General features: G+C 67.5%; 52 protein-coding genes (1 of these 52 only partly in view). 33 read left to right on the forward strand and 19 right to left on the reverse strand.

Annotation, left to right across the window (positions count from 1 at the left end; translation table 11 throughout):
• Positions 1-473 precede the first annotated feature (473 nt).
• Positions 474-1,685 (reverse strand): tyrosine--tRNA ligase, encoded by a 1,212-nt coding sequence (gene tyrS, locus AC5P57_RS17540; RefSeq protein ID WP_049431058.1) that lies wholly within the window; start codon positions 1,683-1,685, stop codon positions 474-476.
• A gap of 167 nt (positions 1,686-1,852) precedes the next feature.
• Here tyrS and AC5P57_RS17545 point away from each other — a divergent pair, with 167 nt between their 5' ends.
• Together AC5P57_RS17545 and AC5P57_RS17550 are read left to right on the forward strand one after the other, a co-directional pair.
• On the forward strand, positions 1,853-3,325 hold the full coding sequence (locus AC5P57_RS17545) for a M23 family metallopeptidase (RefSeq protein ID WP_099551462.1): 1,473 nt from the start codon (positions 1,853-1,855) through the stop codon (positions 3,323-3,325).
• A gap of 65 nt (positions 3,326-3,390) precedes the next feature.
• A complete protein-coding gene (locus AC5P57_RS17550) occupies positions 3,391-4,518 on the forward strand; it encodes an anhydro-N-acetylmuramic acid kinase (RefSeq protein ID WP_262235782.1) in 1,128 nt (375 codons plus the stop codon).
• Between the two features lie 70 nt (positions 4,519-4,588).
• Here AC5P57_RS17550 and AC5P57_RS17555 read toward each other — a convergent pair whose 3' ends face one another.
• The 3 genes from AC5P57_RS17555 to AC5P57_RS17565 all read right to left on the reverse strand — a co-directional run bounded on the left by AC5P57_RS17555 (position 4,589) and on the right by AC5P57_RS17565 (position 7,067).
• Positions 4,589-4,819 (reverse strand): hypothetical protein, encoded by a 231-nt coding sequence (locus AC5P57_RS17555; protein WP_005407775.1) that lies wholly within the window; start codon positions 4,817-4,819, stop codon positions 4,589-4,591.
• A gap of 77 nt (positions 4,820-4,896) precedes the next feature.
• Positions 4,897-6,270, reverse strand: coding sequence for an AmpG family muropeptide MFS transporter (locus AC5P57_RS17560; protein ID WP_099551464.1), 1,374 nt, complete (start codon positions 6,268-6,270; stop codon positions 4,897-4,899).
• Positions 6,267-7,067 (reverse strand): exodeoxyribonuclease III, encoded by an 801-nt coding sequence (locus AC5P57_RS17565; RefSeq protein ID WP_099603906.1) that lies wholly within the window; start codon positions 7,065-7,067, stop codon positions 6,267-6,269. Before AC5P57_RS17565 ends, AC5P57_RS17560 begins: the two co-directional genes overlap by 4 nt.
• A 162-nt stretch (positions 7,068-7,229) precedes the next feature.
• Between AC5P57_RS17565 and pyrE the strand changes: the two genes are divergently transcribed.
• The 8 genes from pyrE to AC5P57_RS17605 all read left to right on the forward strand — a co-directional run bounded on the left by pyrE (position 7,230) and on the right by AC5P57_RS17605 (position 16,683).
• Positions 7,230-7,889, forward strand: coding sequence for an orotate phosphoribosyltransferase (gene pyrE, locus AC5P57_RS17570; protein ID WP_005407772.1), 660 nt, complete (start codon positions 7,230-7,232; stop codon positions 7,887-7,889).
• An 18-nt stretch (positions 7,890-7,907) separates the two neighbouring features.
• Positions 7,908-8,573 carry a hypothetical protein gene (locus AC5P57_RS17575; protein WP_099551466.1) on the forward strand — a complete coding sequence of 222 codons (666 nt, stop codon included), beginning with the start codon at positions 7,908-7,910 and terminating at the stop codon, positions 8,571-8,573.
• A 174-nt stretch (positions 8,574-8,747) separates the two neighbouring features.
• Complete coding sequence (locus AC5P57_RS17580; RefSeq protein WP_005407770.1) at positions 8,748-8,840, forward strand: potassium-transporting ATPase subunit F; 93 nt, start codon at positions 8,748-8,750, stop codon at positions 8,838-8,840.
• Positions 8,841-8,852: 12 nt separating this feature from the next.
• Entirely contained in the window at positions 8,853-10,562 is a 1,710-nt protein-coding gene (gene kdpA, locus AC5P57_RS17585; RefSeq protein ID WP_262235784.1) for a potassium-transporting ATPase subunit KdpA, read from the forward strand.
• 10 nt (positions 10,563-10,572) lie between these two features.
• The gene (kdpB, locus tag AC5P57_RS17590; RefSeq protein WP_262235785.1) at positions 10,573-12,630 is read left to right on the forward strand and encodes a potassium-transporting ATPase subunit KdpB; all 2,058 of its coding nucleotides are present in this window, start codon (positions 10,573-10,575) and stop codon (positions 12,628-12,630) included.
• Complete coding sequence (gene kdpC / locus AC5P57_RS17595; RefSeq protein ID WP_262235787.1) at positions 12,627-13,277, forward strand: potassium-transporting ATPase subunit KdpC; 651 nt, start codon at positions 12,627-12,629, stop codon at positions 13,275-13,277. Before kdpB ends, kdpC begins: the two co-directional genes overlap by 4 nt.
• A gap of 51 nt (positions 13,278-13,328) precedes the next feature.
• Positions 13,329-15,989, forward strand: coding sequence for an ATP-binding protein (locus AC5P57_RS17600; RefSeq protein WP_262235788.1), 2,661 nt, complete (start codon positions 13,329-13,331; stop codon positions 15,987-15,989).
• Positions 15,970-16,683: a response regulator transcription factor gene (locus AC5P57_RS17605; protein ID WP_262235789.1), complete on the forward strand. Its 714-nt coding sequence runs from the start codon at positions 15,970-15,972 to the stop codon at positions 16,681-16,683. The genes AC5P57_RS17600 and AC5P57_RS17605 overlap by 20 nt, the downstream gene beginning before the upstream one ends.
• 294 nt (positions 16,684-16,977) lie before the next feature.
• Here AC5P57_RS17605 and AC5P57_RS17610 read toward each other — a convergent pair whose 3' ends face one another.
• From AC5P57_RS17610 to coaBC, 3 genes are read right to left on the reverse strand one after another with little or no spacing between them, the layout of a single operon-like run.
• Positions 16,978-19,323 (reverse strand): phosphomannomutase/phosphoglucomutase, encoded by a 2,346-nt coding sequence (locus tag AC5P57_RS17610; RefSeq protein WP_262235790.1) that lies wholly within the window; start codon positions 19,321-19,323, stop codon positions 16,978-16,980.
• A 12-nt stretch (positions 19,324-19,335) separates the two neighbouring features.
• Positions 19,336-19,809, reverse strand: coding sequence for a dUTP diphosphatase (gene dut / locus AC5P57_RS17615; RefSeq protein WP_005411999.1), 474 nt, complete (start codon positions 19,807-19,809; stop codon positions 19,336-19,338).
• Positions 19,806-21,068: a bifunctional phosphopantothenoylcysteine decarboxylase/phosphopantothenate--cysteine ligase CoaBC gene (coaBC, locus tag AC5P57_RS17620; RefSeq protein WP_142807864.1), complete on the reverse strand. Its 1,263-nt coding sequence runs from the start codon at positions 21,066-21,068 to the stop codon at positions 19,806-19,808. The genes dut and coaBC overlap by 4 nt, the downstream gene beginning before the upstream one ends.
• Before the next feature lie 228 nt (positions 21,069-21,296).
• Here coaBC and AC5P57_RS17625 point away from each other — a divergent pair, with 228 nt between their 5' ends.
• On the forward strand, positions 21,297-21,923 hold the full coding sequence (locus AC5P57_RS17625; protein ID WP_099551473.1) for a response regulator: 627 nt from the start codon (positions 21,297-21,299) through the stop codon (positions 21,921-21,923).
• Positions 21,924-21,934: 11 nt separating this feature from the next.
• Here the strand turns inward: AC5P57_RS17625 and AC5P57_RS17630 are convergent, their stop codons facing one another.
• Positions 21,935-22,990 carry a hypothetical protein gene (locus AC5P57_RS17630; RefSeq protein ID WP_099551474.1) on the reverse strand — a complete coding sequence of 352 codons (1,056 nt, stop codon included), beginning with the start codon at positions 22,988-22,990 and terminating at the stop codon, positions 21,935-21,937.
• A gap of 151 nt (positions 22,991-23,141) precedes the next feature.
• Here AC5P57_RS17630 and radC point away from each other — a divergent pair, with 151 nt between their 5' ends.
• The 3 genes from radC (at position 23,142) to AC5P57_RS17645 (ending at position 26,566) form a co-directional block, all read left to right on the forward strand.
• On the forward strand, positions 23,142-23,846 hold the full coding sequence (gene radC / locus AC5P57_RS17635) for a RadC family protein (protein WP_099551475.1): 705 nt from the start codon (positions 23,142-23,144) through the stop codon (positions 23,844-23,846).
• Between the two features lie 113 nt (positions 23,847-23,959).
• On the forward strand, positions 23,960-25,648 hold the full coding sequence (argS, locus tag AC5P57_RS17640; protein ID WP_012478915.1) for an arginine--tRNA ligase: 1,689 nt from the start codon (positions 23,960-23,962) through the stop codon (positions 25,646-25,648).
• A gap of 21 nt (positions 25,649-25,669) precedes the next feature.
• Positions 25,670-26,566, forward strand: a complete 897-nt coding sequence (locus tag AC5P57_RS17645; RefSeq protein ID WP_262235791.1) for an SPOR domain-containing protein — start codon at positions 25,670-25,672, stop codon at positions 26,564-26,566.
• A 112-nt stretch (positions 26,567-26,678) separates the two neighbouring features.
• On the opposite strand, the gene AC5P57_RS17650 is transcribed toward AC5P57_RS17645, so the two are convergent.
• Positions 26,679-27,431: an SDR family NAD(P)-dependent oxidoreductase gene (locus tag AC5P57_RS17650; protein WP_099551477.1), complete on the reverse strand. Its 753-nt coding sequence runs from the start codon at positions 27,429-27,431 to the stop codon at positions 26,679-26,681.
• Between the two features lie 115 nt (positions 27,432-27,546).
• Here AC5P57_RS17650 and AC5P57_RS17655 point away from each other — a divergent pair, with 115 nt between their 5' ends.
• Entirely contained in the window at positions 27,547-28,014 is a 468-nt protein-coding gene (locus AC5P57_RS17655; RefSeq protein ID WP_005411992.1) for a YehS family protein, read from the forward strand.
• Here AC5P57_RS17655 and AC5P57_RS17660 read toward each other — a convergent pair.
• Positions 27,983-28,870, reverse strand: coding sequence for a LysR family transcriptional regulator (locus AC5P57_RS17660; protein ID WP_262235792.1), 888 nt, complete (start codon positions 28,868-28,870; stop codon positions 27,983-27,985). The two genes, AC5P57_RS17655 and AC5P57_RS17660, sit on opposite strands and share 32 nt — an antisense overlap.
• A gap of 143 nt (positions 28,871-29,013) precedes the next feature.
• On the opposite strand from AC5P57_RS17660, the gene AC5P57_RS17665 reads away from it, so the two are divergent.
• On the forward strand, positions 29,014-30,162 hold the full coding sequence (locus tag AC5P57_RS17665; protein WP_278252695.1) for an MFS transporter: 1,149 nt from the start codon (positions 29,014-29,016) through the stop codon (positions 30,160-30,162).
• Here AC5P57_RS17665 and AC5P57_RS17670 read toward each other — a convergent pair.
• Entirely contained in the window at positions 30,159-30,857 is a 699-nt protein-coding gene (locus AC5P57_RS17670) for a TorF family putative porin (protein ID WP_134528448.1), read from the reverse strand. The genes AC5P57_RS17665 and AC5P57_RS17670 overlap by 4 nt on opposite strands.
• Before the next feature lie 178 nt (positions 30,858-31,035).
• Between AC5P57_RS17670 and AC5P57_RS17675 the strand changes: the two genes are divergently transcribed.
• Positions 31,036-31,425: a DUF6165 family protein gene (locus AC5P57_RS17675; protein ID WP_046984111.1), complete on the forward strand. Its 390-nt coding sequence runs from the start codon at positions 31,036-31,038 to the stop codon at positions 31,423-31,425.
• Positions 31,426-31,431: 6 nt separating this feature from the next.
• Here the strand turns inward: AC5P57_RS17675 and AC5P57_RS17680 are convergent, their stop codons facing one another.
• Positions 31,432-32,058: a response regulator transcription factor gene (locus AC5P57_RS17680; RefSeq protein ID WP_478473043.1), complete on the reverse strand. Its 627-nt coding sequence runs from the start codon at positions 32,056-32,058 to the stop codon at positions 31,432-31,434.
• A 241-nt stretch (positions 32,059-32,299) separates the two neighbouring features.
• Entirely contained in the window at positions 32,300-32,872 is a 573-nt protein-coding gene (locus tag AC5P57_RS17685) for an OmpO family porin (protein ID WP_005407747.1), read from the reverse strand.
• 210 nt (positions 32,873-33,082) lie between these two features.
• Here AC5P57_RS17685 and AC5P57_RS17690 point away from each other — a divergent pair, with 210 nt between their 5' ends.
• Positions 33,083-35,488 (forward strand): S9 family peptidase, encoded by a 2,406-nt coding sequence (locus tag AC5P57_RS17690; RefSeq protein WP_262235793.1) that lies wholly within the window; start codon positions 33,083-33,085, stop codon positions 35,486-35,488.
• 91 nt (positions 35,489-35,579) lie between these two features.
• On the forward strand, positions 35,580-35,939 hold the full coding sequence (locus AC5P57_RS17695; protein WP_099551483.1) for a DUF1428 domain-containing protein: 360 nt from the start codon (positions 35,580-35,582) through the stop codon (positions 35,937-35,939).
• A 15-nt stretch (positions 35,940-35,954) separates the two neighbouring features.
• On the opposite strand, the gene AC5P57_RS17700 is transcribed toward AC5P57_RS17695, so the two are convergent.
• Positions 35,955-36,641, reverse strand: coding sequence for a hypothetical protein (locus AC5P57_RS17700; RefSeq protein ID WP_099551484.1), 687 nt, complete (start codon positions 36,639-36,641; stop codon positions 35,955-35,957).
• Positions 36,642-36,749: 108 nt separating this feature from the next.
• Complete coding sequence (locus tag AC5P57_RS17705; RefSeq protein WP_262235795.1) at positions 36,750-37,610, reverse strand: histone; 861 nt, start codon at positions 37,608-37,610, stop codon at positions 36,750-36,752.
• A gap of 490 nt (positions 37,611-38,100) precedes the next feature.
• Here AC5P57_RS17705 and AC5P57_RS17710 point away from each other — a divergent pair, with 490 nt between their 5' ends.
• The 9 genes from AC5P57_RS17710 (at position 38,101) to AC5P57_RS17750 (ending at position 46,118) form a co-directional block, all read left to right on the forward strand.
• Positions 38,101-39,534, forward strand: a complete 1,434-nt coding sequence (locus AC5P57_RS17710) for a Do family serine endopeptidase (protein ID WP_099551486.1) — start codon at positions 38,101-38,103, stop codon at positions 39,532-39,534.
• A 101-nt stretch (positions 39,535-39,635) separates the two neighbouring features.
• Positions 39,636-40,001 (forward strand): hypothetical protein, encoded by a 366-nt coding sequence (locus AC5P57_RS17715; protein WP_099551487.1) that lies wholly within the window; start codon positions 39,636-39,638, stop codon positions 39,999-40,001.
• Positions 40,002-40,009: 8 nt separating this feature from the next.
• A complete protein-coding gene (locus AC5P57_RS17720) occupies positions 40,010-40,480 on the forward strand; it encodes a phage holin family protein (protein WP_099498329.1) in 471 nt (156 codons plus the stop codon).
• Complete coding sequence (locus AC5P57_RS17725) at positions 40,477-40,932, forward strand: protein sip-5 (protein WP_099551488.1); 456 nt, start codon at positions 40,477-40,479, stop codon at positions 40,930-40,932. Before AC5P57_RS17720 ends, AC5P57_RS17725 begins: the two co-directional genes overlap by 4 nt.
• Positions 40,933-40,998: 66 nt before the next feature.
• Entirely contained in the window at positions 40,999-42,108 is a 1,110-nt protein-coding gene (locus tag AC5P57_RS17730; RefSeq protein WP_099551489.1) for an AI-2E family transporter, read from the forward strand.
• Between the two features lie 139 nt (positions 42,109-42,247).
• Complete coding sequence (locus tag AC5P57_RS17735; RefSeq protein ID WP_099551490.1) at positions 42,248-42,967, forward strand: HAD family hydrolase; 720 nt, start codon at positions 42,248-42,250, stop codon at positions 42,965-42,967.
• Positions 42,968-42,970: 3 nt separating this feature from the next.
• On the forward strand, positions 42,971-44,338 hold the full coding sequence (locus AC5P57_RS17740) for a leucyl aminopeptidase family protein (RefSeq protein WP_099551491.1): 1,368 nt from the start codon (positions 42,971-42,973) through the stop codon (positions 44,336-44,338).
• Positions 44,339-44,481: 143 nt separating this feature from the next.
• Positions 44,482-45,585, forward strand: a complete 1,104-nt coding sequence (locus AC5P57_RS17745; protein WP_262235797.1) for a catalase family peroxidase — start codon at positions 44,482-44,484, stop codon at positions 45,583-45,585.
• Entirely contained in the window at positions 45,582-46,118 is a 537-nt protein-coding gene (locus tag AC5P57_RS17750) for a cytochrome b (protein WP_262235798.1), read from the forward strand. The genes AC5P57_RS17745 and AC5P57_RS17750 overlap by 4 nt, the downstream gene beginning before the upstream one ends.
• A 342-nt stretch (positions 46,119-46,460) precedes the next feature.
• Here AC5P57_RS17750 and AC5P57_RS17755 read toward each other — a convergent pair whose 3' ends face one another.
• From AC5P57_RS17755 to AC5P57_RS17770, 4 genes are read right to left on the reverse strand one after another with little or no spacing between them, the layout of a single operon-like run.
• Positions 46,461-47,063, reverse strand: a complete 603-nt coding sequence (locus tag AC5P57_RS17755) for a response regulator transcription factor (protein ID WP_099551494.1) — start codon at positions 47,061-47,063, stop codon at positions 46,461-46,463.
• On the reverse strand, positions 47,060-48,283 hold the full coding sequence (locus tag AC5P57_RS17760; RefSeq protein WP_262235799.1) for a sensor histidine kinase: 1,224 nt from the start codon (positions 48,281-48,283) through the stop codon (positions 47,060-47,062). Before AC5P57_RS17760 ends, AC5P57_RS17755 begins: the two co-directional genes overlap by 4 nt.
• Positions 48,284-48,289: 6 nt before the next feature.
• The gene (locus tag AC5P57_RS17765) at positions 48,290-49,072 is read right to left on the reverse strand and encodes an ABC transporter permease (RefSeq protein ID WP_099551496.1); all 783 of its coding nucleotides are present in this window, start codon (positions 49,070-49,072) and stop codon (positions 48,290-48,292) included.
• Positions 49,069-49,965: an ABC transporter ATP-binding protein gene (locus AC5P57_RS17770; protein WP_099551497.1), complete on the reverse strand. Its 897-nt coding sequence runs from the start codon at positions 49,963-49,965 to the stop codon at positions 49,069-49,071. The genes AC5P57_RS17765 and AC5P57_RS17770 overlap by 4 nt, the downstream gene beginning before the upstream one ends.
• A 202-nt stretch (positions 49,966-50,167) precedes the next feature.
• On the opposite strand from AC5P57_RS17770, the gene AC5P57_RS17775 reads away from it, so the two are divergent.
• From AC5P57_RS17775 to AC5P57_RS17795, 5 genes are all read left to right on the forward strand, one after another.
• A complete protein-coding gene (locus AC5P57_RS17775; protein WP_099551498.1) occupies positions 50,168-51,415 on the forward strand; it encodes an efflux RND transporter periplasmic adaptor subunit in 1,248 nt (415 codons plus the stop codon).
• A 102-nt stretch (positions 51,416-51,517) separates the two neighbouring features.
• Positions 51,518-52,207, forward strand: coding sequence for an ABC transporter ATP-binding protein (locus AC5P57_RS17780; RefSeq protein ID WP_099551499.1), 690 nt, complete (start codon positions 51,518-51,520; stop codon positions 52,205-52,207).
• Positions 52,208-52,221: 14 nt separating this feature from the next.
• Positions 52,222-53,379, forward strand: coding sequence for an ABC transporter permease (locus tag AC5P57_RS17785; RefSeq protein ID WP_099551500.1), 1,158 nt, complete (start codon positions 52,222-52,224; stop codon positions 53,377-53,379).
• Between the two features lie 13 nt (positions 53,380-53,392).
• A complete protein-coding gene (locus AC5P57_RS17790) occupies positions 53,393-54,715 on the forward strand; it encodes an ABC transporter permease (protein WP_099551501.1) in 1,323 nt (440 codons plus the stop codon).
• Between the two features lie 358 nt (positions 54,716-55,073).
• Positions 55,074-57,000, forward strand: the 5' portion of a protein-coding gene (locus AC5P57_RS17795; protein WP_262235800.1) for a TonB-dependent receptor plug domain-containing protein. It continues 932 nt past the right edge of the window; only the first 1,927 of its 2,859 coding nucleotides appear in the window; the start codon lies at positions 55,074-55,076; its stop codon lies beyond the right edge, outside the window.

Raw genomic sequence — 57,000 nt, forward strand, 5'->3', positions numbered from 1 at the left:
CTGGCAACGTATCGCTTGCTTTAAAACAATTAATAGTTGCTTGATCAAACGTCTGCAAGATGGACAATCATCCTTCCTGCAGGCGCCTTCACAAGATACCTGCGCATACTTTCAAAGATCAGGGGAAGTGGCCTCAGCGCCATTCCCGTGTGCTGCGAAGTTTCCTTCGTAGCGAGCCGCCCATTATGCCAGACTTTTTCAGTCCGTCAACACCTTCGTTCGATCATCTCGTTCGGCGGTGGTGGGCGCCCTGATGTCGCTGAAGCCCCTTGGGGGCGACCCCTGCGACGGGGGAGGAGAAGTATGTCCCTATTCCCACCGTTTGTGAAGGGGGTGTGGCGATTTTTTTCAACGGATGTTGCATCCATTCATCCATCACGCTCTGCGGGAGGATGCCGCCAAGAGCAGCCAAGCGTGGGCTTGGCTCTACAAGAGCATAAGGAAGGGCCGGCTGCGCCGGCCCTTCCTTTGTCTCAGGCAGCGACCAGGCGCACGCGGGCGAAGGTGCGCTTGCCGACCTGCAGCAGGCCTTCGAAGCCCGGCTGCAGCACCTGTTGGCCATCTTCGACCACTTCACCGTCCACCTTGACCGCGCGCTCCTTGAGCTTGCGGTTGGCTTCGGAGTTGCTCGGGGTCAGTCCGGCTGCGGTCAGCAGTGCGGCGATACGCAGGCCTTCGGCCGGGATCGCCACGTCCTGCAGCGGCAGCTGGGTGATGTCGCCCTGCCCCGTCACCGCCGCTTCCCAGCCGGCAATGGCCTGCTCGGCCGCTGCGGCGTCGTGGAAGCGGGTCGCCAGTTCACGCGCCAGGCGCAGCTTGACCACACGCGGGTTCAGGCCGCCATTGGCCACCTGCTCGCGCAGCTGCACGGCTTCGGCCTGGCTGATGTCGAAGGACAGCAGCTCGATCCAGCGCCACATCAGGGTGTCGTCCACCTTCATGGTCTTGGTGACGATGTCGATGGCCGGTTCGCTGATACCAATGTAGTTACCCAGCGACTTGGACATCTTGTTGACGCCGTCCAGGCCCTCCAGCAGCGGCATGGTCAGCACCACCTGCGGCTTCTGGCCGTGGTGTTCCTGCAGGCCACGGCCCATCAGCAGATTGAACTTCTGGTCGGTACCGCCCAGCTCGACGTCCGCTTCCAGGGCCACCGAGTCGTAGCCCTGCACCAGCGGGTACAGGAACTCGTGGATGGCGATGGACTGCTGGGCGGCGTAGCGCTTGGCGAAGTCATCGCGCTCGAGCATGCGTGCCACGGTGTGCTGGCCAGCCAGGCGGATCATGTCCGCCGCGCCCATCTTGCCGAACCACTCCGAGTTGAAGCGGACTTCGGTACGGCTGCGGTCCAGCACCTTGAACACCTGCTCCTCATAGGTGCGGGCGTTGGCCAGCACGTCCTCGCGGCTGAGCGGCTTGCGGGTCAGGCTCTTGCCGGACGGGTCGCCGATCATGCCGGTGAAGTCGCCGATCAGGAAAATGACCTGGTGGCCGAGGTCCTGGAACTGGCGCATCTTGTTCAGCAGCACCGTATGGCCCAGGTGCAGGTCGGGCGCGGTGGGGTCGAAGCCGGCCTTGATCCGCAGCGGGCGGCCTTCCTGCAGGCGCGCACGCAGATCCTCGAGCTTGAGGATCTCGTCGGCACCGCGGCCGATCAGGGCAAGGGCTTCTTCAATCGAGGACACGTGACTACTCCCGGCAACGCCGATTCTTGTGTGGGGTGTTAAAGCAAAGTTAACCCGATTGGCTTCACAAAAGCCAATGGGCACAAGGGTTTGACGCGGTTTTCTCAGGTGTCTATGGTAACCGGCGATCAGGCCCGCGCTCCCGGGCTGCCAGGAAAAAACCGCCGATGCACAATTCCGAACAAGGGCGCGCACGCAAGCAGCGCTTCCAGGAACGCCTCCACGTCCTGCACGACAACGCCCTGCATCGGAAGCTCAGGCAACATCTTCCCGCCGCCTTCAACGAGCGCTGGACCCGGCGCCATTGGATGCATGCCAGCCTGTTCGCGACCATCGGTGCCCTGGTGGCAACGATCGTCCCGGGCTTCTCGCACACCATCGACGCCCCCTTTGCCGACAGCCATACCAGCCTGGCGCTGCCGTTGCCGCCGCTGACCATGGCGCGCCAGCAGCAGGTACCCGGTGACAGCTGGCAGGTGCTGCGCGTGCAGCGCGGCCAGACCCTGAGCGATCTGTTCGACAAGGCCGGTATCCCGGCAACCACCCTGCACCGGGTACTGGACCACCCGGGCGCGCGCGAGGCGCTGACCAAGCTTCGCCCGGGCGCCGAGATCGCCTTCGACATGCCGCTGTCCGGTGACCTGCGCAGCATCCGCTTCGACCGCGATGCCGACAACCGGGTGGAGCTGAGCCTGGCCGGCGATGACATCAAGGAGAAGGTGACCCAGCGCGAGACCTCCACGCGCACGGTGGTCACCAGCGGCGAGATCACCAGCTCGCTGTATGCCGCGGCCCGACGCGCCGGGCTGTCGCCGTCGGCGATCGCGACGATGACCGATGACATCTTCAAGTACGACATCGACTTCTCGAAGGACCTGCAGCCGGGCGACCGCTTCAGCGTCGTGATGGACGAAACCTGGCGCGAAGGCGAGAAGGTGGACACCAGCAAGATCCTGGCGGCGACCTTCACCACCGGTGGCAAGACCTATTCCGGCTTCCGCTTCGACCGCAACGGCAAGTCCGAGTACTACGACCTCAACGGCCGTTCGCTGAAGAAGAGCTTCATCCGCATGCCGATCCCGTTCGCGCGGCTGAGCTCGACCTTCGGTGCGCGCAAGCACCCCGTGCTGGGCAAGATGCGCATGCACAAGGGCGTGGACTACGCCGCGCGCACCGGCACCCCGATCATGGCCGCCGGCGATGCCCGCGTGCAGTTCGCCGGCGTGCAGCGCGGCTACGGCAACGTGGTGATCCTGGACCACGGCCGTGGCCACACCACGCTGTACGGCCACATGTCGCGCTTTGCGAACATCAAGACCGGCCAGCGCGTGGCCCAGGGCACGGTGATCGGCTATGTCGGCTCGACCGGCCTGGCCACCGGCCCGCATCTGCACTACGAATTCCGCGTCAACGGCGAGCACCGCAACCCGCTGACCGTGACCATGCCGCCGCCGGAGCCGCTGAAGGGCGCCGAGCTGGTCGCCTTCCGCGCGCAGACCGCGCCGGCGATGGCCCGGATCCAGGGCATGGAGAAGCTGATCTACGCCGACGCCAGCCCGGCACCGACCAGCCGCGACGAGGCCGCCCCCGAGGTGGCCAGCGCCAAGGACAAGAGCAGCACCGGCCGCAAGCGCGGCTGAGCCCCTGCGTTGACGAAGAAGGACGCGGCAGCCCAAGCTTGCCGCGTCCTTTTTTTATGCCCGCCATGAACACGACTGCCGACGCCACTGCTCCCCTGTACCTGGGCCTGATGTCAGGCACCAGCGCCGACGGCATCGATGCCGCACTGGTGCAGTTCCCCGCCGGCGGTGGCTGCCACTTCGTGCACGGGCTGACCGCCCGCTGGGAGCCGGTGCTGCGTGCGCGGCTGGTGGCGCTGGGCGAAGGCGGACCGCTGGACTCGCTGGAGGAGCTGGGCGAGCTGGATGCGCGGATCGCGATCAGTTTCGCCGAGGCCGCCAATCAACTGCTGGCCGAGGCCGGCGTGGACCGCAGCCAGGTGCGCGCGATCGGCTCGCACGGCCAGACCGTGCGCCATCGCCCGCTGGCCGACCCCGCCTTCACCGTGCAGCTGGGCGATGGCAACCGCATCGCGGAGCTGACCGGAATCACCACGGTGTCCGACTTCCGCCGCCGCGACGTGGCAGCCGGTGGCCATGGCGCACCGCTGATGCCGGCCTTCCACCTGGCCGTGCTGGGCACGGCCGACGAAGACCGCGCGGTGCTCAACCTGGGCGGCATCGCCAACCTGACCCTGGTCCCGCGCGAAGGCGCGGTGCGTGGCTTCGATACCGGCCCGGCCAACGCGCTGATGGATGCCTGGTGCCAGCGCCACACCGGCCGCACCTTTGATGCCGACGGCGCCTATGCCGCCAGCGGCGCGGTGGACGAGGGCCTGCTGGCCGGCTGGCGTTCGGACCCGTGGTTCGCGCTGCCACCACCGAAGAGCACCGGCCGTGAGCAGTTCCACCTGGCCTGGGCCGAGGCCCACATGGCCGAAGGCCGATACGCTGCCGCCGATGTGCAGGCGACCCTGCTGGAGCTGACCGTGGCGACGGTGGCCGATGCGCTGCTGGCGCAGCAGCCGCGGACCCGCCGCCTGCTGGTCTGTGGCGGCGGTGTGCGCAATCGGCAGCTGATGAAGCGGCTGGCGGCACGGCTGCCGGACGTGCAGGTGGAATCCAGCGCGGTACACGGGCTGGACCCGGAGTACGTGGAAGCAATGGGCTTTGCATGGCTGGCGCAGCGGACGATGGACGGGCTGGCCGGCAACCTGCCGAGCGTGACCGGGGCCCAGGGCCCGCGGATCCTGGGGGCGATCCACCTGGCGTGAGGTGGTCATCCACGCATGGCGTGGATCTACCGGGAACGGCGGACGAGCGTGGCTCGACGCTACATGGGCACTAATCGAAGCCCTGCCCTGCGGGCAAGGCCTGCAGGGCGGCGATGGCATCGGACAGGGCATCCACTTCCGGATCGCCGAAGCCGGAGCGGACTTCCAGCTCACTGCTGAACAGGCCCTGCTCCAGCAAGGCGGCACAGGTCTGTTCGTGGGTCCAGCCGCGGGCGACCGCGACGCGTTTGATACGTTCCAGCAGCAGCGGGTCCAGGTCCCGCAGCACAACGTCGGCCATGCTCACTTCCCCGTTCGCAAGGCACCGCCCCCTCGGCGCGTCCGGGCGATGATCCCGCAGACCGGCCGGGCAGGCAATCAGGCGGCGCTTGCGGCCTGGCGACGACGCTGCTGCACGATCAACAGGGCGCACAGGATCACCACCGGGATCGCCACCAGCGCGGTACCGACGAAGAACAGTGCATAGCCTTCCAGCAGCGTCCGGCCCTGCGCGAGCGTCTGTACCGACCACCCCGAGAGTCCCTTGAGGGCCTTGCCGGGCATCGCGTAGAACGAGCTCAGCAGCGCGTACTGGGTGGCGGTGTATCCGATGCTGGTCAAGCTCGACATATAGGCGATCAGCGCCGTTCCGGCGAAGCCGCTGGCGAAGTTGTCGATCGCCATGGCGACGGCGAAATGGGTTGTGTCCGGGCCGGAATAGGCCAGCCAGGCAAACGCCAGGTTGGAGGCCGGCCCCAGCACCGCGCCCACCATCAGCGCCGCCAGCACGCCCCAGCGGACCGAGACCAGGCCCGCTGCGGCAATGCCGACGAACGTCGCGACCAGCCCGACCGAACCACGCACCGCGCCCACGGTATCTTCGTCCAGGCCGAGATCGACATAGAAGGGGTTGGCCATCGGCCCCATGACGAAGTCGGCCATGCGATAGACGCTGATGGCCACCAGGATCAGGATCGCGCCGCTGCGGTGCTCGCGGACGAAGGCGATGAACGGCCCGGCCACGGCGTCGAACAGGCCACGCGGCGTCCACAGCGAGGTCGCCTGAGCCTGCACGGCAGCCACCTCCCTGGCGGGTTCCCTGGCCATGACCACGGCCACCACGCCAAGCGCCATGAGTACCGCCATGATCTCGTACGAGACCTGCCAGCCGACACGGGCCGCGATGATCAGGATCAGCGCATCGGTGACCAGCAATGCGGTGCGATAGCCCAGCGCGGATGATGAGGTCAGCAGGCCGAGCTGCTCGCTGTTGTCAGCACTTTCAATGCGCCAGGCATCGATGACGATGTCCTGGGTGGCCGAAGCAAACGCTACGATCACGGCCATCACGCCGAACACGACGATGTGCTGCCAGGCGATACCCAGGAACTGGATCTGCCCCCCCTTGGGCTGGACCAGCGCCATGCCGACCAGGCCCACCACCACGACCAGCTGCGACAGCAGCATCCAGCCACGGCGGCGGCCAAAGCGGCCGAACAGGGGCACGTCGGTCTTGTCGACGATCGGCGCCCACAGGAACTTCATGGTGTAGGCCAGCCCGACCCATGACAGGAAACCGATCGTGCTCAGCTCGATGCCTTCCTTGCGCATCCAGAAGCCGAGCGTGTTGCCCACCAGGTAGATCGGCAGACCGGAACTGAAGCCGAGCAGCAGCATCGCCAGCACCTTGCGCTGGCTCAGGTTGGACAACACCTGCTGCCACGGTCGGCGCGGCTTGGCAGCCTCGGTCACAGGTCGTAGTCCACGGTGAACGGGGCGTGGTCGGAGAAGCGCTCGTCGCGGTAGATCGAGCAGCTGCGCAGGCGGTCACGCAGGCCCGGGGTGATGAACTGGTAGTCGATGCGCCAACCGACGTTGTTGGCACGGGCGGCGCCGCGGTTGCTCCACCAGGTGTAGTCCTCGCCGGTGGGGTTGAGCAGGCGGTAGGCATCGGCCCAGCCGCGACCGGCGGTGACATCGGTGGTCTGGCCGTGGTCGGCGCAGAGGGCGTTGAGCCAGTCGCGCTCCTCCGGCAGGCACCCGGAATTCTTCTGGTTGGACTTCCAGTTCTTGATGTCCAGCGCCGAACGCACGATGTTCCAGTCGCCACACAGCACGTAGTCGCGGCCACTGCGCGCCCACTCCTCCAGGATCGGCCGCAGCCATTCCATCACTTCGAACTTGAAGCCCTGCCGCAGGTCGCCCGAGCTGCCGGACGGGATATAGAAGGAGACCACGCTGAGGTTGCCGTAGCGTGCCTCGATGTAGCGGCCTTCGTCGTCGAACGGGGCCCAGCCCAGCGAGGTGATGACCTGGTCCGGCTCGCGCTTGCTGTAGATCGCCACGCCGCTGTAGCCCTTCTTGGTGATGGCGTCGCGGTAGAAGCAGTGGTGGCCGTCCGGGCGGAACATCGGGTCGGTCAGCTGGTCTTCCTGGGCCTTGGTCTCCTGGATGCACAGGACGTCGGCGTCCTGGGCACGGAACCAGTCGAGGAAGCCCTTGGTCGCGGCGGAACGGATGCCATTGGCGTTGAAACTGATGATGCGCATGCGGAAGACCTACGGCGGGAAACCGGGCAAGCATACCGGTTGCCCGCGGGGCTGCGCAGTCCGCCGGGTGCGCCCGCGAACGCCTTCACACGGGGCCGGACGAGCGCGAAACGCCCAGCTGGATTAGGATTTGTGCTCCAAATGAATATGAATCGAGTTTTGATGAGCGACCACCGCCACCGTTTCCTGCAGCTGGCCCTGACCGCCGACGCCCTGCGCTTCGGCCAGTTCACCCTCAAGTCCGGCCGGCTGAGCCCCTATTTCTTCAACGCCGGGCGCTTCGACTCCGGCTCGCTGCTGTCCCAGCTCGGCGCCTGCTATGCCGATGCCATCGATGCCAGCGGGATCAAGTACGACGTGGTGTTCGGCCCGGCCTACAAGGGCATTCCGCTGGCCACCGCGATGGCCTGTGAGCTGGCCCAGCGTGGCCGCGACCTGCCGCTGTCGTTCAACCGCAAGGAAGCCAAGGACCACGGCGAAGGCGGCCAGCTGATCGGCGCCGACATGCAGGGCAAGCGCGTGCTGATCGTCGACGACGTGATCACCGCCGGTACCGCGATCCGCGAAGCGCTGGGCATCATCCGCGCCGCCGGTGGCACCCCGGCCGGCATCGTGGTGGCGCTGGACCGCCAGGAGATCGCTTCGGAGACCGACCGCCGTTCGGCGGCGCAGTCGGTGGCCGAGGAAGCCGGTATCCCGGTGATCGCCGTGGCGTCGCTGGCCGACCTGCTTGATTTTGCCTCCGGCAACCCGGAACTTGTGGGTTACCGGCAGCCGCTGGAAGCCTACCGGGCCCAGTACGGCGTTCGTTCCATCCGCTGACCGACCAGGGGAAAGGTCATGTCCCGAGTTCCTGCTGTCCTCTTTGCCGGCCTGCTGCTGGCCGTGCCGTTCACCGCACCGGCGCAGTCGCGCGACAGTGGCAAGGCGGAAAAGAAGCTGTACTGCTGGAACGAGGGCAAGGAGCGGATCTGCAGTGATTCGCTGCCGGCCGACGCGGTCAACCATGCCCGCGAGGAATTCAATGCGAGCACGGGCCTGCGCAATGCACAGGTCCAGCGCGCGTTGACCGACGAGGAACGTGCTGCCGCCAGCACCGCTGCGCAGCAGCAACAGCTGGACCTGATGGCCGAGCAGACCCGCCAGCGCACCGAGCAGGCCATGTTGTCCACCTACGGCAGCGAGGCCGACCTGCGCCGGGTGTTTGCCGAGCGCCAGGAAGTGCTGGACAACAACCTGAAGACCGCCGAGTACAACGTCACCAGCCTGCGTGAGTCGCTGGTGGCGCTGCTGTCGGCGGCGGGAGACCGCGAACTGGCCGGCGGCAAGGTGGTCGACAAGCAGGCCGAGGCGATCCGCAAGCGGCATGCGCAGCTGCAGGCGCAGCAGCGCCTGCAGGCCGGGCTCGTGCAGCAGCAGCAGGCATTGAAGGCCGAGATCGACAGTACCCTGCAGCGCTATCGCGAGCTGAAGGGGTTGGTGCCGGCGGCGGCACCGGCGGGCTGACGGCGCTGCCTCCGCCGGGCATGGCCCGGCGCTACCCGGCGTCCGGTTACGGCTTCGGGCGATGAATTTATGCACTTTTTACGCGTCGGCCCGGTCCGGCGCGTAGTGCGTTTATGGGGGGCAGGACGACGATGGCGGCCTGAGGTGGAGGGGTTCCACCAGGACGCTATTGCAATGTCCCCCTGGCTGTCGTTGTTGTGTGGCGTGCTGGTGCTGGTCGCCGCCGCCTATCTCCTTTATGTCGTGCTGCGGCCCGAGTCGTTCTGAGCGGAGCCTGCCATGACTGAGATGCTTGTGATTATTGCCGCCAGCCTGCTGCTGGCGTGGCCGCTGGGCCTGTACCTGGCACGCGTGATGCGCGGCACGCCGATGAAGGTCGACGTGCTGTTCCACTGGATCGAGAAGCCGCTGTACAGGGTGTTCGGCGTCGATCCATCGCGCTCGATGTCCTGGCGCGGCTATGTGCTGGCCTTCGTGCTGAGCAACGTGGTGGTCGCGGTACTGACCCAGGCGGTGTTCATGACCCAGGCCTGGCTGCCGTTGAACCCGGACCAGATCCCGAACATGCGCTGGGACACCGCGCTGCACACGATGATCTCGTTCCTGACCAACACCAACCAGCAGCACTATTCGGGCCAGGCGCAGCTGTCCTACCTCTCGCAGATGACCGGCATCACCGGCCTGCAGGTGGTGACGCCAATGATGGGCCTGGCGTTGGCGGTGGCCACGCTGCGCGCGTTGTTCTCGCGTGCGCCGCAGGCTGCGGCAGCCACCGGGGCCGGCGATGACCGCCAGGTGGCGGTGGGCAACTACTACGTTGACGTGGTGCGCCTGTGCGTGCGCTTCCTGCTGCCGCTGTGCCTAGTGTGGACGCTGGTGCTGACCAGCCAGGGCGTGCCCTCGACGATGGCCGGCGGCCCGCAGGCCACGCCGATCGATGCCAGCGCCGGCATGGTCCAGCAGAAACTGCCGCTGGGCCCGGTCGCAGCGATGGTCGCGGCCAAGCAGCTGGGCGCCAACGGCGGCGGCTGGTATGGCCCGAACAGCAGCTTCCCGCTGGAGAACCCGACCCCGCTGTCGAACGCGCTGGAGATCGTCGGCATCCTGCTGGTGCCGATGGCGGTGATCTTCATGATCGGTGCATTCACCGGCCGGCGCCGGTTCGGCGCGCTGGTGTTCAGCTGCATGCTGGGCATGTCACTGCTCTCCACCGGCGCGATGATGTGGAGCGAGGCCCATAGCGCCAGCGCCGCCACGCCCCTGCTGATGGAAGGCAAGGAAGTACGCTTCGGCGCCGATGGCACCGCGCTGTGGGCGGCGGTGACCACGCAGGTCTCCAACGGCTCGGTCAACGGCATGCACGATTCGTTGGCGCCGCTGAGTGGCGGCATCGCGATGGTCAACATGCTGGTCAGCGCGATCTGGGGCGGTATCGGCTGTGGCCTGCAGCAGTTCATCGTGTACCTGCTGCTGGGCGTGTTCCTGGCCGGGTTGATGACCGGGCGTACGCCGGAACTGTTCGGCCGCAAGCTGGAGACGCCGCAGGTGCGCCTGCTGGCCCTGCTGGTGCTGCTGCAACCGATCACCCTGCTGGTGTTCACCGCCATCACCCTGGCCGTGCCCGGTCTGGCCGGCACGTCCAATCCTGGCTTCCATGGCATCAGCCAGGTGTTCTACGAGTACGTCTCGGCCTATGCCAACAACGGTTCGGGTTTCGAAGGGCTGGGTGACGCCACGCTGTGGTGGAACCTGAGCTGCTCGCTGGTGCTGCTGCTGGGCCGCTTCCCGCTGCTGATCATCCCGCTGGTGGTGGCCGCACAGCTGGCCGCCAAGCGCCAGGCGCCGGAGTCTGCCGGCAGCCTGCAGATCGAAACCCCGACCTTCGCCCTGACCCTGGTCTCGGTGATCGTCATCCTGACCGTGCTGCAGTTCATGCCGGCGCTGGTACTCGGCCCGATCGCCGACCACCTGAGCCTGGGACTGCACTGAGGACACCCCGATGAGTACCCACGCAAATTCCACCCGAAGTTCCCTCGCACCGCGCCCTGCCCTGCTGGATGCCGCAGGCCTGCGCCGTGCACTGGTCGAGTCGGTGCGCAAGCTGTCGCCGATGCACCTGGTGCGCAGCCCGGTGATGGCGGTGGTGATGGCCGGCACGATCGTCGCCGCCATCGTCACCCTGACCGGCAATGCACCGCTGGGCTTCGGCCTGGCGGTGACCGCGATCCTGCTGGTGACCGTGCTGTTCGGCAATTTCGCCGAGGCGGTCGCCGAAGCCCGTGGCCGCGGCCAGGCCGCTTCGCTGCGCCGTGCCCGCCAGGATCTGGTGGCGCGCCGTCTGGCGGCACCGCAGCCGGGTGCGGCGGAAGCCCAGGTACCGGCCGCGGAGCTGCGTCCGGGTGACCACGTGATCGTCAGCGCCGGCGAGCTGGTGCCGGCCGATGGCGAGATCGTGCAGGGCCTGGCCACCATCAACGAAGCGGCCGTGACCGGTGAATCGGCGCCGGTGCTGCGCGAGGCCGGCACCGATCGTTCCGGCGTGATCGGCGGCACCAAGGTGCTGTCCGACCAGATCATCGTGCGGGTGACCGCCGAGCCGGGCCACAGCTTCCTGGACCGGATGATCGCGCTGGTGGAAGGCGCCAACCGGCAGAAGACCCCGAACGAGATCGCACTGACCCTGCTGCTGGCCGCGATGACGCTGACCTTCCTGGTGGTGGTGGCGACGCTGCCGGCGATCGGCGCAGCGGTAGGCGTGCAGGTTGACCCGCTGCTGCTGATCGCGCTGCTGGTGTGCCTGATCCCGACCACCATCGGCGGCCTGCTGCCAGCCATCGGCATTGCCGGCATGAACCGTGCGCTGGCCGCCAACGTGCTGGCCAAGTCGGGCAAGGCGGTGGAAGTGGCGGGCGACGTGGACGTGCTGCTGCTGGACAAGACCGGCACCATCACCTACGGCGATCGCCAGGCCAGCCACTTCCACCCGTTGGCCGGTATCGATGCCAGCCAGCTGCGTGAAGCGGCGCTGCTGTCCTCGCTGGCCGACCCGACTCCGGAAGGCAAGTCGATCGTGCGCCTGGCGCGCGAACAGGGGTGCGCCACCGCCGAACCGGACCATGCCGACTATCTGGCCTTCACTGCCCAGACCCGGATGTCCGGCGTCGACCTGGAACATGGGCGGCAGATCCGCAAGGGCGCCGCCGATGCCATCCGCGCGCATGTGCAGTCGCTGGGCGGCAACGTGCCGTCCGAGCTGGCCGGTCGTGTCGAGCAGGTCGCGCGCAATGGTGCCACCCCGCTGGTGGTGGCCGAGGGCCGCCATGTGCTGGGCGTGATCGAGCTGTCGGACGTGGTCAAGCACGGCATGCGCGAGAAGTTCGCGCAGCTGCGGGCGATGGGCATCCGCACGGTGATGATCACCGGTGACAACCCGCTGACCGCCGCCGCGATCGCTGCCGAGGCCGGTGTCGATGACTACATCGCCGAGGCCCGCCCCGAAGACAAGCTGGCGCGCATCCGCCAGGAGCAGGCCGGTGGCCGCCTGGTGGCGATGGTGGGCGACGGCACCAACGACGCCCCGGCACTGGCGCAGGCCGATATCGGCCTGGCAATGAACTCCGGCACGCAGGCGGCGAAGGAGGCCGGCAACATGGTCGACCTCGATTCGGACCCGGCCAAGCTGCTGGCGGTGGTGGAAGTGGGCAAGCAGCAGCTGATCACGCGCGGTGCGCTGACCACCTTCTCGCTGGCCAACGACGTTTCCAAGTACTTCGCGATCCTGCCGGCGCTGTTCGCCGCTGCCGTTCCGACCATGGCCGCACTGAATGTGATGCAGCTGTCGAGCCCGCGCAACGCGGTGCTGGCGGCGCTGATCTTCAACGCCCTGGTGATTCCCGCACTGATCCCGCTCGCCCTGCGTGGCGTGCGCTTCCGCCCCGCCACCGCGACGGCGCTGCTGCGCCGGAACATGCTGGTGTACGGCCTCGGCGGCGTGTTGCTGCCGTTCGCGGCGATCAAGCTGATCGACCTCCTTCTTGTCCTGGTATCCGGCGCATGAACCGTTCTGCTTCCACCTCCACCTCCCTGTCCCGCGAACCGAAGGCCGAGGCCCGCGTGGCCAGCCTGCAGGATGGCGCCAGCTGGCGCCCGGCGATCGGCCTGGGCCTGGCCACCCTGCTGCTGGCCGGCGCGGTCTACGCCGGCATTGCAACCGGCTTTGCCGGCCTGGCGTTCCCGGGCCAGGCGGAAGGCAGCCTGCTGCGCGATGACAGTGGCCAGGTGCGCGGCTCGGCGTGGCTGGCGCAGCCGTTCACCGGTGATGGCTACTTCCAGGCACGGCCGTCGGCGGCCAACTACGACCCGATGGCGGCAGCCGGTTCCAACATGGCGCGCAGCAACCCGGCGCTGGCCGAGCGCGTTGCCGCCAGCACTGCGGCGGTGGCCGCACGCGAAGGCGTTGCCCCGGCGCAGGTGCCTGCGGACCTGGTCACCCAGTCCGCCGGCGGCCTGGATCCTCAGCTGTCGCCGTCTGCAGCGCAGTTGCAGGTAGCTCGCGTGGCGCGTGCCCGTGGCCTGCCGGTGGAACGCGTGCAGGCACTGGTGCAGGCGCATTCCGAAGGTCGCCAGTGGGGCCTGTTCGGCCAGCCGCGGGTGAACGTGGTAACGCTGAACTTCGCGCTGGACCACGCGGCCAAGGCGCCGTGATGCCGGCCTGCACCGGCTGCGCGCACAATGGCGGCCATGACAGCGGCACCCATGACTGATGCGCGTACCCGCCAGGCCGATGCCCTGGTTGAAGGCCTGCAACGTGAAGCCGGCGGCAAGCTGACCGTGTTCCTCGGCGCGGCGCCGGGCGTGGGCAAGACCTACACCATGCTGACCCGCGCGCAGGAACAGCTGCGTCGCGGCGTCGACCTGGTGGTCGGGCTGGTGGAAACCCATGGCCGTGCCGATACCCAGGCGCTGCTGGAGGGGCTGCCGCAATTGCCGCTGAAGGACGTGGCCTACCACGGCCATGCCCTGCAGGAGATGGATCTGGATGCCGTGCTCGCGCGGCACCCGGCGCTGGTGCTGGTGGACGAACTGGCCCACCGCAACGCGCCGGGCAGCCGCCATGAGCGACGCTGGCAGGATGTGATGGAACTGCTGGATGCCGGCATCGACGTCTGGACCACGGTCAACATCCAGCATCTGGAAAGCCTCAATGATGTGGTGATGCGCATCACCGGTGTGCGGGTCAGTGAGACGGTGCCGGACGGTGTGCTCGACCGCCTGCACGACATCGTGCTGGTCGATCTGCCACCGCGCGAACTGATCGCGCGCCTGCAGCAGGGCAAGGTCTATGTGCCGGAGCAGGCCGCGCAGGCCCTGCAGGCGTTCTTCTCGCCGGCAAACCTGACCGCGCTGCGCGAGCTTGCCATGCAGGAGGCCGCCGACCGCGTCGACAGCAGCCTGCGCGAGGCACGCGCTGCCCGTGGCGAGAGCAACCTGCCACTGCGCCGCGGCGTGCTGGTGGCGATCGACGGCGGCGGCCAGAGTGAATACCTGGTGCGCGTGGCACGACGCATCGCCGAACGCCGGGACGCACCGTGGACCGTGGTGACCGTACAGGGGCGACGCCAGGACGAGGCGACCCGGCGCGAGATCGATGCCGCCTTCGCCCTGGCACGGCGTCTGGGCGGCGACGCCGAACTGCTGCACGGATCGAGCATCGCCGATGCCCTGCTCGACCACGCTGCGCACAACGGCGTGTCGACCCTGGTGCTGGGCCGGACCCGCGAACGTCCGCTCGCGCGGATGTTCAACCGTACGTTGACCCAGCAGCTGATCCAGCGCGGCGCGCATTACGAGATCACCATCATCAGCACCCCACAGGCGCGTGCGCGCTCGCGCCGCGAAGGCCTGCTGCCACCGATGCGCGGCATCAGCTACGAACCGGTACAGGCGCTGATCGCCACCGCGCTGGCCTGCGGGGTGGCATGGCTGGCCGAACGCTGGGTCGGCATGGCCGACCTGTCGATGGTGTTCATCGTGGCGGTGGTACTGGTGGCTGCGCGCACGCGCGCCAGCGTGGCGGTAATGGCGGCGATCCTGTGCTTCCTCGCCTACAACTTCCTGTTCATCGCGCCGCGCTTCACCTTCGCCATCGGTGCGCGCCAGGGCGTGATCACGGTGTTCCTGTTCCTGGCTGCCGCGCTGGTGGCCGGACGCCTGGCCTCGCGCCTGCGCATGCAGGTGATCGCGCTGCGTGCAGCGAATCGACATGCGCGTGCGCGCCAGCAGCTGGGCCGCCAGCTGGCCAGTGCCGCCGGCAACGGCGAGGTGGCGCAGGCGGGTCGGCATGCACTGGAACAGGCCATGGATGTACCGGCGTGGCTGCGGATCAGCGCCGATACCGCCACCGGTGGCCGCAGCCAGCCGGGCGATACCGATCTGGCGGCGGCCGACTGGGCCCTGCGCCACGGCCAGCCCAGCGGCCGCTTCACCGACACCCTGGCCGGTGCGCAATGGTGGTTCCTGCCGCTGCTGGATGGCGAGGACCGCGCCATCGGCGTGGCCGGCCTGTACCTGCCCGGCGCACAGGCGCGCCTGCTGCCCGAGCAACGGCAGCTGGCCGAAGCAATGGTCGATGACATCGCGCAGGCCGCGCTGCGTACGCGGCTGGTGGCCGAACTGGAGCAGGCGCACGTCAGCAACGAGACCGAACGGCTGCGCTCGGCCCTGCTCTCTTCGGTGTCGCACGACCTGCGCTCGCCGCTGGCGGCGATGATCGGTTCGGCCGACAGCCTGGCCAGCTACGGCGCGGCGATGGATACGGCCGATCGCCGTGCCCTGCTGGACACCATCCTGGTCGAGGGCGAACGGCTGGACCGCTACATCCAGAACCTGCTGGACATGACCCGCCTCGGCCACGAGGGATTGAAGATCAACCGCGACTGGATCGGCGTGGACGAACTGATCGGCTCGGCGGCGCGGCGCCTGCAGCGCTACCAGCCGAAGGTGCGGCTGGAGCTGGATATTCCCTCCACGCTGGCGCCGATCTGGGTGCACCCGGCACTGGTCGAACAGGCGGTGTTCAACGTGATGGAGAACGCCGCCAAGTTCTCGCCGCCCGACGCCGCTGTGCAGGTGCAGGCGCGCGAGCTGGACGGTCAGCTGCGCATCGACGTGATCGATGCCGGGCCCGGCATTCCCGACGACGAGCGCGCGCGCATCTTCGACATGTTCTACAGCGTCGAGCGCGGCGACCGCGGCCGCCACGGCACCGGCCTGGGACTGACCATCTGCCAGGGCATGATCGGTGCGCATGGCGGCAGCGTGCAGGCACTGCCCGGACGCGACGGTCGCGGTACCCTGATCCGCATCACCCTGCCCCTGCTCAAGCCAGCCTCCCACGATGAGCCCGACCCCGATTGATGCCAGCGTGCCAGCCGCGCGCGTGCTGGTGATCGATGATGAAACCCAGATCCGCCGGTTCCTGGACATCAGCCTGCGTGCGCAGGGCTACCAGGTGCGGCAGGCCGCCACCGGCCAGGAGGGCCTGCAGCTGGCGGCCAGCGAGGACATGGACCTGGTGATCCTGGACATCGGCCTGCCGGACATGGAAGGGCACGAGGTGCTGGAGCAGCTGCGGCAGTGGAGCCAGGTGCCGGTGATCATGCTGACCGTGCGCGCCGGCGAGGCCGAGAAGGTGCGGGCGCTGGACACCGGCGCCAATGACTACGTGACCAAGCCGTTCGGCACGCAGGAACTGATGGCACGGGTACGTGCGCTGCTGCGCACGCGCAGTGTGCCCAGCGATGGCACACCGCCGGTGTTCGACGACGGCCATCTGCATGTGGATCTGGTGCGCCGTGAAGTGGCACTCGATGGCGAGCTGGTGGCGCTGACCCGCAAGGAGTACGCGTTGCTGTCGCTGCTGCTGCGCAACGCCGGGCGGGTGGTGACCCAGCCGCAGATCCTGCAGGAGATCTGGGGGCCGACCCACCAGCACGACACCCACTACCTGCGCATCCTGGTCGGCAAGCTGCGGCACAAGCTGGGCGATTCAGCGCTGGATTCGCGCTACCTGTTCACCGAACCGGGCGTGGGGTTGCGGTTCAAGGGGTGAAAGCGTGCCGACCAACGGTCGGCACCCACCAGACAAACGAATTCGGAAGAGCATCCACGCATGGCGTGGATCTACTGTGTCGACCAAGGTCGACACCTACCAACAGCTCCAGGACATTGTCAGGGGTGGGGCGGTGTCGGAGTGCGGGGTGTCAGCCGCATGGATGCGGCTGCCAAGCTTACAGGGACGTACTTGCTGCGTCCCCGCACTCCGACACCGCCCCGCCATCCCACGGATAGCCGGCCTTTGACGTTGACGTTGATTCGGCGGGTGCCGGGCGCAGCCCGGCCCACCTCAGAACCCCAGCGGGGTGTCGCCCAGCACCGGCTGCAACTGGCTGCGGAACAGCGCCTGGATGCGTTCCAGTGCCGCCTCGTCATTGCCCTCGAAGCGCAGCACCAGCACCGGCGTGGTGTTGGAAGCACGCACCAGGCCCCAGCCATCGGGGAAGTCCACGCGCAGGCCATCGATGGTCGACAGGCGACCGCCCACATACGGGTTGTCCGGCGACTGCGCCGCCGCCACCAGCATCGCCACCAGCGCATGCGGCGTGCCTTCGGCCACCGGCACCTTCAGTTCCGGCGTGGCCACCATCTCCGGCAGTTCGCCCAGCACCTCGTCCGGGGTCTCCTCGCGCTGGGCCAGGATCTCCAGCAGGCGCGCCGCCGCATACAGGCCATCGTCGAAACCGAACCAGCGCTCCTTGAAGAAGAAGTGGCCGCTCATCTCGCCGGCCAGCTCGGCATCGGTCTCGCGCATCTTCGCCTTCATCAGCGAATGCCCGGTCTTCCACATCAACGGGCTGCCACCATTACGCAGCACGTGGTCGGACAGCTTGCCGGTGCACTTCACGTCGTAGATCACCATCGCGCCCGGGTTGCGCATCAGCACATCGGCGGCGAACAGCATCAGCAGGCGGTCGGCATAGATGATCCTGCCTTCGCCGGTGACCACGCCCAGGCGGTCGCCGTCGCCATCGAAGGCGACGCCGAGGTCGGCGCCGAAGCGCTTGACCGTCTGCACCAGGTCTTCCAGGTTGGCCGGTTCGCTAGGGTCGGGATGATGATTGGGGAAGCTGCCGTCAACATCGCAGTACAGCGGAATGACTTCCGCACCAATCGCTTCCAGCAGCTGTGGCGCCAGCGCACCGGCGACGCCGTTGCCGGCATCGGCCACGACCTTCAACGGGCGGTCCAGCTGCACGTCATCAGCGATGCGCTGGATGTAGTCGGCACCCACCTCGCGCTGCTGGTAGTCGCCCGGCTCCGTCGCCTGCACCAGGCGACCCTCGACGATGCGCTGGTAGAGATCGGTGATGGCATCGCCGGACAGCGTCTCACCGCCGATGACCACCTTGAAGCCGTTGTACTCGGGCGGGTTATGGCTGCCGGTCACTGCCACGCAGCTGCCGGTACGCAGATGGAAGGCGGCGTAGTAGACGACCGGCGTCGGTGCCAGGCCGATGTCGATCACCGTGCAACCGGTGCGACGCAGGCCCTCGGCCAATCCCGCGGCCAGCTCCGGGCCGGACAGGCGGCCATCCCGGCCGATCACCACCTCGCGCAGGCCCTGCTCCAGCGCCACGGTGCCGATGGCCTGGCCGATCAGCGCGGCGGTCTTCGGCGTCAGTTCGCTGCCGACCACGCCACGGATGTCGTAGGCGCGGAAGATGCCGGCGGCCAGTTCCCCGGCCGGGACCGGCGGCGGCGGCGGCGGCGCACTTTCCGCGGTGCTGGCGACGGCCACCGGCGGCGGCGCCATCTGCAGGCTCTCACTCAGGGTAGGACCGTGATCGGCTTCGGCCGCAGCAGCGCGGCGCGGCAGCGGCAGGGTCTTCGGCAAGCGGCCGCGACCGACCACCAGCAACACGGCGACAAAGGCCAGCAGCAGCGCGACGATGGCGCTGGCCAGCGAACCCAGGCCCAGCGGACCGGGTTCGACATTGGGTACCGCGGCCACCAGCCGCAACGGCGTGCCCGGAACCGGCCGCGCCAATGCTTCGGCACTTTCTGCCAGGCCGGCATCGCCCTGGGCGACGAGGTCATGCGTGCCCTGGCGCAGGCCAAGGAAACCGGCCGATGGCGCACTCACCTGGTCCAGCGGCGAGGTCAGCCGCAGCAATGGCTGGCGCACGTAGAGCACTGCCGGGCCCAGGCTGCCCAGCTGCACCGGAGCCGCCAGGCCAAGACGATTGCCACCTGCATCGCGCACCACGCGCAGGCCCGGCTTGCCCTCGGCCAGCGCTTCTTCCAGCAGGGCCAGGCGTGCATAGCCGAAGGTGGCCGGGTCGGCATAGGCCGTGGCCAGATCGGCGCCCAGCACTTCAACCTGCTCCACCCCGGTCCAGCTCTCGCGTACGGCCAGCGCTGCCGCGGCGGCGTCACCGGCCTGCAGTGCCTGCTGCACGCGTTCGTTGTTCAGCAGCTGCTGCAGCTGCTTCAGCTGGCCGGCAGCCGCCTCCTGCAGCCCCTGCACGGCCTGGTCACGCGCTTCTTCCAGCGCCTGGCCATTGGCTTCCTGCCGCCATTGCTGCACCGCGCTCCATCCGAACCAGCCAGCCAGCAGGACCAGCAGCACCCCCAGTAGTGGCGCACTGCGTCCCAACGACCGTTCCCGCTGCCCTTCCCCGATGCCGCTCATCAATGTCCCCCGTCAACGCACCCCGGTATGGCCGAATCCACCCGTTCCCCGCACGCTGTCGGTGAAAGTATCCACCACCTGCAGGCTGACGCGGGCAATCGGCACGACCACCAGCTGCGCGATGCGATCGCCTGGCTCGATGGTGAAGGCCTCTCGGCCACGATTCCAGACGCTGATCAGCAACGGGCCCTGGTAATCGGCATCGATCAGGCCGGTGCCGTTGCCGAGCACGATGCCGTGGCGGTGGCCCAGCCCGGAACGCGGCAGGATCACCGCGCACAGGTGCGGATCGGCGATATGGATGGCCAGGCCGCTGGGCACCAGCGCGGTGTCGCCCGGCTGCAGGGTCAACGCGGTATCCAGCGCGGCGCGCAGGTCCATGCCGGCGCTGGCTTCGGTGGCATAGGCCGGCAGCGGCCAGCTGTCGCCGAAACGCGGATCAAGCAGCTTGACCTGCAGCGGTTGGGAAGTGAAAGCCTGGGTCATGCCTGGAGTCTCCGCGCGATCAGCGCCAGCAGTTGTTCGGCCAGCTCGCGCTTGGAGGTGGCCGGGAATACCTGTTCACCGTCCTGCCAGAAGGCAGTGGCGGCATTGTTGTCACTCTCGAAACCACCGCCGCTGATGCCGACCTGGTTGGCGATCACCAGGTCCAGGCGCTTGTCGACCAGCTTGCCACGTGCATATTTCTCCACGTCGTGGGTTTCGGCGGCAAAGCCGACCACCAGCTTCAGCGACTGTGTCTGCGCGGCAACTTCGGCGAGGATGTCCGGCGTGCGCACCAGCTCGATCACCAGCGACTGGCTCTCGGCGGTCTTCTTCAGCTTCTGCGGCGCGACCTGGCGCGGCGTGTAGTCGGACACCGCAGCGGCACCGATATAGATGTCGGCCGGCAACGACTTCAGCACGGCATCGCGCATCTGCGCGGCCGAGCGCACGTCCACACGCTGCACGCCGGGTGGCGTCGGCAGCTGTACGGGGCCGCTGACCAGCACCACCTGGGCGCCCATCGTCGCGGCGGCCGCGGCCAGGGCGAAGCCCATCTTGCCGCTGCTGCGGTTGCCGACGTAGCGCACCGGATCGATGTCTTCATAGGTCGGGCCGGCGCTGATCAGCAGGCGCAGGCCCTGCAGCGCGCGGGTTTCCGGCGCGGCAACGGTCGCGGCGCTGCTGCCATTGGCGGCCAACGCCGCCACGATGTCGCCGGGCTCGGCCAGACGACCCGGACCGGACTCGCCTTCGGCCAGCGGACCGTCGACCGGGCCGATCACCTGCGCGCCGCGCTGGCGCAGCAGGGCGATGTTGGCCTGGGTGGCCGGATGCAGCCACATGCGGTGGTTCATCGCCGGGCAGATCGTCAATGGAGCGGTGCTGGCCAGGCACAGGGTGCTGACCAGGTCATCGGCATGACCCTGGGCGAGCCGGGCCAGCAGATCGGCGGTACCCGGGGCGACCACGATGCGGTCGGCCCAGCGGGCCAGCTCGATGTGGCCCATGGCCTGTTCGGCGGCGCTGTCCCACAGCGTGGTGCGGGTCGGCTGCCCGGACAGGGCCTGGAAACTGAGCGGAGTGACGAACTGCTGTGCTCCGGCGGTCATCGCCACCTGCACCTGGGCACCGGCGTCGCGCAGGCGCCGCACCAGTTCCAGGGCCTTGTAGGCCGCGATCCCGCCTCCGACGCACAACAGCAGTTTCTGACCTTCCAGCGCGCGGGCCTGCGCGGGGGAAGCGTTGGGGGAGTCAGCCACCTGGAATTCCTGTGCAAACGAGGGCGCTAGCTTACCCGATGGTCGGTAATGTCCCGGTGCAGGGCGCACATAGCGGACAGCTATCAGCAGATGGAGTCCGCCTCCGTTGACCTGGGATTCACCCGGTATCAGTTTCGGACCTTTCCTATACCTCTACGGGTCTGCGCTTTTGCAGAATCAGGCATTGGCTGCCGCCCGCCGTGGCCTGTTCGACTTTCGAGGAGCCGCGTGCATCCACGCATCATCATCGCCGACGACCATCCCGTGGTCCTGCATGGCATCCGTATCGTGCTGCAGACCCACCTGATGAACATCGTCGGCAGTGCGCGTGACGGCGCCCAGCTGCTGGAGCTGCTCGACAATCACCCATGCGATGCCGTGCTGACCGACCTGTCGATGCCCGGCACCGGCCCGGATGGCCCGGAACTGATCGATGCGCTGCACACCCGCTACCCCGGGCTTCCAGTGGTCGTGCTGACCGGCGCCCGCCATCCCGGGCTGCTTGATGGCCTGCTGCGCGAGGGCGTCAGCGGTCTGGTCGACAAATGCGCCGATTTCTCCGAACTGCCGCAGGCACTGAACGCCGCGCTTGTCGGCCAGGTGTTCGTCTCCCAGCAGCTGCGCCACCATCTGCAGGCCCGCGACCTGCTGTTCCCACGGGAACCGGCGCCGTTGTCGGCACGCGAGCAGGAAGTACTGGACCTGCTGGCGGCCGGCCTCAGCGTGAACGCCGTGGCCGCACGATGTGGGCGCAGCCCGAAGACGATCAGCCGGCAGAAGGCCGAGGCCAAGCGCAAGCTGGGCCTGCAGAACAACCAGGAACTGTTCGACTACCTGCAGACCCGGCGCGACTGAGGCATTGGGACTCAGCTGGCTGAAGCGGCACAACCAGGCGCAGGCAGGACAATGTCCGCCAAGGGCACCTCCGAGGATACCCGCCAGGGAACCTGCTCCTCGCCTCCCTTGCGGTGCCCGACGCCAACCAGCACGCGCCCGTCCGGGCTGACCAGAGAGCCCTGCCAACGGGTATCTTCGGGGAGCTCCACAGGAAGTGCCCGCAGCCAGTCTTGCAGACGGCACACGCCGTTGCTGCGCGTCCAGATCAGTGCCTGATTCGAAAACGGTTCGCTGCCCAGCAGAATTCCGCCCCGCAGATCCATCCACACGATCGACATTGGCTCGGAGCGATCGATCCCTGCGACCTGAAGCGACTGCTCCAAAGCGATCTGACCGATCTGGAGCGTGTCATCCGGCAAGGGTGCAAGCGAGGCGGGGTCGACGTCATTGTTTCGCCACCGGATCCGCATGGGTACCGCGGGATCGCCTGGTTCAGGCCCGTCGACAAAGAAGATGCCATGGACAACAGCCGGATCCGGGTCGAAATGGGTGGGGCGCGTACCGTCGGCTCCTTCAGGCGCCGGAAGAATGCGATAGCCCTCTGCCTCGCTCCACAGGTACGGCTGCTCGCTATCCGGTGAGTGGTAAAGGTACTCCGCCCCACCAACCACTGTCCCATCAGCGTTCATCGCCCTGCCTTGGTGGGATTGACCGATCGGGGTAACCGCAACCAGTTCGCCATCAGGCAGCCAGCGGAGAACCTGCATCGCGGACGAGATCTGGGTCTCCACAAGGAGGATCTGACCGTCCCTGCTGATTGCCCAAGCCGAACTTTCTTCTGCTTCGTTCCGCGGTGACAGCCAACGGACGCCATCCTGGCTGGACCATCGGAATGCCTGCGAGAAGCAGCATCCACGATGGCCAGTCCCCGCCAGTACAGCGCCATCGAAGCTTGCCGCCACGACGGCAACTCCACGGTTGGCCAACGAGGGCAGTTCCTCGTAGGTTGCAACAACGACCCCAGCCCCCGACGTACCAGGCAGCATCGAGACAGAAAGGATGAGGATCAGGGAAAGTCGCTTCATCAGGCCTCCTGGGCACACCGTGGAAGTCTAGAAGTGGCGGTCGGTGGATCCATTGAAATTTGTTGCAAATCTGCCTGGTAGGCATCGACCGACCCCTCTCATCCCGGTTTCCTGATTTCGGTGGTGGGGACAAACGTCCAAGCTTGGGGCCATGCCCATCCATGACTGGCCCGAACAGGAACGCCCCCGCGAGAAGTTGATCGCGCGGGGGCCCACGGCACTTTCCGACGCCGAACTGCTGGCGCTGTTTCTCGGCTCCGGGTTCGGTGGCCGCGATGCCGTGCAGACCGCGCGCGACCTGCTGCAGGCGCACGGCCCGTTGCGGGTGCTGCTCGACCGCCCCGCCGCTGAACTGGCCCGCCTGCCCGGGCTCGGCCCGGCACGCAGCTGCACGCTTGCTGCCGGGCTGGAACTGGCCCATCGCTATCTGGCGGCCGAGCTGGAGCACGGCGAGGCGGTAGGCAACAACCCGGCGGCGGTCGGCCGCTACCTGCAGCACCGGCTGCGTGGCCAGGCCCGCGAGGTCTTCATGGCCCTGTTCCTGGACAACCGCCACCGCCTGATCGCCTGTGAAGAGCTGTTCCACGGCACCATCAACGCCGCCCCGGTCTACCCCCGCGAAGTGGTGCGCCGCGCCCTGCTGCACAACGCGGCGGCGGTGATCCTCAGCCACAACCACCCTTCCGGCGACCCGGAACCCTCCAGCGCCGATACCCGCATCACCGACGAACTGCAGCAGGCGCTGGCAATGGTGGACGTGCGCCTGCTGGACCACTTCGTGGTCGGCGAGGGCCGTCCCGTTTCGTTTGCTGAACGAGGCCTGCTGGCCCAACTCCAGCCCCGCCTGTTCGGCTGAGCGCGGCCCCGCAAGGGCCATCGGCCGCCCCCACTGGCATGTTCTGGTCAGCGTAGGCGCGGGTATCTGCGCTAAAATGGGCGATTCCGCCGCTCATTCTCACAGCAGGCCTCGTGAAAAATCTCCTCCGCGCCCTGATCAGCCAAGGCATCGAAGCCTTGCGCGCCAATGGCACCCTGCCCGCCGACTCCCTGCCGCCGGACTTCGTGGTCGAGCGCCCGAAGACCCGTGACCACGGCGACTTCGCCACCAACGCCGCGATGCTGCTGGCCAAGGCCGCGCGCAGCAATCCGCGCGCACTGGCGCAGGCGCTGGTCGAGGCGCTGCCGCGCAGCGAGGACGTCAGCAAGGTCGAGATCGCTGGCCCGGGCTTCATCAACTTCCACCTGGCTCCGGCCGCGTACCAGCGCGAAGCCGCTTCGGTCATCAAGGAAGCGCACGACTACGGCCGCAACCTGTCCGGCAATGGCCGCACGGTGGGCGTGGAGTACGTGTCGGCCAACCCGACCGGCCCGCTGCATGTCGGTCATGGCCGCGCGGCGGCGATCGGCGACTGCGTGGCACGCGTGCTCGATGCGAACGGCTGGAACGCCAAGCGCGAGTTCTACTACAACGACGCCGGCGTGCAGATCGAGAACCTGGCGCTGTCCACCCAGGCGCGGATCAAGGGCATCGCGCCGGACCAGGACGGCTGGCCGGAAGGTGGCTACCGCGGTGAATACATCGCCGACGTCGCCCGCGCCTACATGGCCGGCGCCAGCGTCGACCTGGAAGGCAGCACCGTGGTCGGCGCCAAGGACCCGGACGACATGCAGGCGATCCGTCGCTTCGCCGTGGCCTACCTGCGCAACGAGCAGAACCTGGACCTGGCCGCGTTCGGCGTCGACTTCGACATCTACTTCCTGGAAAGCTCGCTGTACGCCGACGGCAAGGTTGCTGAAGCGGTCGCCAAGCTGCAGGCCTCGGGCCACACCTACGAGGAAGGTGGCGCGCTGTGGCTGCGCAGCACCGACTTCGGTGACGACAAGGACCGCGTGATGCGCAAGTCCGACGGCACCTTCACCTACTTCGTGCCGGACGTGGCCTACCACCTGTCCAAGTGGCAGCGCGGCTACGAGCGCGCGATCACCGAGCTGGGCGCCGACCACCACGGCTCGCTGGCACGCGTGCGCGCCGGCCTGCAGGCGATGGAAGTGGGCATTCCGCAGGGCTGGCCGGAATACGTGCTGCACCAGATGGTCACCGTCATGCGTGGCGGCGAGGAAGTGAAGCTGTCCAAGCGTGCCGGCAGCTACTTCACCCTGCGCGACCTGATCGAGGAAGCCGGCCGCGATGCGACCCGCTGGTTCCTGATCGCGCGCAAGCCCGATTCGCAGCTGACCTTCGACATCGACCTGGCCCGCCAGCAGAGCAACGACAACCCGGTGTTCTACGTGCAGTACGCGCATGCCCGCGTCTGCAGCCTGCTGCGCCAGGCGCAGGAGAAGGGCCTGGTGTACGAACAGGGCAACGGCCTGGCCAACCTCGGCCGCCTGGCCGACGACGCTTCGCTGCTGCTGATGAACGAGATCTCGCGGTACCCGGAAGTGGTGGAGGCGGCCGGCGTGGCGCTGGAACCGCATCTGGTGGCGCAGTACCTGCGTGAATTGGCGCACGCGTTCCACACGTGGTATCACGGGACGCCGGTGCTGGTGGAAGATGCCGCCGATCGCAACGCCAAACTGACCCTGGCCTGCGCCGCGCGCCAGGTGCTGGCCAACGGCCTCGAACTCCTGGGCGTCAGCGCCCCGGAAAAAATGTAAGCATCAGGAGACGCAGTACACATGGCAGCACGACGCGGCAAAAACCAGGCACGACGCAACAGCAGCAGCCAGGGCACACCCGGATGGGTGTGGCTGGTCGCTGGCGTGGCGATTGCGGCCGTGGTGTTCCTGGCGGCGCCGAACCTGTTCAAGGGCGAAGGCGATGGCTTCCTGCGCGCCGGTCCACAGCCGAACCCGAACGCGCAGCCGGCCCCGGTCGCTGATGCCGACAGCGATGTCGGCACCCAGCCGGCCGCGCAGCCGGCCACGCCGAAGCCGGCCGAACCGGAAAAGCCGGCCGCCACTCAGTACGACTTCTACACCCTGCTGCCGGGCAAGGAAGTCGAGATGTCCGATGCCGAATTGGCCGCCAGCGCACGTGCCGAAGACCAGCGCCGGGCCAAGGCCGAAGCGCAGCGCGCGCAGGCGGCACTGGAGGGCAAGCCGGTTCCGGCCGCAACCGCTGCGCCGGCACCGACGGCCACCGCCAGCGTGGCCAGCACCGCGCAGGTGACCGCCACCAGCCGTCCGCTGCCGGCACCGCTGAGTGAACGTCCTGCCGCGGCAACGCCGCCGGCCAGCACGGCCCCGGCCTCGACCAGCACCGCCGCCGCCACTCCGGCGGCGCGCGCGGAAACGGCACCGGCAACGGCGGGCACCGCTGCCGCACCGGCGGCCACCGACAATGCCCGCTACATCCTGCAGGCAGGCGCCTTCGGTGCCTCCGGCGATGCCGAAGCGACCAAGGCCAAGCTGGCGATGATGGGACTTGCGGCTCGCGTGGAATCAGCACAGATCAACGGCAAGACCGTATACCGCGTGCGCATGGGGCCGTATGGCAGCGCCGGCGAACTGTCCGAAGCCAAGCAGAAGCTGGATGGCACTGGCCTGCAGGCGATGGCGATCAAGGCACAGTGACCTGTCGGGTCTGAATGGAAAAAGCCGGGCATTGCCCGGCTTTTTTTTGCGTTGGTGAAGGCGAGAGCAGCAGTCGAGCATGGGCTCGACTCTACAGGACGCACGGTACAGGTCAGCCTTCGCGGGCAACCTGGAAGCCGGCAAACGACTGGCTGACCGGCATCAGTTCCAGGCGATTGATGTTCAGGTGCGGCGGCAGGCTGGCCACCCAGAAGATCTGCTCGGCGATGTCCTCTGCGGTCATCGGGTTGGCGCCGGTATAGAGCTTGTCCGACGCAGCCTGGTCGCCATGGGTACGCACCACGGTGAACTCGGTTTCGGCCATGCCCGGCTCGATCGTGGTCACGCGCACGCCGGTGCCGTGCAGGTCCGAACGCAGGCCCAGCGAGAACTGGCTGACGAAGGCCTTGGTGCCACCGTAGGCGTTGCCACCCGGGTACGGGTAGACGCCGGCCACCGACGAAATGTTGATGATCGCGCCCTTGCGCTCCACCAGCTGCGGCAGCAGGTGGTGGGTCAGGGTCACCAGCGCGGTGATGTTGGTGTCGATCATCGTGGTCCAGTCCGACAACCTGGCGCTCTGTGCCGGCGCGGTGCCCTGCGCCAGGCCGGCGTTGTTGACCAGCAGATCGATCTCGCCGAAGGCCGGCGGCAGTGCCAGCAGCGCCGCTTCCATCGCAATCGGATCACGGATGTCGAAGGCGGCGGCATGCACCACGTCCTTGCCGTAGCGCTCGACCAGCGGCTGCAGGCGTTCACTGCGGCGGCCGGTGGCGATCACCTTCCAGCCCGCCTGGGCGAAGCGGTGGACGGCGGCGGCGCCGAAGCCGGACGTGGCGCCGGTAATCAGGACAGTGCGGGTCATCAGGCAACTCCAGGGGGAAAACCAGACCCCCATTCTGGCACCGTCGGCCGGGGGTTGCGTTGCCTGATCGGCCAGATCCGGCCCCGCCTGCCGGGGTGACCGGTACAATTGGGCCATGATCAACAATGATGTCCTGCGCAGCGTGCGCTACTCCCTGGACCTGGGCGACCACCACGTGGTGACCCTGTGCCAGATGGCCGACCCGGCCTTCGCCGTGGATCCCGAACAGGTGAAGGCCTGGCTGCGCCGCGAGGACGAAGCCGGTTTCGAAGCGATGAGCGACAGCGCGCTGGCGCACTTCCTCGACGGCCTGATCGTGCACCTGCGCGGTCGCGACGAGAGCCAGCCGCAGCGTGCGGTGGAAACCCGCATCGACAACAACCTGGTGCTGAAGAAGCTGCGCGTGGCGTTCCAGCTGCGCGACGTCGATCTGATGGAGATCTTCGCCAGCGCCGGTTTCAACGTCTCCAAGTCGGAAGTCGGCGCGCTGTTCCGCCAGCCCGGGCACACCAACTACCGGCGTTGCCTGGACCAGATGCTGCGCAACTTCCTCAAGGGCCTGAGCCTGCGCCTGCGCGGCTGAGCACGGCGTCCACGAACGCCCGTGCCGCGGGCGTCGGCAGCCGTTGCCAGACCAGATGCACGCGGCGGGTCGGGGTCGGCTGCAGCGGAATCCGTACCACGCCTTCAAAGCCTTCGGCGATCAACGCCGGCACGATGCCGACCGCCAGCCCATGGCGGACGAAGCGCTCGACCAGTTCCATCAGATTGACCTCGAAGCGTACCGTGTGCGGCAGGCCGGCAGCAGCGAACGCATCGTCGGTCTGCCGCCGCGCACCGGTACCGCGCGGGAAGTCGACCAGCGCTTCATCCTGCAGCGCGGTCAAAGGCAACCGTTTGCGCCGGGCCAGCCGATGCGAAGGGGCCAGTACCGCCACCAGGTCTTCTTCCTGCAGCATCCTGTGGCAGACCCCGTCCAGCGCCGCAGAGGGCGCCAACCCCACCAGTGCCACGTCCAGTTCGCGCGACTGCACCTGTGCGATCAGGTCCTCGCTCTTGTCCACCCGCAACTGGAATTCCACCTGGGGATGCACCTGCTGGAAGGCGGCCAGCATCGCCACCACGTCAATGTCGGTCAGCGAGGAAATCTGCCCGATCGCCAGCAGCCCGCGCACCTCGCCGCTCACCGCCGCCACGTCGGCGCGCAGGTGGCGCAGGCTGGCCAGCACCTGGCGTGCGTGCACCAGCAGCGCCTCACCGGCTGCCGTTGCCCGCACCTGCCGCGGCAGGCGTTCAAACAGCGGCGTGCCCAGTTCCTGCTCCAGGTAGGCAATCTGGTGGCTGAGTGCGGACTGCACCACGTGGCAACGTTCTGCGGCACGGGTGAAATTGCCCTCCTCGGCAAGGGCAACGGCAAACTCGAGCTGCTTGAGGTTCACCGAACTATCTCGTTTCCAGATGGCAAGGATGATGATGATTCATTTCCATCATCACTGCAGCAGGCGGACACTGTGCAACCCGCATCCTGGACTGCCACGTGAGCCCCACCCTTCCCCCTCTGCACCGCTGGCAGGTGCTGTTGATGTCGATCGCTACCGGCGTGGCGGTGGCCAGCAACTACTATGCGCAGCCACTGCTGCACACCATCGCCGATGCCTTCGGCGTGCCATTCGGCCAGGTCGGCATGGTGGTCACCGCCGCGCAGCTGAGCTATGCCGCCGGACTGATCCTGCTGGTGCCGCTGGGAGACCTGTTCGAGCGCCGCCGCCTGATCGTGGTGATGAGCCTGCTGTCGGCGGGCGGGCTGGTGATCAGTGCCTGTGCGCCGTCGCTGACCTGGTTGCTGGTCGGCACTGCGATCACCGGCCTGTTCTCGGTGGTGGCACAGGTGCTGGTGCCCTTCGCGGCCACCTTGGCTGCCCCCGAGCATCGCGGGCGCGTGGTCGGCACGCTGATGAGTGGCCTGCTGCTGGGGATCCTGCTGGCGCGCACCGTCGCTGGCCTGCTTTCCAGCCTGGGCGACTGGCGCCTGGTATATGCGATCGCTGCCGGCACCCTGGTACTGACCGCATTGGCGCTGCAGCGCGGCCTGCCGCGTTTCCACCACAGCGCCGGCCTCGGTTACTTCGCACTGCTGCGCTCGATCGGCGTGCTGTTCGTGCAGGAACCGGTGCTGCGCCAGCGCACCCTGCTGGGCGCCTGCAGCTTCGCCATGTTCGCGATCTTCTGGACACCGCTCGCCTTCCTGCTGGCACAGCCGCCCTACGCCTACAGCGACGCCACCATCGGCCTGTTCGGCCTGGTGGGCGCGGCCGGCACACTGGCCGCCGGCCTGGCCGGGCGCATGTCCGACCGTGGCCAGACCGGTCGCGCCACCGCCATCGCACTGCTGCTGTTGCTGCTGTCGTGGCTGCCGCTGGGGTTGTCCGCGCACTCGCTGCTGGCACTGCTGGTGGGCGTGGTGGTGCTGGACCTGGCCGCGCAGCTGCTGCACGTCAGCAACCAGAACCTGATCTATGCGCTGCAACCGGCGGCACGCAATCGCCTCAATGCCGGCTATATGACCGGCTACTTCATCGGCGGTTCGCTGGGTTCGCTGCTGTCGGCACAGGTCTACCAGCGCTTCGGCTGGACCGGCGTCTGCGTGGCCGGTGCTGCCGTGGCCGTGCTGGCGCTGCTGCTGTGGTTGCCCGGCGCGCTGCGTGCACGCCAGGCTTCGATGGCCGGTTAGAAGCTGCCCTGCAGCGCCAGCTCCCATCGCCCACCGGCGTTGCCGGGGAACAGGCGCTTGGCTGCGTTGTCCGTGTCATGCACGGTGGCACGCAGCTCCCACGCCGGCGTCAGCGTGGCAATGGCACTGAGCTGGCCATGCAGGTAATCCGGCCCCTGCGCGGTGGCCAACCAGTACTGGCCCACCGCCGCTTCCAGACGGAAGCGCTCGTGCAGCGGCACACGCACACCGAGCTGGGCATAGGTACCACGATGGCCACCGGCCAGCGCATCGTTGGAGTGCGCGACCTGCAGCCAGGCGCGCTGCTTCCAGGTCAACGTGGTGTTGAGTTCGGTCCAGTCCAGCGCGCGGCCCGTGCCCGGATACAGGTAGCGCGTCAGGTTGGCGTCCAGCGTCCAGTCCGTGGCCAGCGCGCCCGACCAGCCTGCGACCAGATCGAATTCGCTGCGCGCGCCGTTGTCTGGCCTGAACGAAACGTTGGACCCCCACACGCTGGCGTACCAGCCCGATGCCACCGTGACCTTCGCGCCCGCCTGTACGGCCGGGTCGCCATCGCTCTGCGAGCTGCCACGCCACACGTAATCACTGGTCAACGCCATGCTGCCGCTCACCTGCGCCTGTGCCTGCGCACTGCCGATGCCGAGCAGCCCTGCCAGCGCGGCCACTACCGTCGCCATAGTCCCCTTGCTGTTCACTGCACTGTTTTCCTCGTCGAAGGCGGTCTGACCGCCGGGACGGCAGTGTCGGGGGCGTAGCCGTAACGGATCGAGGGTGCTGCCCGGCCCGCAGCGCAAATTCGGCGTAAATCCGGCAGACCGGGGCCGGGAACCACCGGCGGGGTATCATGGCGCCTTGTTCAAAGGGACCAACTGCGTGGACGCCATCCTGACTCCGGTATCGATCGGCGAGCTGATCGACAAGATCACCATTCTCGAGATCAAGGCCGAGCGCATCGACGATGCCGCCAAGCTGGCCAACGTGCGCACCGAGCTGGATGGCCTGCTGCCGTTGCTGCAGCAGCAGCTGCAGGCACAGCCGGCACTGGCCGCGCTGAAGCAGCAGCTGAAGGCGATCAACGAGCGCATGTGGGACATCCAGGACCAGCTGCGCGACAAGGAAGCGGCCCAGGTGTTCGACGATGCATTCATCCAGCTGGCGCGCGGCGTCTACGGCACCAATGGCGAGCGCGTGCAGGTGAAGAACGAGATCAACCGCGTGGCCGGTTCGGCACTGGTGGAAGAGAAGCAGTACCAGGGCGAGTAAGACCGCTCATCCGCATTCGAGCAGATGCCGGATGCGGAACAGTTCACTGTCACTTTGGATGCCCAGTTTTTCGTAGGCCGTGCGCTTCTGCGTGCTGACCGTACTGGCCGTGCGTCCGAAGCGCCGTGCGACCTCGCCGGTGGTGCAGCCCTGCAGAACCAGCCGCAGTACCTCGCGTTCGCGTCGGCTCAAGGGCGTGAGCACGGGCGCGGAGGGGCGCCGAAGCCGCGATCGGCTCAACTGCGTGCGCACTTCCGGGGGGACGAAGCGGCCACCACGCGCCAGCACATCGACCGCACGCAGCAGCATTTCCGGCGTGGCGCACTTGGACAGGAATCCGCGCGCGCCGGCCTGCATGGCCATGGTCACCGTGCTGGCGTTGCAGTGGGCAGACAGCACCAGCACTGGCAACAGCGGCCAGCGCTGCGACAACCGCAGCAGCAGGGCCAGGCCCTGCCCGGGGCCCCAGGGCGCCAGCACATCGATCAGCAACAGGTCGATGCAGCCCGGCTGACGATCCAGCAACGCAAGCAGCTCGGCTTCGTCGGCGAAGCTTCCGCACACCTGCATGCCGCCATGCTGGCGCAGCACCACCTCCACCCCCAGACGCAGCACGGGATGCGGCGCCAGCATGGCCAGGCAGCGGGGCTGAGCGGGGGGCAGAGCGGGAACGACAGGCGGCATCGTGCGGATCCGGCGGTACGAAGTACCCACCGTAGGCCGGCCCCGGGGACAGCGGAATCCAATTTATTGCAACGCAGCAAAACGACCCGACCACGCTCAGCTGCGGTTTCGGGTCGCTACAACGCAACAGGCCCGGCGTGGGCCGGGCCTGTCGAGGCAACTTCAGCGCGCAGGCGCGCCGAGGAAGCAATTACCAGCTGAAGCGCGGGCCGACGGTGTATTCCTTGTCGCCGTGGCGGTTCATCTTCAGCTCGCCGTTCAGGCCCCAGTTCTGGTTCAGCTTGACCTGACCACCCAGGCGGCCGTACCACTGGCCGTCGATGTCGACGCCGTGCTTCTTGGCGTAGTCTTCGTAGCCGACCATGCCGTAGACCTCGGCGTGGGCACCGAAGGCGGTGCGGATACCGGCTTCAGCGCTGTAGCCGTTGAAGTCCAGGCCGTGCTTGCGATCGAACTTCTGGTAGGCAACGCGGGCAACGAAGTCGGTCGACGGAGCGATTTCGACGTTGTAGCCGGCACCGACCTTCCACTGGTCAACCTTGATGTTGGTGTGGTCGACTTCCTGACGGCTGTACTCACCGAACGCGTGGAAGTTCGGCAGGAAGCCGTAGGAACCCTTCACGCCCCAGCCGTCAGCCTTGATGCCATCGACGTCGGTCTTGGCGTAATCGGCTTCAGCGTAGTTGTACGACAGGTTCTCAGCAGCCGAAGCGGTGAACGGCAGGGCAGCGGCCAGAGCCAGAGCAATCAGCGAATTCTTCATGGGGGTACACCTTTACTTTCTTATGGTCTGCAGCAGCGCCAGGGCGCCATCGCATCGGAAATGTAAATTCTCCGTTATCCGCCACAACGCTCCCTGAAAACAGCCGTCTTCGCATTGCTGAATTTTTGGGCTTGATTCAGGCTCTTTCTGGCATACGCGCGCCGCGCGCGTGCATTTGTGAGTCGTCGTCGATTGCAACAGGAGGTTGCCTTGCACGTTTCCGATCCGCTGCTGATGCCTGTCCGCGCCGCACTCCTGGCCTGCGCTGCCCTCCTGTTTCCGATCCACGCTGCGCACGCGCAGCAGGCGGCTGACTACCAGCGCGCCGAACGCGTGCATGACAGTCATCTGCGCGGTGCGCTGCGCAATGCTTCGGTCCTGCCCCACTGGCTGGCCGATGGACGCTTCTGGTACGAACGCGAAGACGTGCAGGGCCGGCGCCAGGTGGTACTGGTCGATCCGGCAAAGGCCAGCCGTCAGATCCTGTTCGAGCCTGCCGCACTGGACGCCGCGGTTGCGCCCCTCGGTGCCAGCGGACCGCGCCTGCGCCTGGCCAGCGTGCAGCTGGCGGACAGTGGCCTGCGCCTCCGGCTCAGTGGAGAGCTGCCCGTCGACTGCCGATGGCCGCGCTGGGAATGCACGCGCTCGCAGGATCCGCAGCCACCGGCCAACGCATTGCCTTCGCCTGCTGGCGATGCGTGGCTGCAGGTCCGCGACAACAACCTGTGGCTGCAGTCGCCCGCAACGCCAGCACGTGCGCTGACCACCGGTGGAGAATCCAGCCATGGCTATGGCGTACTGCCCGACTTTGCCCTGCGGGGTATTCCGCGCCGTCAGGGCCGGTTGCCGGTACGACCGTTCGCGGTCGGCTGGTCACCGGATGGCCGCTACGTGGCCGGTATCCGCTATGACGAACGTGCACTGCTGGACTACCCCTATCTTGAAAGCACGCCGGCCAGCGATGCGCGCCCTCGCGTGCATACCGTGAAGCTGGGCGTGCTGGGCGATGCGCAGCAGGTGCGCGACAGCCTGTATGTGATCGATATCCTCAGCGGCAGGCAGCATGACATCGCGCTGCCCGAGGGCTGGAACACGCTCAGCGAGGCCGGCATCCTGGGTTGGGACGGTGATCGGTTATATGCCGTGATCGCGCACTTCGACACACCGCGCAAGCTGCGCCTGGTGGAGATCGATGCAAACAGCGGTGCATTGCGCACCGTTCTGGAAGAAGCCAGCGACACTCGCCTGCAGCTCAACGTGTATTCCTACAACCGGCCCGCGGTGGCCATCCTGCCCGGGCGGGACACCGCGGTGTGGTTCTCGCAGCGCGATGGCTGGGGCCATCTGTACCGGGTGCGCCTGTCCGATGGCAAGGTGCTGCGCCAGCTCACCCGCGGCAAATGGGTGGTGCGTGACCTGCTGGGTGTGGATGCTGCGGGTGGCTGGGCGTACTTCAGCGCCGGCGGCGTCCACGGTGGCGACCCCTACCTGCGCGGCCTGTACCGGGTATCGCTGCAGGGCGGTCCGATCCAGCGCCTGGCCGCCGATGGCAACGATCACATGGCCGATGCCGGTACCGGCGCGCTGTTCGGCGGGCGCCCCCCACAGGCGCTGTCGCCTGGCGGTGGCTATCTGGTGGATACCGTCTCCCGTCTCGACCAGCCACCACGCACCGTGCTGCGGGCCAGCGATGACGGTCGTGAAGTGATGGTGCTGGAAACAGTCGATGACAGCACGATCGTTGCTGCCGGCTGGCGCGCACCACGGCGCGAGCGCCTGCTGGCCGCCGATGGGCGCACACCGATCTTCGCCACCGTCTACCTGCCCCGTGGCTATCGCGATGACGGCAACTTCCCGGTGATCGACGCGATGTACGGTGGTTCCTTCATCAGCATTGCGCCGGTGACCTACGCCGAGGCCGTGTCTGCCTTGAACCCGGTGGCACGCGCCAGCCTCGCCGAACTCGGCTTCATGGTGGTCAGCATCGATGCGCGTGGCACCGGCGGCCGCGACAAGGCGTTCCATGACAGCAGCTTCCTGCAGGGCGCCGATGAGCAGCTGGATGACCATGTGGCTGCACTGCGCCAACTGGGCGAACGCTACCCGGGCATCGACCTGCAACGGGTCGGCATCTATGGGCATTCGTTCGGCGGCTATAGTGCAGCACGTGCCCTGCTGCGCTATCCGGCGTTCTACAAAGTGGGCGTGGCCTCGGCCGGCAGCCACAATTTCCAGGGCATGTACGGCGGCGCCTTGCACGGCATGGACCGGCTGTTCGGTGGCGTGCTGCCAGCTACGGCCATGGCCGATGGCGTGCCGGCGCCCTTTGCCGGGCTCGACAATGCGGCACTGGCCGGCAACCTGCGCGGGCATCTGCTGCTGGTCTATGGCGAACTGGACGAGAACGCGCCACCGGCGCTGACCCTGCAGCTGGCCGCCGCCCTGAACAAGGCCCAGCGCAGCTACGACCTGCTGTACCTGGCCCGGCAGGACCACGAACTGTTCCGCAACGACGCTACCTACACGCACCGCATGTGGGACTACTTCGTGCGCCACCTGGCCGGCCAGCAGCCACCGGATACAGTGCTGGCGCCGCTGCCCGGTGGCCCGGGCTGAACAGGCGCACACAGGCTGTCGATCCACGGCGCCCTGGTTCGTCGGGTACTTGAAGGCCGTGCATGTGGCGCGGTCCAACCGGAGGCAGGCAATGAGCTACATCGATGGTTTCGTCCTGGCGGTGCCCACCGCCAACAAGGAGAAGTTCCTCGCCCACGCACGCACGGGTGATCCCGTTTTCATCGAGTACGGCGCGCTTCGCGTGGTCGAGTGCTGGGGCGATGACGTACCGCACGGCAAGACCACCGATTTCTTCGGCGCGGTGAAAGCCACGCCGGATGAGACGGTTGTGTTCTCCTGGATCGAATGGCCGGACAAGCCGACCCGCGACGCCGGCATGGCGAAGATGATGGAAGACCCGCGGTTTGATCCAACGAAGAATCCGATGCCGTTCGACGGCGCGCGGATGATCTACGGCGGCTTCGTGCCGATCTACGAACTGACGCGCTGAACCGGGCGGACGTGCTCAGCGCGCGTCCGTTTCATCGCTGGCAGCAGCATGGCCGGCGCCCAGAGCGGCGCCGGCGCCGAGGCCCATGCCCCCCATCCCGGCGCCCATTCCGCCACCCCCACCACCACCCGCACGACCGCCCTTGGCGTCACCGTCGTTGCGGCCCTTGCTGCCACCGCTGGCACCAGGCCGGGTCGGCCCCTGCGGCGGTATCTGCAGGTCGGCCGGAATCGGCGCCAGGTCCAGCGCCTCGCGCACGAAGTCGCGCAGCGAGACCACCAGTTCGTGGGTATGCACCGGCCGCCCCTGTGCCAGCTCGTTGGCGGCACGCGTGGCCAGCCGCACCTGTTCGTCGGTGCCCAGCAGCAGGATGTCCGACAGCGCGGCCTCGACGGCATCGCGGATGCGGCGCGCGCGGTCCGAACGCGGCTCGGCGATGCCGTCGGCCCCTTCGCGCTGGCGCAGGTCGCGCCGATGGCTGGGATCCACCCCCAGTTCGCCGGTGAACGAACCGCCCAGGGTCTTGTAGGCCGCCATCAGCGTGCGCAGCCGTTCGTTGATCTGCCGGTTCTCGCGCTCGCGGCGCTGCTGCAGGGTCTGCATGACAAGCAGGCGGATGCCCACGCCCAGCAGGGTGATCAGGACCAGGCCGGCCAAGGTGGACAGCACGCCCTGCCAGGAACTGAAGTCGATACCACGCATGCCTGGAGGCTCCGGTGGGAAGAATCTGCATCTTGCCCCAGACCGTGTCCCGGAAACGCGAAAGGCCCCACCACCCGATGGGTGGCAGGGCCTTCGGTCAGGGCGCGATTACTTGCGCTTGGCGACCTTGCGCACGGCCTTCTTGGCCGGAGCCTTCTTGGCGGCGACCTTCTTCAGCGGGGCAGCCTTCTTGGCAACCGTCTTGCGGGTGGCGGCAACCTTCTTGCCAACTGCCTTCTTGGCAACGGCGGTCTTCTTGCCGACGGCCTTCTTGGCGACGGCAGCCTTCTTGCCGACAACCTTCTTGGCGGCGGCGGTCTTCTTGGTGGCGACCTTCTTGGTGGCGGCAACCTTCTTGCCGACAACCTTCTTCGCAGCCACAGCCTTCTTGCCGGCGACCTTCTTGGCAGCGACGGTCTTCTTGGCCACAGCCTTCTTGGCGGTGGCGACCTTCTTGCCGACAACCTTCTTGGCGGCCGCGGTCTTCTTGGCAACGGTCTTCTTCGCGACGGCGGCCTTCTTGGTAGCGGCCTTCTTCACGGTGGCGACCTTCTTGCCGGCAGCCTTGGTGGCGGCCTTGGTGGTCTTCTTGGCAGCGGCGGCCTTCTTGGTCACAGCCTTGCCTGCAGCTGCCTTCTTCTTGGCCACTTCCTTCTTCAGGGCAGCGGCTTCGGCCTTGGCGTTCTTCTTGGCGGCTTCCAGCTTCTTCTTGGCCTTGGCAACGGTCTTGCCGACCGACTTGGCAGCCTTTTCAGCCTTCTTGGCCACGGTCTTCTCGACCTTGGCCACGGCCTTCTTGGCCTTGGCAACGCGGGTACCGGCAGCCTTGGTGGCGCGCTTGACGGTCTTCTTGACCGACTTCACTGCGTCTTCGGCAGCGTGGGCGATGGTCTCGCCAACGTTGGTGGCGGTTTCTTTGACGTTCTCGACGGCGTCGGTCACGACCGACACACCATTACCGTTGCTCATGTTGCCCTCCTGCGGGCCTTAAGTATCAAAACGGGGCGATGCTATACCGACATTGACGATCGTGGAACGGGGCATGCGCCAGCAATCGCATCTGCTGCGACGACGATGGTGTAGTCGACCACCCCCGTCGGTGCGGCGGGTTTTCAGGAAACCCCTTTTTTTAAGGACTGTGCCACGCCAACCACCGGGTTGATCGACGCCGCCGCGCATGCCTGCGCACGTGCAGCGACAGGCATGCGTTGTGGCGCAGTGCGGCACCTCCCTGCGCGGAACTGCGCAAGTATCCGACTGTGTCCGCGCGGCGAAGGGTGGCTTTCAGAGGTGTCCTGATCACCTCGCTGGGTGTCACCGCGGATCCGGTGCCCGGCTCCGGACCCACCGTTCGCGCAAGTGTTTTTCATGGCGCATTTATCCAGATCGCGACACACTCATTCAGCTTGTTTTACCGTAGAGCCGAACCGCCCCCATTCCCGCCTGCGAACCGACCCCCATGCGACCGCTACCTACCCTGCTCACGCTCGCAATCGCCGCCGCCTTCGGTGGCTTCGTTGCCACCGGCATCAACGCCCACCTGGACAACCGTGCCGATGCCGCGCCACTTCCAGCGGTAGTGCCGACCATGGCGGCACTGCCAGCCGCAGTGGCCGGGCAGCAGGTTCCGTCACTGGCGCCCATGCTGGAGAAGGCGATGCCGGCCGTGGTCAGCGTCAATACCAAGCAGGTGGTGCGCGTGCGCAACCCCTTCTTCAACGACCCGTTCTTCCGGCGCCTGTTCCCGGACATCCCGCAGGAGCGCATCAACGAATCGCTGGGCTCGGGCGTCATCATCGACGCCAAGGAGGGCCTGGTGCTGACCAACCACCATGTCATCGACAACGCCGACGACGTGCAGGTGACGCTGGCCGATGGGCGCACGGTCAAGGCCGAATTCCTCGGTTCGGACCGCGATACCGACATCGCGCTGATCCGCATTCCGGCGCAGAACCTGACCGACATCAAGCTCGGCAACAGCGACCAGCTGCGGGTGGGCGACTTCGTGGTGGCCATCGGCAATCCGTTCGGCTTCAGCCAGACGGTCACGTCCGGCATCGTCTCGGCGGTGGGCCGCAGCGGCATCCGCGGGCTGGGCTACCAGAACTTCATCCAGACCGACGCGTCGATCAACCCAGGCAACTCGGGTGGCGCGCTGGTCGACCTGCAGGGCCAGCTGGTCGGCATCAACACGGCCAGCTTCAACCCGCAGGGCAGCATGGCCGGCAACATCGGCCTGGGCCTGGCGATTCCCTCGAACCTGGCGCGCAGCGTGGTCGACCAGCTGGTCAAGCACGGCGTGGTGGTACGCGGCACGCTGGGCGTGGAAAGCCAGAACCTGACCGCGCAGATCGCGCAGGGGCTGGGCCTGGGCGAAACGCGTGGTGCGCTGATCACCCGTGTGCTGGCCGGTTCGGCCGCCGCCGCAGCCGGTCTGAAGCCGGGCGACGTGGTGGTCTCGGCCAACGGCCAACGCGTGGACAGCGCCGAAGCCCTGCACAACGTCGAAGGCCTGGCCGCGGTCGGCAGCCCGATGACGCTGGACGTACGCCGCGAAGGCAAGCCCGTGCAGATCAAGGCCACGCTGAAGGAACAGGCGCGTGCGGTCACCGGCGAGAGCCTGGACCCACGGCTGACCGGTGCCACCTTCGTCGACCTGCCCGAGTCGCTGCGGCAGTCGGGTGTCGGCGGCGTGCTGGTCAGCGAGGTCAAGCGTGGCAGCCGCGCGGCCACCAACGGCCTGCAGCAGGGCGACATCATCACCGACGCCACCGTGGGTGAATTCGCCGACCTGGCCAGCTGGCGTGCCAATTTCCAGCAGCGCCCGCCGACCCTGGTGGTACGCGTGCTGCGCAACAATGGCCAGCAGCAGGGCCAGCTCGTGATGCGCTGATCGCCCTGCCGTAACACCCCCTATACCCCGGCAATGCTATTGCTGTCAGTCCAGGTCGGCACCGCCGACACCCGTTCCCCCATCGCAACAGGAGTGATTCGATGAGCCCCACCAATACCGAGAACCTGAAGGAACACCTGGGTGAAGCCGGTTCCCACCTGAAGCAGGCCGCCAGCGCTGCCGGCGGTGCGATCAAGGGCGCAACCGGTGCCGCGAGCGACGAACTGCGCATCGGCAAGGCCAACGTCAAGGCGGAACTGTCCGACAGCGCGCTGTCCGGCCTGGCCGCTGCCGAATTTGGTGGTGCCGCCGCCAAGGAGCAGGTCGACGCGTTGATGGACAAGGGCAAGGATCTGATCGACAGCGCCGCCGAGTTGATCCGTGAGCGTCCGCTGGCTTCGTTCGGCGTCGCCTTCGCTGCCGGCTGGATCATCGCCAAGCTGGCCCGCGGCAGCAGCGACAAGTAAGCCGCAGCGTGAGCGAAGACAACACGCAAGCGCCTGATCCGGCGGCCACCCCGCCGCTGGATGAGAGCATCCGCCAGGTCGGCGCGGCCGGTCGTGCCGCTGCCGATTCGGCCAAGCACACGGTGCGTTCACTGCGCCGGCTGGCCTCGGCCGATTTCGCGCTGGCACGCAGTGCGTTCGGTCGTGCGCTGGCCTGGGCCGGCGTGGCGATCGTATTTGGTGCCTCGGCGTGGCTGTTGATGGCCGCCACCCTCATCGCGCTGCTGCAGAGCTGGGGCCTGAGTTGGCTGCAGGCCCTGCTGATCACCTCCCTGCTGAGCCTGGCCGTCACCGGCTATGCGATCTGGCGGGTGTCCTACTTCTTCCACCACACCGGCATGCACGCCACCCGGCGCCAGCTGTCTCGCCTGGGCCTGTTTGACGAACCCAGCGAAGACGACCCCGATGCCGGCGTGCAGCTGCCCGAGGGCAAGCCATGAAGTTCGGCGCGTTGCAGCGGCGGGTAAAGCGCTGCGAACAGGTGGTGACCGTGCGCCTGGGCGAGACCCAGGACCACTGGTCCACGCTCAGCCAGGTCTGGCGACAGGGTTGGTCGCCGCTGCGCATCGTGGTGGTCGGCCTGGCCGGTGGCTTCATCGCCGGCAAGCTGGAAGTGCCGGGCAAGGTCAACGGTGCCCGCTGGCTGCAGATGGTCGGTTCGGTCTCGAACCTGTTCGCCAGTGCACAGGCCGCGTTCGCCACGGCGATGGCGGCGCAGGCCGCGGCCACTGCCGACGATGCGGCCGAGGAAGCTGACGAGGCCAGCGAACAGGCACAGGCGGCAACGTCGGCGACCGCCGAGCGAGCTGCGCCGGCAGCGCGCCCCGTGTCCGAACCGGAACTGCGCGAACCGCGGCCGGCCGAAGCGGCCACCGAGCTGTCCGAACGTTGATGCATGTAATCCGCCGCGCCATCGTGGCCGGCGGATAATGCGCTCCCCTTTCCGATTGATGCGTCGATGAGCGAGTCCCTCCTGTCCCCGTCACCGGCCGACCCCGGGCAACCCGAAGCACCGCTGCCCCCGCCGTCGCGCCCGCGCGGGCCGATGTCGCTGGTGGTGCTGGCGACCCTGGCAGTGGGCTACACGCTATGGGCGGCGCAGGACATCATCCTGCCGGTGCTGCTGGCGATGTTCTTCGCGCTGGTCGGCAATCCGATCCTGCGCCTGCTGCAGAAACTGTGGATTCCGCGTGCACTGGGTGCGCTGCTGATCCTCGGCGCCGGCCTGGGTGTGACCGGTTCGCTGGCCGTGCAGCTGATCGGCCCAGCGATGGAATGGGCACAGGAAGCCCCGCAACAGCTGCGCAAGGTGGCCCGCCAGGTGCAGGACCTGACCAAGCCGGTGCAGCAGGCGAACCAGGCGGCTGAAAACTTCGCCCGTGTGGCCGGTGGTGACAGCAACCACAAGGTGCAGGTGATCCGCACCCAGCTGGACGATCCGTATCGCATGCTGACCCGCGCGCCGCGGCTGGCTGCCTCGGTGCTGGCGGTGGTGCTGCTCACGCTGTTCTTCATGATCTATGGGCAGAGCCTGCAGCGCGCGGCCATCGCCCTGTTCCCCAACCGCCAGCAGCAGCGCTTCACCAGTGACATCCTGCGTTCGATCGAGCGCGAGGTCTCGCGCTATGTGCTGACCATCAGCGTGATCAATACGCTGGTCGGGTTGGTGTTCGCTGGCGTGCTGATGCTGTTCGGCATCGGCCTGCAGGAGGCACTGCTGTGGGGCACGGTAGCGGCGTTGCTGAATTTCGCCCCGTATGTCGGCCCGCTGATCGGCGTGGCACTGATGCTGCTGATGGGCTTCGTTGAATTCCGCGACCCGCTGCAGGCGCTGCTGCCAGCCGCCGCCTATCTTGCCCTGCATACCCTGGAAGGACAGATGGTGACCCCGATCGTGCTGGGCCGGCGCATGAAGCTGTCGCCGCTGGTGCTGATCCTGGCACTGATGGTGTTCGGCTGGGCCTGGGGCATGATCGGCCTGCTGCTGGCAGTACCCCTGCTGGTCTGCATCAAGCTGGTGCTGGCGCGGCTGGACGGCATGCAGGGCTGGGCACGGCTGCTGGAATGAGCCAGCCTGAAGACAAGTAACGCGGCCACACGAGCAGGAGCAAGGGCATAACTGGCAGACGACCTGCGCTGACCCGGCCCTGGCTGCCCCGTCCGCCGCGCCGCATGAAAGCCCGCGCGGGCAGGGGTAGAATGGCGGGGTGAATTTCCCCGTCCAAGCCATCACCCTCGACCTTGACGACACGCTGTGGCCGTTCGCTCCGATCGGCGCCCGCATCGAACAGGTCCTGCACGCGTGGATGTGCGAACACAGCCCCGCTACCGCCGCGATGTATCCGGTGGAGGCGATGCGCGAACTGCGCGAACGGCTGTACCACGCCCATCCGCACCTCCACCACGACCTGAGCGCGCTGCGCCGGCTGACCCTGCACGAAGCACTGCACAACAGTGGTGCCAGCCTCGACCTGCTGGAACCGGCGTATGAAGTGTTCTACGCCGCGCGCAACCAGGTGGAGTGCTATCCCGATGCGATCGATGCGCTGGCGCGCATTGCCGCACGGGTACCGGTGGCGGCGCTGAGCAACGGCAACGCCGACCTGGAGCGGATCGGCCTGGCCCATCATTTCGCCTTCCAGCTGGGTTCGCGCGAACACGGCGCGGCCAAGCCCGAAGCCAGCATCTTCCATGCCGCGTGCACCCGCCTGGGCGTGGCACCGGCACAGGTACTGCACGTCGGCGACCATGCCGACATGGACGTGGCCGGGGCGATCGCTGCCGGCCTGCGCGGCTGCTGGATCAACCGCGACGCAGCCACCTGGACCCATCCGCAGCTGCAGCCGGACCTGCAGTTCGACACCCTTACCGGCCTGGCCGACTGGTTGGACGCCAACCTCGACGCCGCCGCACCCCGGAGTATCTGACGCATGAGCGAGATCACTGGTTTCACCGCCGACACCGCCGCGGCGCTGCCGTTGTACGTGCTGGACCGCGAGCAGTTCGCCGCCTGGAAGGACAGCCAGCCGGCTGCCACGCAGGCGTGGCTGGCATCGCAGGGCTTCAACGCCGGCGCACACAGCGTGGCGCTGCTGCCCGGCGCCGATGGCCTGGCCGGTGCGGTGATGGGCGTGGGTGATCGTGGCGATGCCTACAGCTATGCGCATGCGCCGCACGCGCTGCCGGAAGGCAGCGTGTGGCAGCTGGCCAACGAACTGCCAGCCGCCGAACTGGCGCTGCTGCAGCTGGGCTGGGGCCTGGGCAGCTACCGCTTCGACCGCTACCGCAAGCGCAACCGCGCACCGGCGCAGCTGGTGGCAGGACCGTCCGGCGAAGTGGCCGACCTGATCGCCGCCAGCCTGCGCGTGCGTGATTGGGTCAACACCCCGACCGAAGACATGGGTCCGCAGCAGCTGGAAGACGCCGCGCGCGCACTGGCCGAAGCACATGGTGCGCAGGTCGAAGCGATCACCGGCGATGAACTGCTGAAGCAGAACTTCCCGGCCATCCACGCCGTGGGTCGCGCTTCGCACCGTGCGCCGCGCCTGGTCGTGCTGCGCTGGGGCAAGGAAACCGACCCGGCGCTGGTGCTGGTCGGCAAGGGCGTGTGCTTCGATACCGGCGGCCTGGACATCAAGCCGGCCGACGGCATGCGCAACATGAAGAAGGACATGGGCGGTGCGGCACACGCACTGGCCCTGGCCGGCCTGGTGATGGCACGCGGGCTGCCGGTGCGCCTGACCCTGCTGGTGCCGGCGGTGGAAAACGCGATCGGTCCGGATGCGTTCCGCCCGGGCGAGGTCATCGCCACCCGCAAGGGCCTGAGCGTGGAGATCGACAACACCGACGCCGAGGGTCGCGTGATCCTGTGCGACGCGCTCACCTTCGCCGGCGAGCAGAAGCCAGACCTGGTGCTGGACTTCGCCACCCTCACCGGTGCCGCGCGCATCGCACTGGGCCCGGACCTGCCGGCACTCTTCAGCAACGACGACACGGTCGCCCAGCAGTGGCTGCAGGCCGGTGATGCAACCCGCGACCCGGTCTGGCGCATGCCGCTGTGGCGCCCCTACCTGCGCTACCTGAGCAGCGGCATCGCCGACCTGGCCAACGCCGGTTCGCGCATGGCCGGCTCGGTCACCGCCGCGCTGTACCTGGAGCGCTTCCTGGAAGACGGCCAGCGCTGGGCGCACCTGGACGTGTATGCCTGGAACGACGGTGAACGCCCGGGCCGCCCGGCCGGTGGCGAAGCGCTGGCGCTGCGCTCGGCATGGGCGATGCTGAAGGCGCGTTACGCCTGAGGGAGGCGCCGGGCCCTGCCCGGCGCTGCCCGCCCCGATGGGGCCGGAAAATCTGACGAAAAATTGAATTTCGGCCGCGGCCGGGTTCTGCGAGGATGTGTGGGTCGACCACCCACACGCTCCGTGAAGGCAGGACTCCGACCATGTCGCTCTTCCGCTACACCCGCGCCGGCCAGACGCCGGGCGCACCACGCAAGCATTCACCCCTGCTCTGGATCGCACTGATCGCACTTATCCTGGGTGCGGTCGCGCTGGCCTTCGCCTGGCTGGCCGGCTGGATTGGCGGCCGCCTGACCGCGCAGCGCTTCACCGACACCATCGAAGCCACCGGCCCGGCCCACCCGGGGTTCCGCCGTGCGCACAGCAAGGGCATCTGCGTAAGCGGTTGGTTCGAACCCAGTGCGCAGGCCCCCACCCTGTCCAGTGCACGGGTGTTCTCGCAGCACCGCGTGCCGGTAATGGGCCGGTTGTCGATCGGCGGCGGCGATCCCTACGGCGCCGACAACACCGCACGCGTCCGCAGCCTCGCGGTGCAGATGGTCAGTGATGATGGCCAGGAATGGCGCATGGCGATGAACAGCTTCCCGTTCTTCGCGGTGCCCACGGCCGAGGCGTTCTACGAGCAGACGCGCGCCTCCATTCCCGATCCAGCCACCGGCAAGCCGGACTCGCAGAAGATGGCGGCAGTGCTGGCGAAGTACCCCAGTGCGCAGGCGTTCCAGCAGTGGGCCAAGACGGCGCCATGGACCAGCAGTTGGGCCGACACCACCTTCAACAGCGTCAACAGCTTCTGGTTCACCAATGCGCAGGGCCAGAAGCGCGCGGTGCGCTGGCGCTGGCAGCCACAGGCGCCAGTGGTGGAGATGGATGCGGAAACCCGCAAGAAGGCCAGCGTCGATTTCCTCAGCCAGGAACTGCAGCAGCGCCTGGCCAGCGGCCCGGTGCGCTGGAACCTGATCGTGACCACCGCCGAACCCGGCGATGCCATCGATGATCCGTCGGTACCGTGGCCCGCGTCGCGTGACCAGGTGGTGGCCGGCGTGCTCAGCCTGGACCGCATGCAGTCGCAGGAACAGGGTGCCTGCGGCCAGATCAACTTCGATCCACTGATCCTGCCCAGTGGCGTGCGCGGCAGTGACGATCCGATCCTGGCGGCCCGCTCGGCGGTGTACTCGCAGTCGTTCAACCGCCGCGAGCGCGAGCGTGCCAGCGGCAATGTCGAGCAACCGAAGGAGGCCGCGCGATGAACACCCACAACGGCCACTTCAACCTGCTGGCGCGGGTGCTGCACTGGTCCATGGCGCTGATGATCATCGCCATGCTGTTCATCGGCGTGACCATGGTCGCCTCGCTGCACCTGCGGCCGATGCTGATCGACCTGCACCGTCCACTGGGCATCGCGATCCTGCTGCTGGTGCTGCTGCGCCTGTACAACCGCCTGCGGCACCGCCCCCCACCGTTGCCGGCCGACCTGCCGGTCTGGCAGGCGATGGCGGCCAGAGCCTCGCACTGGATGCTGTATGCGCTGATGCTGGCGATGCCGCTGATCGGCTGGGCGATGCTGTCGGCTGGCGGCTACCCGATCGTGCTGTGGGGCGGCCTGCACCTGCCGCCGATCGTGCCGCACACCCCGGCGCTGTACGCCGCGTTGCGAAATGCGCACAGCCTGCTGGCGTATGTGCTGTTCGCCACAGTGCTGATGCACGTGGGTGCGGCGCTGTTCCATTTGTGGGTGCGCCGCGATGGCGTGTTCCAGGCGATGGCGCGCGGGAAGGATTGATCGGGTTCGCCGGGTGTTCCCGGCGAACTGGAAGGTCAAGATCAACAACAAGAGCATCCACGCGTGGCGTGGATCTACTGGGTGCAGCTTTTGCCTTTGACGTTGGGTCCGCCTTGAGCGAGCCGAGCATCGCAGGGGAATCAGGGGCGCAGAGGCGCCGATGTCTGAGCGCAGCGAGTCCGGCGCCGTCCCCTGATTCACCGAGAAGCGCAGGGAACCGGCGCGCAGCGACGGCTCGCGCTCTGGCGGCGTGTTTCTTTGGTTACTTTCTTTGCACGAGCAAAGAAAGTGACACCCACCCGCGGTCGCGGAAACGACATCACCGGGAACAGCAGGCCGCCCCTACAACCACCCCTTCTGCCGCGCCATCCGATACGCCTCGATCCGGTTGGCCACGCCCAGCTTGCCGATGCACTCGGACAGGTAGTTGCGTACCGTGCCGTGCGACAGCCCCAGCTGTTCGGCGATCTCGCTGGCGGTGCGGCCCTCGCCTGCCAGCCGCAGCACGCGTCGTTCGCGATCGGTCAATGGATCGGCCTGCGACCAGGCGTCCAGCGCCAGCTGCGGGTCGATCGCGCGGATGCCCTGCTTCACCTTGCGTAGTGCATCGGCCAGGTTCTCCGCCGGTGCATCCTTCAACAGGTAGCCCAGCACGCCCGCTTCCAGCGCACGGCGCAGGAAACCGGCGCGGGCGAAGGTGGTCACGATCACCACCTTGATCGGCAGTTCATGGCGGGCAATACGCTGGGCCAGCTCCAGCCCGGACAGGCCCGGCATCTCGATGTCGGTCACCAGGATGTCCGGCTGCAGCTGCTGCAGCATGCGCCAGGCAGCCTCGCCGTCGGCAGCACTGCCGAGCACGTCGATATCCGGTTCCAGCCCCAGCAAGGCCGACAGCGCGCCGCGCACCATCGCCTGGTCTTCGGCCAGCAGGATGCGGATCATGCGGCACCGTCCTGCGCCAGCGACGGCGGTGCAGCCGATGGCAGCGGTGTGGTCGCCGCGGCCAAAGGCACACGCACGGTCAGCACCGTGCCGTCGCCCCGTACCGATTGCACCGCCAACTGCCCACCCAGTGCCGCCACACGCTCACGCATGCCACACAGGCCATTGCCCTCGGCCTCTACGCCGCCACGACCGTCGTCGCGGATCTGCATCGCCAGCATTCGTCCTTCCTGCATGAACTCGACCTGCGCCTGGGTCGCCTGCGCATGACGCACGATGTTGGTGGCCGCTTCGCGCAGCACCAGCGCCAGGCCGCGTTCGACGTCCACCGGCATCGGCGGTGGAGGTGCGTACTGCAGGTGCACCTGCTGGCACTCCAGCAGCAGCCGTGCCGAGGCCAGTTCACCGGCCAGGTCACTGGCGCGGATACCGGTGACCGCGCTGCGCACCTGGGCCAGCGCTTCGCGGGCGATATCCTCGGCCTCGCCGATCTCCTGCCGCGCACGGGCATCGCCTCGGTCGTGCAGCTTGCGTGCCAGTTCCAGCTTCAAGGTGATCAGCGACAGGGTGTGGCCCAACAGGTCGTGCAGGTCGCGGCCGATGCGCTCACGCTCGGCGGTGGTCGCCAGCCGCCGCACCTCCTCCTGCGACAGCTGCAGCGCGGCATCCTTCTCCTTGTTCACGGCCTCCACGTTCACCACCATGCCGATGATGAACGAGACCGCCGGCACCCAGACCAGGCTCTGCCACGGATAGTGCGCCAGATGGGCCACCAGGTAGAAGGCCGCGTTGAGCACGGCCAGCTGCAGCAGGTAGCGCCACCAGCTGCCACGCCCGCAGACCCGCAGCATCACGCAGCCGAAGATGAAGTAGCTGATGCCCGACGGGTACCAGGGCACCAGCACGATCGCCAGCGCGGTCATCGCCAGTGCGTAACGTGGCGCATGGTGGCGCGGTGACAACAGCAGGCGCGCGTACAGCAGCAGGAACAGCGGATAGCTGGCCAGGGTGAACACCAGCCAGCGCAGCGTGTAGCCGCCGGCGAACAACGGCGTCATGAACACCCACACGGTCCACAGCAGGTGGATGGCATCGGCCCAGGCCGGCTTGCCGCGGCGCAGGTTGTCGGCCACGGCGGAATCCGGTGCAGGGCGCAGCAGGGAGGCAAGCCAGCTCGGCGGCACGGGAGGATCCAGGCGGGGACGATCGCTGCCGATCATGCCAGTTCAGCCGATCCGGCGCAGGCGGCGGCGGGCCAGCAGCAACGCCACGAGGGTGACCGCCAGCAGTACCAGCAGATGACCGGCAGGACTGCCCACCGACGGCAGCCCGACCACCGGCAGCGCCAGTTGCGCCAGGTGCCAGGTCGGCCACAGCGGTGCCATCATCGAAAACACCTTGGGCAACGCCGACAGCGGCAGCCACAGACCCGACAGCAACGCCAGCGGCAGGTAGACCAGGTTGACCATCGCCGGTGCTGCACTGGCACTGACATGGCTGCCGATCAGCAGGCCGATCGCGCCCAGCGGCAGCGCGGCCAGCCCCGCCACCGCCAGCAGCTGCAGCATCTGCACTGCCTGAAGCTGCACGCCTCCCAGCGCGCGCGCCACGCCGATCAACAGAGCGGCCACCAGCAGCGCGAACAACACCGCCATCGCCAGTCGTGCCAGCAGCGGTGCCGCCGGCGGCATCGGCAGCGCCCGCTTGAGCGTAAGCAGCCCGCCTTCACGGTCCAGCGCCAGCTGCACGCCGAAGCCGAACAGGGCCGGTGCCATCGCACCGAACACGCAGTAGGTGGCCAGCAGGTAGAGCGGTGCATGGCCACGGCCCAACAGCACGCCGAACAACAGGTAGAACAGCACCGGGAACAGCAGCGAAGGCACCGCGAAGGCGGGTGTACGCCAGGCGCGGCGCAGCTCGGCCTGCAGTTCGGCTCGGTACGGGCGCAGCGCTCGACGCCAGCTTGAGACCGGGCGCGCAGCGACAGCGGTCGGGGTCAGGGTGTTCATGCGGCCTCCTGGGTCAGGTCAAGGAAGGCGTCGGCCAGTGCCGCGCCCTGTACTTCCAGCTCACGCAGCAGTGCATCGGCGGCCAGCAGACGCGCCACCACCGGCTCGGCCGGGCTTGCCAGCAGCTGCAGATGCTCGCCGTCACGCTGCGCCTGCTGCACGCCCGGCCACTGCTGTACGTCTTCGGCAGGCAGCACGCTGCGGCAGCGGATGCGGCGCGGCCGATCGGCCAGGCGCAGCTCGCTCAAGGGTGCATCGGCCAGCACCCGGCCCTTCTCCAGCACAACCACCTGCTGCGCCAGCGCTTCGGCTTCCTCCAGATAGTGAGTGGTCAGCAGCACGCCGCAGCCTTCGGCCACCAGCTGCCGGATCGCCTGCCACATCGTCTGCCGCGCCTGGATGTCCAGGCCGGTGGTGGGCTCGTCCAGGAACAGCACGCGTGGGCGGCCACACAGGGCGATGGCGAACTGCACGGCGCGCTGCTGGCCACCGGACAGCTGGCCGTAGCGGCGGCGAGAGAGCGCCTGCAGGCCAGCGCGCTGCAGCACTTCCTGCAATGGCATCGGGTCGGGGTAGCAGGCGCTGGCCTGCGCCACCAGTTCGTCCACCTGCAGCATCGGTGGCAGGCTGGTGCTCTGCAGCATCACGCCCAGGCCGAGGCGGCTGGCGCGCTGCTGCGGGTCGCCACCGAGCAGCTCGACCTGGCCGGCGTCGGCGCGGCGCAGGCCCAACAGCACGCTGATCGCGGTACTCTTGCCGGCACCGTTGCGGCCCAGCAATGCCAGCACCTGGCCAGCGCGGACCTGCAGGTCGATGCCATGCAGGGCGGTATGGTCGCGATAGCGCACCTGCACCTGCTGTAGGCGGGCCAGCGACGGGGCGATCGGATCCATGGGCGGTACCGGTAGCGGGGACGTTGCCATCCTGTGCCGCCGTGGTCACATTTCGCAGTTGCCGCCGTCAGTGTCATCGGATGACAGCTGTCACTGCCGTCATCGCTGTGCCTGCCTTCATGCTGTGCCGCACGCTCCACCGCCGGAACCGCCGCCGTCCGCTCTTCCGGCCACACCCGCCCGAACGCCTGTGATGGAACGAATGAACGCTTCTGCCGAGCTGTTGAAGGAACTCCGTATCGACCGCAAGTCGCCGCCGCCCGCCTCCGGTGGCAATGGCGGTGGTCGCCGCTGGCTGTGGATCACGATTGTCGTGATTGCCGTGCTGCTGGCCGCCGGCGCCTTCGCGCTGTTCGGCCGCACCCCGGCCGTGGAGGTGGAAACCGCACCCGCGGTGGCCATCCAGCAGGGCAGCGCCAGCAGTTCGGTGCTTGATGCCAGCGGCTACGTGGTCGCCCGGCGCATGGCCACGGTGTCGGCCAAGATCACCGGCAAGGTGCGCGAGGTGATGATCGAGGAGGGCATGCGGGTCGAAGCCGGCCAGGTGATGGCCACCCTGGACCCGATCGATGCCGATGCGCAGCGCAGCCTGTATGCCTCGCAGCTGCAGGCCGCACGCAGCCAGGTGGCCGGGCTGGAGGCACAGCAGAAGCAGGCCGCCGCCGAAGCCAGCCGCCTGCAGGCGCTGGTCGGCCAGCAACTGGTGTCGCGTTCGCAGTACGACCAGGCCGTGGCCCAGCGCGACAGCCTGCGCGCACAGCTGGACACTGCACAGCGCAACGTCAAGGTGGCCCACGATCAGCTGGCCATCGCCGACCTGGGCGTGGACAACAACATCGTGCGCGCGCCGTTCTCCGGCGTGGTGACCGCCAAGGCGGCGCAGCCGGGCGAGATTGTTTCGCCGCTGTCGGCCGGTGGTGGCTTCACCCGTACCGGCATCGGCACCATCGTCGACATGGATTCGCTGGAGATCGAAGTCGAGGTTGGCGAGGCCTTCATCGGCCGCGTGCAGCCGAAGATGCCGGTGGAAGCCACGCTCAATGCCTACCCGGAGTGGAAGATCCCGGGCGAGGTGATCGCCATCATCCCCACCGCCGACCGCGGCAAGGCCACGGTGAAGGTGCGCGTGGCGCTGAAGGTGAAAGACCCGCGCATCGTGCCGGAGATGGGCGTGCGCGTCAGCTTCCTGGAACAGGCCCAGCCGCAGGCCGCCGCCAAGCCGCAGGGCGTGCGTGTGCCAGGGGGGGCCGTGGTCCAGCGCGAGGGCGCCTCGGTGGCCTTCGTGCTGGGCGACGAGAGCCGCGTGCAGCAGCGCATGGTCGAGGCCGGCCAGGCGATGGGCAAGGACCGCCAGATCCTCAAGGGCGTGAGCGCAGGTGAATCGGTGGTGGTGAACCCGCCGGACACCCTGCGCGATGGCGCCAAGGTGCAACAGAAACAAGCGCAGTAACGGCCTGGCGCCCACGGGCGCCGCCGGCAGCACCGCTCGACGCACGCCTGCGGCCACCGCCGGCGCGTTTCCCCGTTTCCCGCCTTCCGTGGAGAACCACCCATGTCGACCCTGGTTTCACTGCGCAACATCACCAAGACCTACCAGCGTGGCCCCGAGAAAGTGCAGGTACTGCACGGCATCGACCTGGACATCGCGCGCGGCGACTTCGTCGCGCTGATGGGTCCGTCCGGTTCGGGCAAGACCACCCTGCTCAACCTGATCGGCGGCCTGGACAACCCCAGCGGCGGCGAGATCAGCATCGAGGGCGAGCGCATCGACCAGATGAGCGGCGGCCAGCTGTCGACCTGGCGCAGCCACCACGTCGGCTTCGTGTTCCAGTTCTACAACCTGATGCCGATGCTGACCGCGCAGAAGAACGTCGAGCTGCCGCTGCTGCTGACCCATCTCAGTGCCGCGCAGCGCCGCCGCAATGCGGAAATCGCGTTGACCCTGGTCGGCCTGGCCGACCGTCGCAGCCATCGCCCGAATGAACTGTCCGGCGGCCAGCAGCAGCGCGTGGCGATCGCCCGCGCGATCGTCTCCGACCCGACCTTCCTGATCTGCGACGAACCCACCGGCGACCTCGACCGCCAGTCCGCCGAGGAGATCCTGGGCCTGCTGCAGCAGCTCAACCGCGAACACGGCAAGACCATCATCATGGTCACCCATGACCCGAAGGCCGCCGAGTACGCCACGCACACGGTGCACCTGGACAAGGGCGAGCTGGCCGACGCGCCGCTGGCCCACTAACGGAGGCCACGGCGATGAAATACTTCTCATTGGTGTGGGCGCAGCTGTTCCGCAGCCGCACGCGCACCCTGCTGACCCTGCTGTCGGTGGTGGCCGCGTTCCTGCTGTTCGGCATGCTCGACTCGGTGCGTGTGGCGTTCACCTCCGGTGGCAGCGTGGAAGGCGCCAACCGCCTGGTGGTCGCTTCGCGGCTGTCGATCACCCAATCCCTGCCGATCCGCCTGGAAGCGCAGGTGCGGCAGGTGACGGGCGTGCGTGACGTGGCCTATGGCATGTGGTTCGGTGGCATCTACCAGGACCCGAAGAACTTCTTCCCGAACTTCTCGGTGTCGCCCAACTACTTCGATGTCTACCGCGAGCTGCAGATCGATCCGGCGCAGCTGGAAGACTGGAAGCAGACCCGCACCGGCGCCATCGTCGGCGAGACCCTGGCCAAGCAGTTCGGCTGGAAGATCGGCGACACCATCCCGCTGCAGGCCACGATTTTCCCGCGCGGCGGCAGCAACGACTGGCCACTGGTGCTCAAGGGCATCTATCGTTCCAGGGATCCGGCACAGGCTTCCAACGAAGAACGCCAGTTGATGATGAACTGGAAGTACTTCGATGAGTCCAACGACTACATCAAGAACCAGGTGAGCTGGTACACGGTGACGCTGGACAATCCGGATCATTCCTCGCGGGTGGCGCAGGCCATCGATGCCATCTCGGCCAACTCCGACCACGAGACCAAGACCCAGACCGAGTCGGCGTTCCAGCAGGCCTTCGTCAAGCAGTTCGCCGACATCGGCATGATCGTCACTTCAATCATGGGTGCGGTGTTCTTCACCCTGCTGCTGTTGACCGGCAACACCATGGCCCAAGCCGTGCGCGAGCGCGTGCCGGAGCTGGCCACGCTGAAGACGCTGGGCTTCAAGGACAGCACCGTGCTGACCCTGGTGATGGTGGAGTCGGTGCTGCTGATCGGCCTGGGCGGCCTGATCGGCATGGGCCTGGCCGCGCTGATCCTGCCAGCGATCGGACCGAAGAGCATGGGCATGCTGCCACCGCACGTGCCGACGCCAACCTGGCTGATGGGGCTGGGCCTGATCGTGGTGATCGGCATCATCGTCGGCCTGCTGCCGGCGCTGCGTGCCAAGCGCCTGAAGATCGTCGACGCACTGGCCGGCCGCTGAGGAGGACACCGACATGTTCAAGAGCAAACTCAAGAAGTGGCTGGGCAACGGCGTGACGGTGCTGCTGCTGGTGATCGGCCTGGTGCTGTGGATCAGCCTGCCATGGGTTGGCGTGCTGGCCGTGGCCGTGCTGGTGGCCCTGTGGCTGCTGCTGACCCGGGGCGGACGGCTGGCACTGGCGGCCACCCGCATCGGCGTGGCCAGCCTGCCGCAGCGCTGGGGCGCATCCTCGGTGATCGTGGTCGGCATCGCCGGTGTGGTCGGCGTGCTGGTGGCGATGCTGGCGATGGGCGAAGGCTTCCAGGCTACGCTCAACAATACCGGCGATGACACCACCGCCATCGTGCTGCGCGGTGGCTCCCAGGCCGAGACCAACTCGGTGATCACCCGCGAACAGGTTCCCACGCTGTCCACCCTGCCCGGCATCAGCCGCGATGGCGAAGGCCGACCGCTGCTGTCGCCGGAGCTGTCTCAGGTGGTCAACCTGGTATCGAAGTCCGACGGCACCGACGTCAACGCACAGTTCCGCGGTGTCGGCCCACAGGCGTGGGCCGTGCATGACAAGGTCAAGATCATCGAAGGCCGCAAGTTTGCCACCGGCCTGCGCGAGATCGTGGTCGGCCAGGGTGCCAAGGGCCAGTTCCGCGACATGGACGTGGGCAAGACGCTGACCCTGGGCAACCAGACCTGGACCGTGGTCGGCGTGTTCGCTACCGGCGATGCGCATGATTCGGAACTGTGGACCGACGCCGATACGCTGGCCACCACCTACCAGCGCAGCGCGTGGCAGTCGATCAGCGTGCGCACTGATGGCAAGGCCGGCTTCGAGCAGTTCAAGGCCGCCGTCGCCGCCGACCCGCGCCTGAAACTGGACGTGGAAACCACCCGCGTCTACTACAGCAAGCAGGGCGGCGGGCTGACCAAGCTGATCGATATCCTCGGCAAGGTGATCGGCACGATCATGGCGGTGGGTGCGGTGTTCGGCGCGCTCAACACCATGTATGCGGCAGTGGCCACGCGCGCCCGCGAGATCGCCACCATGCGTGCGATCGGTTTCCGTGGCCTGCCGGTGGTCACCGCGGTGATGCTGGAGACGATGCTGCTGGCGCTGCTCGGTGGCCTGCTGGGGTGTGCGGTGGCGTGGCTGCTGTTCAATGGCTACAGCGTGTCCACGATCGGCAGCAACTTCAGCGCGGTGGTGTTCAAGTTCCATGTGTCGCCGGAACTGCTGTGGACCGGCCTGAAATGGGCACTGGGCATCGGCCTGGTCGGTGGCCTGTTCCCGGCGCTGCGCGCGGCACGTTTGCCGATCACCACGGCGCTGCGCGAAACCTGAGCATCACGCAGCGATAAAACGCGCATTGCGCAGGGGACGGAGCGAAGGCTCCGTCCCTTTTCTTTTGCGCGTCATCCACGCATGGCGTGGATGGATGCCGGCGCACACGCGCGCCTACAGATTGCCGAAAATCCGCCGTTACCGATGCCTCTGCCCATCCCAGACGCAACGCGCGTGACGTTGCGCACATCCCATCTGTGGATTGTTGGTTGCGATTCATTTTCGCGCCCATCCGCGGCGCAGAGGCAAACAGTTACGAATGGAAACATTCTAGAATCGCGCCCCCCACGTTGGTTTGCAGCACCCCACGCGTCCATAGAACGGGCGCTTGTTTTTCCTGAAACACGAGATTTCACGGATGTCCCTGAAAACCAATCCGCTGCGCAACGCGATCGTCATCGCGCTGGCCGCCAGCTGCACCACCCCCGCCTTCGCACAGAGCGCCGGCGATACCCCGACCAACCTCGACCGCATCGAAATCACCGGCTCGCGCATCCGCCAGGCCAGTGTCGAGACCGCACAGCCGGTCGTCGCGCTCAGCCGCGCCGAGATCGAGAAGAAGGGTTACATCAACGTCGCCGACATCCTGCAGGACGTCACCGCCGCCGGCGCACCGAGCCTGAGCCGCTCGTCGTCGCTGAGTTCTTCGCGCGACTTTGGCGGCACGTACGTCAGCCTGCGCAACCTCGGCCCGGAACGCAGCCTGGTGCTGATCGACGGCCGCCGCATGGGCGTCAGCGCCGGTGGCTACTCCGACCTGGCTTCGATTCCCTCGGCCATCGTCGAGCGCGTTGAAGTGCTGACCGACGGCGCATCCGCGCTGTACGGCTCGGACGCCATCGCCGGTGTGGTCAACATCATCACCCGGAAGAACTTCGACGGTGGCGAAGCCAGCGTCTACGTCGGCCAGTACGGTGAAGGCGACGGCCAGAAGCGCTCCTACAGCGCCACCTTCGGCAAGACCTTCGACCGCGGCTGGTTCAGCGTCGGCGCCGAGCGCACCAAGGAAGACGAGATCCTCGGCAGCGAGCGCGAGTTCAGCCGTTACCCGGGTGGCCCGCGCCATCCCGACGACGTCAAGGCACTGAACCAGACCACGCAGTGGGGCAGCGTCACCGTCGGTGGCAAGTCGCTGACCGTGGGCCCGGGCGGCGACCCGAGCCAGAAGGGCAACTTCCACACGCCCAATCCGGCCGATGGTGCCAACACCAAGACCAACATGAGCCTGCTGAGCGGCCTGGAGCGCACTTCGGTGTTCGCCAACGGTGGCTTCTCGATCACCGATGACCTGCGCATCGTGACCGACGCGCTGTACAGCAAGCGCGAGTCGACCAAGCACCTGGCCGGCTACCCCTACTCGGTATCCACCGCGCAGGCCCGCAACGGTTCCCGTGCTGCCCTGTCCAAGGACAGCGCGTTCAACCACTGGGGCGAGGACGTGCTGTTCTCCCACCGCACCGAAGAAATGCCGCGTGCGACCGAGAACAACCTGGACACCAAGCGCGCCAGCATCGGCCTGGAAGGCAGCTTCGAAACCGGTTCGCGTTACTGGGACTGGAACGTCAGCTACATGTACAACCGCAATGAAGGCGAGCGTATTGGTACCGGCAGCATGTACCAGCCGCACGTCGACCTGGCAGTCGGCCCGTCCTTCATGGATGGCACCGTGGCACGCTGCGGCACCCCGGGCGCGGTGATCGCCGGCTGCGTGCCGTGGAACCCGGCCGCGCCGATGGGCTATGCGGGCCCGGGCTCGCTGAGCAACCAGGACGTGCAGGACTACCTGTTCACCCGCTTCGTCGACAAGATGAAGAGCACCACCAAGGTCGCCAGCGCCAACATCTCCGGTTCGGTGTTCACCCTGCCGGCCGGCGACGTGATGGCCGCGATGGGCTTCGAGCACCGCAGCGAAGAAGCCAGCTACACCCCGGACCTGATGGTGCAGAAGGGCCAGATCGCCGGCACCACCGGCCAGCCGACCCGTGGCGACTACTCGCTCAACGAGGTCTACCTGGAACTGCAGGTACCGCTGCTGGCCGACATGCCGTTTGCACGTGAGCTGTCGCTGGACCTGGCCGGCCGCTACACCGACTACAACACCTTCGGTTCGACCACCAACAGCAAGTTCGGCCTGAAGTGGAAGCCGATCGACAGCCTGCTGGTGCGTGCGACCTATGGCACCGGCTTCCGTGCGCCGACCGTGGACGACCTGTACGGCGGTGCGGTGAAGAGCCGTGATTCGTTCACCGATCCGTGCGATACCTCGTTCGGCATCGCTGCCAGCA

The sequence above is a fragment of the Stenotrophomonas sp. YJH_SMC_79 genome, assembly GCF_059367995.1.

Excerpts from the sequence above, each read along its gene's own strand:
- AC5P57_RS17580 (WP_005407770.1), top strand. The coding sequence starts at position 8,748 with ATGTCCCCCTGGCTGTCGTTGTTGTGTGGCGTGCTGGTGCTGGTCGCC.
- AC5P57_RS17745 (WP_262235797.1), top strand. The coding sequence starts at position 44,482 with ATGTCGCTCTTCCGCTACACCCGCGCCGGCCAGACGCCGGGCGCACCA.
- dut (WP_005411999.1), bottom strand. The coding sequence starts at position 19,809 with ATGACCCAGGCTTTCACTTCCCAACCGCTGCAGGTCAAGCTGCTTGAT.
- AC5P57_RS17750 (WP_262235798.1), top strand. The coding sequence starts at position 45,582 with ATGAACACCCACAACGGCCACTTCAACCTGCTGGCGCGGGTGCTGCAC.
- kdpB (WP_262235785.1), top strand. The coding sequence starts at position 10,573 with ATGAGTACCCACGCAAATTCCACCCGAAGTTCCCTCGCACCGCGCCCT.
- kdpC (WP_262235787.1), top strand. The coding sequence starts at position 12,627 with ATGAACCGTTCTGCTTCCACCTCCACCTCCCTGTCCCGCGAACCGAAG.
- AC5P57_RS17545 (WP_099551462.1), top strand. The coding sequence starts at position 1,853 with ATGCACAATTCCGAACAAGGGCGCGCACGCAAGCAGCGCTTCCAGGAA.
- AC5P57_RS17770 (WP_099551497.1), bottom strand. The coding sequence starts at position 49,965 with ATGGATCCGATCGCCCCGTCGCTGGCCCGCCTACAGCAGGTGCAGGTG.
- AC5P57_RS17725 (WP_099551488.1), top strand. The coding sequence starts at position 40,477 with ATGAAGTTCGGCGCGTTGCAGCGGCGGGTAAAGCGCTGCGAACAGGTG.
- AC5P57_RS17630 (WP_099551474.1), bottom strand. The coding sequence starts at position 22,990 with ATGAAGCGACTTTCCCTGATCCTCATCCTTTCTGTCTCGATGCTGCCT.
- AC5P57_RS17780 (WP_099551499.1), top strand. The coding sequence starts at position 51,518 with ATGTCGACCCTGGTTTCACTGCGCAACATCACCAAGACCTACCAGCGT.
- AC5P57_RS17600 (WP_262235788.1), top strand. The coding sequence starts at position 13,329 with ATGACTGATGCGCGTACCCGCCAGGCCGATGCCCTGGTTGAAGGCCTG.
- radC (WP_099551475.1), top strand. The coding sequence starts at position 23,142 with ATGCCCATCCATGACTGGCCCGAACAGGAACGCCCCCGCGAGAAGTTG.
- AC5P57_RS17605 (WP_262235789.1), top strand. The coding sequence starts at position 15,970 with ATGAGCCCGACCCCGATTGATGCCAGCGTGCCAGCCGCGCGCGTGCTG.
- AC5P57_RS17755 (WP_099551494.1), bottom strand. The coding sequence starts at position 47,063 with ATGATCCGCATCCTGCTGGCCGAAGACCAGGCGATGGTGCGCGGCGCG.
- AC5P57_RS17610 (WP_262235790.1), bottom strand. The coding sequence starts at position 19,323 with ATGAGCGGCATCGGGGAAGGGCAGCGGGAACGGTCGTTGGGACGCAGT.
- AC5P57_RS17665 (WP_278252695.1), top strand. The coding sequence starts at position 29,014 with ATGTCGATCGCTACCGGCGTGGCGGTGGCCAGCAACTACTATGCGCAG.
- AC5P57_RS17790 (WP_099551501.1), top strand. The coding sequence starts at position 53,393 with ATGTTCAAGAGCAAACTCAAGAAGTGGCTGGGCAACGGCGTGACGGTG.
- AC5P57_RS17680 (WP_478473043.1), bottom strand. The coding sequence starts at position 32,058 with ATGCTGGCGCCGCATCCCGTGCTGCGTCTGGGGGTGGAGGTGGTGCTG.
- AC5P57_RS17550 (WP_262235782.1), top strand. The coding sequence starts at position 3,391 with ATGAACACGACTGCCGACGCCACTGCTCCCCTGTACCTGGGCCTGATG.
- AC5P57_RS17715 (WP_099551487.1), top strand. The coding sequence starts at position 39,636 with ATGAGCCCCACCAATACCGAGAACCTGAAGGAACACCTGGGTGAAGCC.
- AC5P57_RS17575 (WP_099551466.1), top strand. The coding sequence starts at position 7,908 with ATGTCCCGAGTTCCTGCTGTCCTCTTTGCCGGCCTGCTGCTGGCCGTG.
- AC5P57_RS17775 (WP_099551498.1), top strand. The coding sequence starts at position 50,168 with ATGAACGCTTCTGCCGAGCTGTTGAAGGAACTCCGTATCGACCGCAAG.
- AC5P57_RS17705 (WP_262235795.1), bottom strand. The coding sequence starts at position 37,610 with ATGAGCAACGGTAATGGTGTGTCGGTCGTGACCGACGCCGTCGAGAAC.
- AC5P57_RS17765 (WP_099551496.1), bottom strand. The coding sequence starts at position 49,072 with ATGAACACCCTGACCCCGACCGCTGTCGCTGCGCGCCCGGTCTCAAGC.
- AC5P57_RS17700 (WP_099551484.1), bottom strand. The coding sequence starts at position 36,641 with ATGCGTGGTATCGACTTCAGTTCCTGGCAGGGCGTGCTGTCCACCTTG.
- AC5P57_RS17565 (WP_099603906.1), bottom strand. The coding sequence starts at position 7,067 with ATGCGCATCATCAGTTTCAACGCCAATGGCATCCGTTCCGCCGCGACC.
- AC5P57_RS17655 (WP_005411992.1), top strand. The coding sequence starts at position 27,547 with ATGATCAACAATGATGTCCTGCGCAGCGTGCGCTACTCCCTGGACCTG.
- AC5P57_RS17695 (WP_099551483.1), top strand. The coding sequence starts at position 35,580 with ATGAGCTACATCGATGGTTTCGTCCTGGCGGTGCCCACCGCCAACAAG.
- AC5P57_RS17740 (WP_099551491.1), top strand. The coding sequence starts at position 42,971 with ATGAGCGAGATCACTGGTTTCACCGCCGACACCGCCGCGGCGCTGCCG.
- AC5P57_RS17650 (WP_099551477.1), bottom strand. The coding sequence starts at position 27,431 with ATGACCCGCACTGTCCTGATTACCGGCGCCACGTCCGGCTTCGGCGCC.
- AC5P57_RS17730 (WP_099551489.1), top strand. The coding sequence starts at position 40,999 with ATGAGCGAGTCCCTCCTGTCCCCGTCACCGGCCGACCCCGGGCAACCC.
- AC5P57_RS17785 (WP_099551500.1), top strand. The coding sequence starts at position 52,222 with ATGAAATACTTCTCATTGGTGTGGGCGCAGCTGTTCCGCAGCCGCACG.
- kdpA (WP_262235784.1), top strand. The coding sequence starts at position 8,853 with ATGACTGAGATGCTTGTGATTATTGCCGCCAGCCTGCTGCTGGCGTGG.
- pyrE (WP_005407772.1), top strand. The coding sequence starts at position 7,230 with ATGAGCGACCACCGCCACCGTTTCCTGCAGCTGGCCCTGACCGCCGAC.
- AC5P57_RS17645 (WP_262235791.1), top strand. The coding sequence starts at position 25,670 with ATGGCAGCACGACGCGGCAAAAACCAGGCACGACGCAACAGCAGCAGC.
- AC5P57_RS17685 (WP_005407747.1), bottom strand. The coding sequence starts at position 32,872 with ATGAAGAATTCGCTGATTGCTCTGGCTCTGGCCGCTGCCCTGCCGTTC.
- AC5P57_RS17710 (WP_099551486.1), top strand. The coding sequence starts at position 38,101 with ATGCGACCGCTACCTACCCTGCTCACGCTCGCAATCGCCGCCGCCTTC.
- AC5P57_RS17555 (WP_005407775.1), bottom strand. The coding sequence starts at position 4,819 with ATGGCCGACGTTGTGCTGCGGGACCTGGACCCGCTGCTGCTGGAACGT.
- AC5P57_RS17760 (WP_262235799.1), bottom strand. The coding sequence starts at position 48,283 with ATGATCGGCAGCGATCGTCCCCGCCTGGATCCTCCCGTGCCGCCGAGC.